This window comes from Tropicimonas sp. TH_r6 (assembly GCF_033101155.1).
Taxonomy (GTDB): Bacteria; Pseudomonadota; Alphaproteobacteria; order Rhodobacterales; family Rhodobacteraceae; genus Tropicimonas.
The window spans coordinates 1-57,671 of record NZ_JAWMPX010000013.1; the positions used below are offsets into that span (position 1 = coordinate 1).

At 62.6% G+C, this 57,671-nt stretch carries 40 protein-coding genes (1 of these 40 running past the window's edge); 24 read left to right on the forward strand and 16 right to left on the reverse strand.

The genetic code is table 11. The features are described from left to right. The first annotated feature begins 398 nt into the window (after nt 1-398). A complete protein-coding gene (locus R3X27_RS13595) occupies nt 399-1,406 on the forward strand; it encodes a helix-turn-helix domain-containing protein (RefSeq protein ID WP_317709409.1) in 1,008 nt (335 codons plus the stop codon). A gap of 53 nt (nt 1,407-1,459) precedes the next feature. Here R3X27_RS13595 and R3X27_RS13600 read toward each other — a convergent pair whose 3' ends face one another. Beyond that, entirely contained in the window at nt 1,460-3,973 is a 2,514-nt protein-coding gene (locus R3X27_RS13600) for a cation:proton antiporter (protein WP_317709410.1), read from the reverse strand. Between the two features lie 386 nt (nt 3,974-4,359). After that, nucleotides 4,360-6,015 carry an energy-dependent translational throttle protein EttA gene (gene ettA / locus R3X27_RS13605; protein ID WP_317709411.1) on the reverse strand — a complete coding sequence of 552 codons (1,656 nt, stop codon included), beginning with the start codon at nt 6,013-6,015 and terminating at the stop codon, nt 4,360-4,362. 424 nt (nt 6,016-6,439) lie between these two features. Here ettA and R3X27_RS13610 point away from each other — a divergent pair, with 424 nt between their 5' ends. The 9 genes from R3X27_RS13610 (at nt 6,440) to R3X27_RS13650 (ending at nt 19,615) form a co-directional block, all read left to right on the forward strand. Continuing rightward, a complete protein-coding gene (locus R3X27_RS13610; RefSeq protein ID WP_317709412.1) occupies nt 6,440-7,516 on the forward strand; it encodes a glycosyltransferase family 2 protein in 1,077 nt (358 codons plus the stop codon). Next, entirely contained in the window at nt 7,500-9,053 is a 1,554-nt protein-coding gene (locus tag R3X27_RS13615; protein ID WP_317709413.1) for a hypothetical protein, read from the forward strand. Before R3X27_RS13610 ends, R3X27_RS13615 begins: the two co-directional genes overlap by 17 nt. 1 nt (nt 9,054) lies before the next feature. Further along, a complete protein-coding gene (locus tag R3X27_RS13620) occupies nt 9,055-9,795 on the forward strand; it encodes a class I SAM-dependent methyltransferase (RefSeq protein WP_317709414.1) in 741 nt (246 codons plus the stop codon). Beyond that, entirely contained in the window at nt 9,792-10,760 is a 969-nt protein-coding gene (locus R3X27_RS13625; protein WP_317709415.1) for a hypothetical protein, read from the forward strand. Before R3X27_RS13620 ends, R3X27_RS13625 begins: the two co-directional genes overlap by 4 nt. Before the next feature lie 307 nt (nt 10,761-11,067). After that, nucleotides 11,068-11,592 carry a hypothetical protein gene (locus tag R3X27_RS13630; RefSeq protein ID WP_317709416.1) on the forward strand — a complete coding sequence of 175 codons (525 nt, stop codon included), beginning with the start codon at nt 11,068-11,070 and terminating at the stop codon, nt 11,590-11,592. 515 nt (nt 11,593-12,107) lie between these two features. Continuing rightward, the gene (locus R3X27_RS13635) at nt 12,108-13,751 is read left to right on the forward strand and encodes a tetrathionate reductase family octaheme c-type cytochrome (protein ID WP_317709417.1); all 1,644 of its coding nucleotides are present in this window, start codon (nt 12,108-12,110) and stop codon (nt 13,749-13,751) included. A gap of 1 nt (nt 13,752) precedes the next feature. Next, the gene (locus tag R3X27_RS13640) at nt 13,753-14,415 is read left to right on the forward strand and encodes a cytochrome b/b6 domain-containing protein (protein ID WP_317709418.1); all 663 of its coding nucleotides are present in this window, start codon (nt 13,753-13,755) and stop codon (nt 14,413-14,415) included. A 320-nt stretch (nt 14,416-14,735) separates the two neighbouring features. Further along, nucleotides 14,736-16,223, forward strand: a complete 1,488-nt coding sequence (locus tag R3X27_RS13645; protein ID WP_317709419.1) for an efflux RND transporter periplasmic adaptor subunit — start codon at nt 14,736-14,738, stop codon at nt 16,221-16,223. After that, a complete protein-coding gene (locus tag R3X27_RS13650; protein ID WP_317709420.1) occupies nt 16,223-19,615 on the forward strand; it encodes an efflux RND transporter permease subunit in 3,393 nt (1,130 codons plus the stop codon). Before R3X27_RS13645 ends, R3X27_RS13650 begins: the two co-directional genes overlap by 1 nt. 18 nt (nt 19,616-19,633) lie before the next feature. Here the strand turns inward: R3X27_RS13650 and R3X27_RS13655 are convergent, their stop codons facing one another. The 6 genes from R3X27_RS13655 to R3X27_RS13680 all read right to left on the reverse strand — a co-directional run bounded on the left by R3X27_RS13655 (nt 19,634) and on the right by R3X27_RS13680 (nt 25,809). Then, nucleotides 19,634-20,638, reverse strand: a complete 1,005-nt coding sequence (locus R3X27_RS13655; protein WP_317709421.1) for a sn-glycerol-3-phosphate ABC transporter ATP-binding protein UgpC — start codon at nt 20,636-20,638, stop codon at nt 19,634-19,636. After that, on the reverse strand, nt 20,639-21,475 hold the full coding sequence (gene ugpE, locus R3X27_RS13660) for a sn-glycerol-3-phosphate ABC transporter permease UgpE (RefSeq protein WP_317709525.1): 837 nt from the start codon (nt 21,473-21,475) through the stop codon (nt 20,639-20,641). Between the two features lie 23 nt (nt 21,476-21,498). Then, on the reverse strand, nt 21,499-22,380 hold the full coding sequence (gene ugpA, locus R3X27_RS13665; protein ID WP_317709422.1) for a sn-glycerol-3-phosphate ABC transporter permease UgpA: 882 nt from the start codon (nt 22,378-22,380) through the stop codon (nt 21,499-21,501). 42 nt (nt 22,381-22,422) lie between these two features. Then, nucleotides 22,423-23,733 carry a sn-glycerol-3-phosphate ABC transporter substrate-binding protein UgpB gene (ugpB, locus tag R3X27_RS13670; protein ID WP_317709423.1) on the reverse strand — a complete coding sequence of 437 codons (1,311 nt, stop codon included), beginning with the start codon at nt 23,731-23,733 and terminating at the stop codon, nt 22,423-22,425. A gap of 189 nt (nt 23,734-23,922) precedes the next feature. Beyond that, nucleotides 23,923-24,822: an HAD-IIA family hydrolase gene (locus tag R3X27_RS13675; protein WP_317709424.1), complete on the reverse strand. Its 900-nt coding sequence runs from the start codon at nt 24,820-24,822 to the stop codon at nt 23,923-23,925. A gap of 192 nt (nt 24,823-25,014) precedes the next feature. Then, nucleotides 25,015-25,809, reverse strand: a complete 795-nt coding sequence (locus R3X27_RS13680; RefSeq protein WP_317709425.1) for a DeoR/GlpR family DNA-binding transcription regulator — start codon at nt 25,807-25,809, stop codon at nt 25,015-25,017. A gap of 533 nt (nt 25,810-26,342) precedes the next feature. Between R3X27_RS13680 and R3X27_RS13685 the strand changes: the two genes are divergently transcribed. From R3X27_RS13685 to R3X27_RS13695, 3 genes are read left to right on the forward strand one after another with little or no spacing between them, the layout of a single operon-like run. Then, entirely contained in the window at nt 26,343-27,368 is a 1,026-nt protein-coding gene (locus R3X27_RS13685) for an ABC transporter substrate-binding protein (RefSeq protein WP_317709426.1), read from the forward strand. A 3-nt stretch (nt 27,369-27,371) separates the two neighbouring features. After that, a complete protein-coding gene (locus R3X27_RS13690; RefSeq protein ID WP_317709427.1) occupies nt 27,372-29,591 on the forward strand; it encodes an iron ABC transporter permease in 2,220 nt (739 codons plus the stop codon). Then, the gene (locus tag R3X27_RS13695) at nt 29,588-30,661 is read left to right on the forward strand and encodes an ABC transporter ATP-binding protein (protein WP_317709428.1); all 1,074 of its coding nucleotides are present in this window, start codon (nt 29,588-29,590) and stop codon (nt 30,659-30,661) included. The genes R3X27_RS13690 and R3X27_RS13695 overlap by 4 nt, the downstream gene beginning before the upstream one ends. Before the next feature lie 2 nt (nt 30,662-30,663). Here R3X27_RS13695 and R3X27_RS13700 read toward each other — a convergent pair whose 3' ends face one another. Then, nucleotides 30,664-31,449, reverse strand: a complete 786-nt coding sequence (locus R3X27_RS13700; RefSeq protein ID WP_317709429.1) for an inositol monophosphatase family protein — start codon at nt 31,447-31,449, stop codon at nt 30,664-30,666. 275 nt (nt 31,450-31,724) lie between these two features. On the opposite strand from R3X27_RS13700, the gene R3X27_RS13705 reads away from it, so the two are divergent. Genes R3X27_RS13705 through R3X27_RS13715 form a run of 3 tightly spaced genes read left to right on the forward strand, consistent with a single transcriptional unit; the run spans nt 31,725 to nt 37,949 of the window. Continuing rightward, nucleotides 31,725-33,365: an NAD(P)-binding protein gene (locus R3X27_RS13705; RefSeq protein WP_317709430.1), complete on the forward strand. Its 1,641-nt coding sequence runs from the start codon at nt 31,725-31,727 to the stop codon at nt 33,363-33,365. Then, a complete protein-coding gene (gene nifJ / locus R3X27_RS13710) occupies nt 33,358-36,951 on the forward strand; it encodes a pyruvate:ferredoxin (flavodoxin) oxidoreductase (protein ID WP_317709431.1) in 3,594 nt (1,197 codons plus the stop codon). Before R3X27_RS13705 ends, nifJ begins: the two co-directional genes overlap by 8 nt. Then, nucleotides 36,948-37,949: a dihydroorotate dehydrogenase-like protein gene (locus R3X27_RS13715; protein ID WP_317709432.1), complete on the forward strand. Its 1,002-nt coding sequence runs from the start codon at nt 36,948-36,950 to the stop codon at nt 37,947-37,949. Before nifJ ends, R3X27_RS13715 begins: the two co-directional genes overlap by 4 nt. 162 nt (nt 37,950-38,111) lie before the next feature. Here the strand turns inward: R3X27_RS13715 and fcl are convergent, their stop codons facing one another. From fcl to R3X27_RS13730, 3 genes are all read right to left on the reverse strand, one after another. Further along, a complete protein-coding gene (gene fcl, locus R3X27_RS13720; RefSeq protein WP_317709433.1) occupies nt 38,112-39,083 on the reverse strand; it encodes a GDP-L-fucose synthase in 972 nt (323 codons plus the stop codon). A 4-nt stretch (nt 39,084-39,087) separates the two neighbouring features. Beyond that, the gene (gene gmd, locus R3X27_RS13725) at nt 39,088-40,203 is read right to left on the reverse strand and encodes a GDP-mannose 4,6-dehydratase (RefSeq protein WP_317709434.1); all 1,116 of its coding nucleotides are present in this window, start codon (nt 40,201-40,203) and stop codon (nt 39,088-39,090) included. 321 nt (nt 40,204-40,524) lie between these two features. Further along, nucleotides 40,525-41,556: a zinc ABC transporter substrate-binding protein gene (locus R3X27_RS13730; protein ID WP_317709435.1), complete on the reverse strand. Its 1,032-nt coding sequence runs from the start codon at nt 41,554-41,556 to the stop codon at nt 40,525-40,527. Nucleotides 41,557-41,926: 370 nt separating this feature from the next. On the opposite strand from R3X27_RS13730, the gene R3X27_RS13735 reads away from it, so the two are divergent. The 3 genes from R3X27_RS13735 to R3X27_RS13745 all read left to right on the forward strand — a co-directional run bounded on the left by R3X27_RS13735 (nt 41,927) and on the right by R3X27_RS13745 (nt 47,095). Continuing rightward, nucleotides 41,927-43,015 carry a GTP-binding protein gene (locus tag R3X27_RS13735; RefSeq protein ID WP_317709436.1) on the forward strand — a complete coding sequence of 363 codons (1,089 nt, stop codon included), beginning with the start codon at nt 41,927-41,929 and terminating at the stop codon, nt 43,013-43,015. Then, nucleotides 43,012-44,220: a GTP-binding protein gene (locus R3X27_RS13740; protein WP_317709437.1), complete on the forward strand. Its 1,209-nt coding sequence runs from the start codon at nt 43,012-43,014 to the stop codon at nt 44,218-44,220. The genes R3X27_RS13735 and R3X27_RS13740 overlap by 4 nt, the downstream gene beginning before the upstream one ends. 631 nt (nt 44,221-44,851) lie before the next feature. Next, nucleotides 44,852-47,095 (forward strand): Hint domain-containing protein, encoded by a 2,244-nt coding sequence (locus R3X27_RS13745; protein ID WP_317709438.1) that lies wholly within the window; start codon nt 44,852-44,854, stop codon nt 47,093-47,095. Between the two features lie 837 nt (nt 47,096-47,932). Here R3X27_RS13745 and R3X27_RS13750 read toward each other — a convergent pair. The 4 genes from R3X27_RS13750 to R3X27_RS13765 form a co-directional block, all read right to left on the reverse strand. Beyond that, nucleotides 47,933-48,457 (reverse strand): hypothetical protein, encoded by a 525-nt coding sequence (locus R3X27_RS13750; protein WP_317709439.1) that lies wholly within the window; start codon nt 48,455-48,457, stop codon nt 47,933-47,935. Between the two features lie 187 nt (nt 48,458-48,644). After that, nucleotides 48,645-49,100, reverse strand: a complete 456-nt coding sequence (locus R3X27_RS13755) for a hypothetical protein (RefSeq protein ID WP_317709440.1) — start codon at nt 49,098-49,100, stop codon at nt 48,645-48,647. Between the two features lie 414 nt (nt 49,101-49,514). Further along, a complete protein-coding gene (locus R3X27_RS13760; RefSeq protein WP_317709441.1) occupies nt 49,515-51,134 on the reverse strand; it encodes a GMC family oxidoreductase in 1,620 nt (539 codons plus the stop codon). Continuing rightward, nucleotides 51,121-51,894: an FCD domain-containing protein gene (locus R3X27_RS13765; RefSeq protein ID WP_317709442.1), complete on the reverse strand. Its 774-nt coding sequence runs from the start codon at nt 51,892-51,894 to the stop codon at nt 51,121-51,123. Before R3X27_RS13765 ends, R3X27_RS13760 begins: the two co-directional genes overlap by 14 nt. 426 nt (nt 51,895-52,320) lie before the next feature. Here R3X27_RS13765 and R3X27_RS13770 point away from each other — a divergent pair, with 426 nt between their 5' ends. The 5 genes in view from R3X27_RS13770 to R3X27_RS13790 are tightly spaced (at most 59 nt apart) and all read left to right on the forward strand, a layout consistent with a single transcriptional unit that may run on beyond the window. Then, nucleotides 52,321-53,295 carry an ABC transporter substrate-binding protein gene (locus R3X27_RS13770; protein ID WP_317709443.1) on the forward strand — a complete coding sequence of 325 codons (975 nt, stop codon included), beginning with the start codon at nt 52,321-52,323 and terminating at the stop codon, nt 53,293-53,295. Nucleotides 53,296-53,354: 59 nt separating this feature from the next. Further along, nucleotides 53,355-54,881, forward strand: coding sequence for a sugar ABC transporter ATP-binding protein (locus R3X27_RS13775; RefSeq protein WP_317709444.1), 1,527 nt, complete (start codon nt 53,355-53,357; stop codon nt 54,879-54,881). Between the two features lie 41 nt (nt 54,882-54,922). Further along, on the forward strand, nt 54,923-55,879 hold the full coding sequence (locus R3X27_RS13780) for an ABC transporter permease (protein WP_317709445.1): 957 nt from the start codon (nt 54,923-54,925) through the stop codon (nt 55,877-55,879). A 6-nt stretch (nt 55,880-55,885) separates the two neighbouring features. Then, nucleotides 55,886-56,881 carry an ABC transporter permease gene (locus tag R3X27_RS13785; RefSeq protein ID WP_317709446.1) on the forward strand — a complete coding sequence of 332 codons (996 nt, stop codon included), beginning with the start codon at nt 55,886-55,888 and terminating at the stop codon, nt 56,879-56,881. A gap of 1 nt (nt 56,882) precedes the next feature. Next, on the forward strand, nt 56,883-57,671 hold the 5' portion of the coding sequence (locus R3X27_RS13790) for a mandelate racemase/muconate lactonizing enzyme family protein (protein ID WP_317709447.1). Its footprint extends 309 nt past the window's final position; only the first 789 of its 1,098 coding nucleotides appear in the window; it begins with the start codon at nt 56,883-56,885; its stop codon lies off the right edge, out of view.

The window sequence follows — 57,671 nt, forward strand, 5'->3', positions numbered from 1 at the left end:
GATAAGGGGGGGCCCATTTCCGGGCCTCGACTCGCTGATTGCCCCGGGACGGGGTCTCGTTCGGCGGGGTCTCGGCAATGTCCTGGAGTTTCAGCGTCACCGGGATTTCGATCCGGAGTACGAGAACCATGACCTGTTCTTCCGGGGTCATTTCGGCGCTCCCTTTTGCAAAGGGTGCGGCTTGCCGCTGGGATGCGGTTGGAGTGCGGCCCAAAGGCGGTAGTAGCGAGCGTAGTAGATCATCTGTGTCTTCCCTCTTGGATGACGCGGATGTAACGCCGGGCGCGGATACGTTCCTTTGGGGGCTGGACAGTTGTTTTTGCGTTCTGGACAATTGCCCGGACAGACGGGATCGGACGAATGCCCCGGTCGGGAGGAAGGCTGGAGAAGGAGAGGCCGTGCCACGCGTCAGCACATACAGGCTTCGGCGTGTCGCGCAGGTCTATGCCAGAGAGCCCGCCGCGCGGACGCCGTTTGCTGACCTGATCGAGATGGCCGGCGCCGCACCCGAAGCGCTCGACCAACCGGACGGGACGTTTGAGCTTCTGCATGAGGCGGGCCTCGTCGAACGTGCCTGCCGGGAGTTGGGAGACAAGACATTCGCGGCCCGCGTGGGATTGTCGGCGCAGGGGCCTGGCACGCTGGTCGCCTATCTCGTGAGTGCAAGCACAACGCTGCAAGAGGCCCTGATGCTGGCGCAGCGCTATTATGCGATGCAGGATGCAGATGTCCGGATCGGCTTGGTCGGTTCGGCAGACGGGCCGCGGCTCACGCTGTCAAGCAACGTGATCCCGACGCACCAATACCCCAGACATCGCGAGATGCTGCTCTTCGGGCTCTACCGGCGTTTGCGCCAGATTGCCGGAGACGGGCTCTGGCCGATCTCGCTGGAACTCGACACCGACGACCTGAAACATTGCCAGAGATTGTCAGAGCTTGCCGGCTGTGCCGTGGCGGGAAATTGCGACAGCTATGCGGTGCAGCTTCCGCCCGGTGCGATGCAGTTCCCGATCCCGACCGCGGACGCTGCCTTGCTGGGGCATCTGCGCCAGCACGGGGAGACACAGCTGCGTGCGCGGCCCGTGGCAGAAAAGAGCCTGTCGGAGCGAGTCACGGATTTCCTTGAGGACCGTCTGCCCGGGCGTATGCCGAACGGTGACACGGTTGCCGACGCGCTTGGCATGACGCGTCGCACGATGACCCGACGGCTGGCGACGGAAGGCACGAGTTTCAAGGCGCTCCTCGAAGGAACCCAATGCGATCTGGCCAAGCGCTTGCTGCGCAGCGGTGAGAGCATCGCCCAGATTGCCTTCGCGCTGGATTTCGCTGATCAGGCCGCTTTTTCCGTTGCCTTCAAACGCTGGACCGGCGAGACCCCTGCACGCTATCGGCGCTCGAAACTGTAGACAAATGCGGTTCTCCCCGCCCCGTCACGGCCGCATCCGTGACATGGCCGGCCTCAGGCCTCTTCCCCTTTTCCAATCAGCAATCCGGACGTGTCGAGACCGCTCCTTTCGGCGCTTGATTGCACGGCGTTCCGCAATGCTTCGCTTCTCTTGAGAAGCCGCCGGAACCGCGCCTCGTCCAGCACAAGCAGCGTCGTGGGGGAAATGGCACGCGCCTCGACGCGCCGCGCCCTTCTCGTCGGAACAATCAACTGACCGAACACCTCGCCGCGTCCAAGGCGCCAGGGATGGCCGGCACGTTCCAGTTCGACCGCCCCCGAGGCGATGAAAAACACGCTCTTTTCGACGCCATCGCGCCGAATGATGACATCGCCGGAATTGACGTAATGCGTCCGCAATGCGCGGCTCAGGCGCTTCAGCGAGATCACGTCGAGATCGGAGAAAAGTGAGAACTGGCGGATAAGCTCGGACCGCCGGAGCGAGATATCAATGGGTGGGCGTTTCTCGGTCGCGGCACGTCGCGCGGCCAGATCCCGCATCAGGGACGTGTGGACTTCGGCGCCGATCAATCCGTCCTCGCGCATCGTGGTGTATTCCCGTTCCTCGATCCGAAGCGCCGTGCGACGAATGAAACGCCGCTCGAGTTCCTCGGCATAGCCCGGAAATTGCAGGCGCAGCCCCTCCAACGCGGTCCTGACCGACTCGATCCTCCGTGAGAGCAATTCGTGCATCAGATCGGCAACGCGCCGGCCATGAATCCGGCGGATGCGTCCATGAATGAATGGGTCGAGATCATGCAGGATCAGACGCTGGAACAGCAACATCTCGAACCGGTCGGCGATCAACCTGCCAAGGGGGGCCGAGAGCCCGAACCTGTTGTGCAGCACGACGGCGGCGCGGAAGGTCCGGCCATAGGCGACGCTCCGTCCCGCGGCCCGCTGGTAGCCGCTGCGGCCATTGGTGCGCACGCCCTCGATCAGCCGGTCGGCGTCCAACAGCAGGCGCTCGGCCATTCGGGCCGTAATCATCCTCTGGCGTACACCGACAAGTATGCTGTCCCGCTCATGCCCGGCCAACGCGATCAATCCGAGCGTTACGCGGTCTTTCTCGTGAATATCGGCATTCTCTTCGGCGGCTTTCACCGAGAGTTCCAACCGTTCTCCGAAGCGCTTGGCCTCGGAGCGCACGAGCTCGTGGTTGAGCTCATAGGTTTCGATGCTGCGCGCCACATCCTCCCGCACCGTCTGCAAGGCAACGGCGACCACCTGTCGTGACAACGCCTCATCGATCGGCGAGAGCCGGTCGAGGCCGAGCCGGCGGATGACCGTGCGCAGGGTCGTTCCCTGCACGAGCAGCGTAAAGAGCGTGAAACCGGTGGCGAGAACGCCGACCACGCGTTTTGTCTCTTCGGGTACGCGAAAGCTCTCGGTCACGGCCAATGCCAGGGCGAGTGTCACGGCCCCGCGCAGCCCGCCCCACAGGATCGCCACCCGATAGGGGCGCTCCACGACGGGCGAGGCCCGCACCAGCGCCAACAGTGGCAACAGCACGAACAGGATAATGGCACGGGCCGCTATCGCGGCGACGACGACCACCCCGATCAGCATCAGATCCTCGATGCGGAATTCTTCCAAAGTCCTGGGAACCAGGATTGCGGCGATTATGAAGATCAACGCTCCCGCCCAATGGGCAAGTATGTCCCAGAGATCGCGCAAGTTGGTCCATGCCTGCGGCGAAAGCCGCCCCGGGCCGGCCAGGTTCAACGTCAACCCGGCGGCAACAACCGCGATCACCCCCGACGCACCAACGCTCTGCTCCGCCACGATATAGGCAAGATATGGCAGCGCGACAGAGATCGAGAGCTGCGCCATGTGATGCTGGTTGAGCAAGGCCATGACCCAGACCGCGATTCGGGCCGTCACCCACCCCACCGCCGCCCCACCAAGGATCAGAAGCGGGAATTGCACGGTTGCATCGGCCAGCGTCGGGTTCGGAACACCGAGCATGACAAAGCTCATGAACAGGCCGAACAGCGCAATCGCGGCGGCGTCGTTGAGCAGGCTTTCGCCTTCGATGATACGGGCGAGGCGCGGCGGCGCGGAAATCGACCGGAAGATCGAGACCACCGCGGATGGGTCGGTCGTTGAGACGATTGCGCCGACGAGCAAGCAGGCCGCAAGCGGCAAGGCGCTGACCGAGGCGAGCGCGTATCCGACACAGACCGTGGCGACGACCACAGCCACGACCGCCAACACGAGGATCGGAACCCAGTCGTCCAGCATCCGGCGAACATCCATTCCGAGGGTTGCCTGAAAGAGCAGGGTCGGCAGGAAGACGTAGAGGAAGACGTTGGATCTGATCGGGAAACCGAGGACCGCTTCGGCGACTGGGTTCAACGCATCGGTGAGGGGTGTCCGGAGAAAGAATATCGCCCCGGCGCCAATCAGGATGCCGAGGATAGCGAGGATGACGCTATAGGGAACGCGCAGCCGAGCGGCCAACGGCTCGGCCGCTCCGATAACGAGAAACAGGGACGCGATGAACGTGGTAAAGAGAACAATTTCCATAGTGCCGAAATATCACGATCTGGCGCAGATGCATGGGCGAAACTGCATTCCGGGACCACGAAAAGAGCGGCGTTCCGGCGCCCGACCCTGACACGGCTCATCGACCAGCGGCCTGTTCGGTCTGTCCGGCTATAGGAGGCAGGCAATGCCTTGCCGCCTGTAGGGTGCGCCATTGGAATGTGCGATCCGCGATGCCGTGATCGATCCGGGCGGCGCCACTTCAGTGTCCTCCCCCGCGATCTCTGGTCGGACCCCGTCGGGGACCTGACATGGGATCGAGGGAGGAACCATTCTCTTTGAGCATCTCACGACTGCTTGACGCCAACTCGCGAGGTCCAAGCTGCCATAGAGCCGTGCTGTTCCCCGGCCAGACCGGGGAACATGCCTCAGCGCGTGAACTTCTTGTATTTCACCCGCTTCGGTTCGACCGAATCCGGCCCCAGACGACGGATCTTGTCCTCTTCATAAGCCTCGAAGTTGCCCTCGAACCACTCCACATGGGCCTCGCCCTCGAAGGCGAGAATGTGGGTGCAGAGACGGTCGAGGAAGAAGCGGTCGTGGGAGATGATCACCGCGCAGCCCGCGAAATCTTCCAGCGCGTCTTCCAGCGCCCGGAGGGTTTCGACGTCGAGGTCGTTGGTCGGTTCGTCGAGCAGCAACACGTTGCCGCCTTCCTTCAGCAGCTTGGCCATGTGGACCCGGTTGCGTTCACCGCCCGAGAGCAGGCCGACCTTCTTCTGCTGGTCGCCGCCCTTGAAGTTGAAGGCGCCGCAATAGGCGCGGGAGTTGATCTGGGCGTCGCCAAGCTCGATGATCTCGCCGCCGCCGGAGATTTCCTCCCAGACGGTCGCCTTGTCATCCAGCGAGTCGCGGGACTGGTCGACAAAGGAGAGCTGGACCGTGTCGCCAAGCTCGACCGTGCCGGTATCGGGTTCTTCCTGGCCAGTGAGCATGCGGAACAGCGTCGATTTGCCGGCGCCGTTGGGACCGATCACACCGACAATGCCGCCGGGCGGAAGCGAAATCGAGAGGTCTTCGATGAGCTGCTTGTCGCCGTAATGCTTCGACATCCCCTCGATTTCGATGACCTTCTGGCCAAGGCGGGGGCCGTTGGGGATGACGATCTGGGCCTTGGAAATCTTCTCGCGCTCGGACTTCCCGGCCATTTCCTCATAGGCGTTGATCCGGGCTTTCTGCTTGGCTTGCCGGGCCTTGGCACCAGCCCGGATCCATTCAAGCTCTCGATCCAGCGTCTTCTTCTTGGACGCGTCTTCCTTCGCCTCGCGTTCCAGCCGCTTGGCCTTCTGTTCCAGCCAGGCGGAGTAATTGCCCTCGTAGGGAATGCCCCGGCCACGGTCGAGTTCGAGAATCCAGCCGGTGATGTCGTCGAGGAAGTAGCGGTCGTGGGTGACGATCAGGATCGTGCCCTTGTAGTCGATCAGGTGCTGCTGGAGCCAGGCGACGGTCTCGGCGTCGAGGTGGTTGGTCGGTTCGTCCAGCAGCAGCATGTCGGGGGCTTCGAGCAACAGCTTGCAGAGCGCGACCCGGCGGCGCTCACCACCCGAGAGGTTTTCAGGCATGGCGTCGTCCGGCGGGCAGCGCAGCGCCTCCATGGACACGTCGACCTGGCTGTCGAGATCCCAGAGATTCTGGCTGTCGATCTCGTCCTGAAGCTGCGCCATCTCCTCGGCGGTCTCGTCCGAGTAATTCATCGCCAGCTCGTTATACCGGTCGAGGATGTCCTTCTTGGGTTTGACGCCCAGCATGACATTCTCACGCACGGTCAGGCTCTCGTCGAGATGCGGCTCCTGCGGCAGGTAGCCGACCTTGGCGCCCTCGGCGGCCCAGGCCTCGCCGGAGAAATCCTTGTCGAGCCCGGCCATGATCTTCATCAGGGTCGACTTACCGGAGCCGTTGACACCCACCACGCCGATCTTCACGCCCGGCAGGAAGCTCAAGCGGATGTTCTCGAAGCATTTCTTGCCACCGGGGTAGGTCTTGGAGACGCCGTCCATGTGGTAGACATATTGGTAGGAAGCCATCGGGGGTGCTCGCATCTGGGAAATCTGGTTGCCGGCTTATCTATCCCCCGGACCGGCGTGTTTCAATCGCTCTCGGCGGAGATCGTGTCGGCGGCGTTTCGAAGGGCCGATGGATTGTTCCGCGCTGCGCGAAACTGCCGGGTGCAATCGCGCCTGGACCATCGAGTCTTCGCGAGCGGTTCCACGGCCAGTATCGCGAGATCGGTGCCTGAGAAACCCTGAGCAGGATGGCCCCATCTCAAGGCATCACCCAGCATCGTCAAGCGGGCAGAGCCTATCACACCTGCGGCCGGTTTGTGTCGGAATGACCACGCTGCCGCCGACGCGCCTGTCACTCGAAATTACCGACTATTCGCCCAGCTTCTGACACGGCAGTATTGGAGGAAGCAGTGAATTCGACCGAACACAGAAACACAGGCAGATTATGGCACAGATCGAGTATCAGGTTGATACCTTGCATCCCTCTGTTTCCACGTCCGGTTCAGCCGACGGCGACACCTGTGGATTGAAACTCATCGTCCAGGTGCCCTGCTACAACGAAGAGACGACCCTGCCTCAAACGATTGCCGACATTCCACGCAGCATTCCCGGCATTGGCGTGGTGGAGGTCCTCGTCATCGATGACGGCTCGACAGACAACACCACGGCTGTCGCACGGCGCTGCGGCGCCGATCATGTCCTCCGGCAAACCAGCAACAAGGGTCTGGCAACCAACTTCCAGACTGGTATCGAATATGCCCTGGCTGCGGGTGCCGACATCATCGTCAACACCGATGGAGACAATCAGTATTGGGGAGGATCGATTCCCGAACTGGTGCGTCCGATTGTTGATAAGCGCGCCGAGATCGTACTTGGGGATCGCAAGCCCGGCGAAAACACGGAGTTCACGCGGTCGAAACGGAATCTCCAGCGCCTTGGCAGTTTCGTCGTGCGTTCGATGGCAGGAATTGACGTCGATGACGCGGTCTCCGGCTTTCGCGCCTATTCGCGCGAAGCGGCCATGACAATCAACGTCATGACGCCCTTCAGCTATACGGTGGAGACACTGATCCACGCGGGTCAACAAGGCTTCACAGTCTGCTCTGTGCCGGTCCGGACCAACCCGTCCACACGGCCCTCGCGACTGTTTCGCTCGAACATCCAGTTCATTCGCAAACAGCTGGCAACGCTGCTGCGGAGCACGGTCATGTATCGCCCCTTGTCAGCCTTTCTGGTTCTTGGCGGTTTCATGTTGCTGATCGGGGCCATCCCGGTCATTCGCTTCCTGTATTTCTATTTCGGTGGCGATGGCGAAGGTCACATTCAATCGCTCGTGCTTGGCGGCGTGTTCCTTCTGGCGGGCTATTTCACGGTGGTCGTTGCCTTTCTGAGCGACACGATCGCGACGAACCGTCGACTGACCGAAGCAACTCTCCTCCGTCTGCGGCGCCTCGAGCACGCGCTTCGGACCCAGGAGTCGCCGCCGCGCGACGGAGGGTCGGCGGATGAGCCTCGCGACTGACGCCGCCGCGCGTCCGAGCCATTCCCGCGTGGTGCTGGTCTCCTGGATCGGCGCCCTGATCGGGATGGTCGCCTATGCCGTGATTGTTTTTCTGTTGGGGAGAAATCTTTCGCCGCCCTATTTCGGGATGGAGATATACGACCAATACTATCTCGCCCTGCGTGAGGGGCGATTGGACCTGCCCGCTCGCTTGCTGCGTCTGGAGGGGCATTTCACGCCGGATGGCACGGCATATAGCTATCACGGCATCGCTCCGCTTCTCACCCGCTTCCTGCTGGCGCCTTTCGTCGATCTGGCGGAGTATTCCCTGACTCCCCTGTCGCTCTGGATCTGGGCCACGGCCGGCACGCTGATGTGGCACGCCGCTTTCCTGCGCGTCGCGTCCCTTTTCTGGCCCGACGGTGGGAAGGGCGCCTCCGGCTGGGCCGCATTGCTTGCGCTGACCTGTTGGGCGGGCATGCCGGGGCTTTTGCTGGTATCGAACTTTGCCTTCTACAATGAACCGATTGCGGTGACCTATGCGCTCACGGCCGGCTACTGCCTGATCTGGACACGGTTCCTGCTTCTCCGGCGCCAGATGCTCTGGGCACTTCTCGGATTGGCGCTCCTGGCCGCGATCAGCGTCCATGCCCGCCCGAACGTGGCCGTCGGGCTCTATGCCGGCACGGTTTTCGCAATCGGTCTGTCAGCTTCTCAACTCGGTCGCCGTGTCTTTCTTCCCGCTGTACTCGCTCTGTCGATCCTCGGTCTGGGCGGGGGGGCCTTTCTCGCCCTGAACAAGGCCAAGTTCGGAGATGTCGCGGAAATGCATGGCGCCTTCGAGGGCGGTGGCGTGACCTATGGCGTGGTCTTCTGGGGATACGAGAGCCCGACGTCAAAGCGCTTGAAGGGCTTTGAGGACTATGGGCGTTTCAATCTCGAACGCGTGCCGGCCAATGCCGCGATGTATTTCGGAGCACCGCCACGAATCCTGATGCCGAAGCAATATGATCGTCTGTACCAGTGGCATCAGGATCTCACCGAGCGCCGCTTCAGCTTTGTGCGCGTCGAGATGCCGGGCGGTGGGATTCCGTTCCTGTGGACGGGGTTCGCGGCACTTGCCGTCATCGGGCTGGTCTTTGGCGGCAGGCTGCTGATTTCGTCTTCCGGGTTGCTGCTGGCGACAGGATGCTCGGCGTTGCTCATCTTGTCATACGCGACCGTTACGCTCCGGTATCACGTCGATGTCTGGCCATTGATCGCAGTGCTTGCGCTGGTCGGGTGTGCCCGCATCACCCCCGTTCTCGCGCGCTCGAACATACCGGCCAGCCTATTCCTGGCTGTCTCGGTTGTCTTGTGCTTCGGAGTGGCGTTCAACGCTGCGGTCGCATTGAATTACTCGGTCCTGCTCAAGGAACTGCCCGGCACTCCGTTCGAAGCGATGTCGAAGGAGACTTGCATGGACCTGATCGCAGAGAAGGGTTTCACACCGGATCGTGTCGACGAGATCTGCCGATCGCCGCGTGCGACCCATGCAAAGACTGGAGAACAGGGGTGAGATGTCCATTTCTCGGAACATAAAGTCAGGATACGTGCAGATCGCCCATGGATTGGGCCGAGGCGCAGACGCCGTGGGGCTGATCCCCTGGCTGGATCGCCGGGCGACAAGATCCCGGCGCGCCCATTGGCTGCGCAGCCTCTTCGCGATTCACGATGTCGACGCGCTTGTATCACTGGATGTGCCGTGGTGGACCTATGCTGCCATCGATGAAGTGGACGCCTTTCTGAAGGCGCGGCCGGGCGCGCGCGTTTTCGAATACGGGTCGGGCGCGAGCACTGTCTGGCTGGCCCGGAGGGCTGGGTCGGTGACGTCGGTCGAGCATATGGCCGGTTGGCATGAGCGGGTCGAGTTGCTGATCGCCGCCCATGCCCTTCAGGCCGATGTCGATCTGCGCCTTGTGGAACCCGATGCGACCCCGTCCGAGGACTCGCTCTACCTTTCGCAGAAACCCGGCGAAACGGGGGCGAGCTTTACGGCCTATGCCGCAGCGATCGATGCCGCGGATGGTCCGTTCGACGTGATCGTGGTCGATGGCCGGGCCCGGCAGGCCTGCCTCGAACATGCCAAGCGACGGCTGGCGCCGGACGGCATCATCGTATTCGACAATTCGAACCGCGCCCGATACCGCGATGCGATCGAGAACAGTGGTCTGCACGGCAGCCGGCTTCGCGGACTGACACCCAGCCTTCCCTATCCGGACGAAACCACCCTGCTCGCCGCTGGAGCCGCATCGACATGAAACCCGCGGTTGCGCGATTTCTTCCAAAGGCAGTCGGACTGATCTTTATCGCGCTGGCGATCTGGTTTCTCGCAAGGACCGTGGTTGAGAACCGACAAGCCCTGGCGGACTGGCGGCCGGATATCCGGGATATTGCCTTGATGGCCGGGCTTGGCGTGTTCTACGCCCTGTCCCTGCTCCTGTTGGCCGAGACATGGCATCGAATCGTCAATCTCTTCGGCACCGAACCACGCAAACGCACATTCCAATCCTACACGGCGACACTCGTGGCGCGCTATATTCCGGGCAATATCGCGCATCTGATCGGGCGGGCGGCCTATCTCCGCAACGGATCGCTGGGAACGGGCGATCTCGGGCGGGCAACCCTGCTCGAACTGGCGATAACACCGCTCGGTGCGGTTCTCGCTCTGGCTCTGCTCTGGGTGAAGCTCCCGAAGGAAGACCTCCCCGTCGACCTGTCCGCACTTCCCTGGCCAGTTCCGCTGTTGGTGTGCGCAGCAGGTTTGTTTTCACTCCGCCTGTTCGCGCGGCAGGCCCGCATTGCAAAGGTCCTGCTGCCTGTCTTCTTCTCTGCCCTGTTCATGATCGGCCTCGGGACAAGTTTCGCTCTTCTTGCCGCGAGCGAGACGACGGTCGCCCTGCCCGTGGCCGCGGCAATTGCGATTTGCGCCTGGATCGCGGGGTATGTGACACCGGGGGCGCCGGGCGGCGTCGGAACACGGGAAGCGGTTCTGGTCGCCCTGATGTCCGCCGCAGGCTGTCCGGCGGACATGGCGATCGTGTTGAGCGTTCAACTCCGGCTGGTGACTCTGACCGGAGAGGTGCTTTGCACGGCGTTGGGTTGGCTGGCCTGGCCGTTCCTCCCGGGGCAGGCTGGCAAATCTGGGTGTCCTGAGACCTCACCATGCCAGGTTTCGACTAACCCGTCCCCCCAACCTCCCCCCTCAGTCGAGCATGGGAAGTAGCACAGGACAGTCACGGCGGCTGCCAGCAGCGCGGTCGACGGGCGCCGGGCGACAATCACCGCGATCGACATCGGGTAGCCGTACTCGCTCCGCAAAAGACAGGTCACCACGGGCTTTCGTCCCAGACGCTGGTGAGCAGCCCCAATTGAGGGGTCAAGTTCGGATGCGAGCGCATGGTCAGATGTTTTCTGACGCCGGTGGATCGAGACCGCGGCAAATCGGCCGGCTCTTGCGTTCGGTAGGTGTTCCGAGGGATACGGCGGCGCATAGACCTGCCTTGGGCGGACCATCGAAAGCCGATAGCGCAATGCCTCAGACCGACTTACTCAAAACAGATTGTTCGAAATGCGCAGCTCTTTGCTGTGTCGTGCTGGCTTTCGACAAGGGCAAGGATTTCGCATTTGACAAGAATCCCGGGGAGCCGTGCCGGAACCTGTCGGGGCACAGTTGCACGATCCATGACAGGCTGAGGCAAGACGGGTTTCCGGGTTGCGTCGCCTATGAGTGCCTCGGTGCCGGCAACCGTGTCGTTCAGGAGGTTTTCGATGGGCAAACCTGGCAGACGGACCCCCGCCTCGTCCGCGTGATGATGGAAGCTTTCTCGGCCATGTGCGAAGTCCACAAGCGCATCGACTTGCTGCGGGCCGCCGGGACAGTGTCGCTTGAGCCGCGCGACGAGCAGACACGTCGGGACTTCCTTGCGCATCTCGAGCAGCATCCGTGGAATGGGCCTGACCTCAATGAGTTCGAGGTGGGTCTGGCGTTGGAGATCGACATCTTCATCCACGGGATCAGCGAACATCTGCCCGCCGCATTCTCCGCCCGAAGGTAAGCCTGCCAGGTTTGCCGGCCGAGTTGCGCCTTTGAGCGCATTCCGGCACGTATTCACCGGCAAGGCGCCGCAGAGCGCAGCCATAGGCCGACCAAGCGGCGCACGGTCATGAAATGCGTCCAACGGCTACGAGAGTTCCATTTTCCGGGCCAGACGTGCCACCCTTCTTTTGCCGCGCTTGCACCTGACGCCATCAGGGCGGCGCGCAAACTGTGGTGCCCTCGGGAGAAATGCTGGCGCGGCGGGTTGACCTTGTTCCGGGTGCGTTAAATCCGCGCGACTTTGGGTCATATGCTGTATTTCACACATATAAATTTTCCCAACTTAAACCGGAGGCTAATTTTTTTAAGAAACATGTCCGAAACAAAAGGCATACCACACAGATATATTTCTGTTTTTGTAAACATATTAAAACATTCAAATACTGTGTTGTGTCATGGATTCAACACTCCCACGGGTGTTTGATGGGCTCATTCAGGACCGCTGAAACACCCGGATGATGGAGGGACATCAACATGATTTCCGCAAGATCACTGGCTGCTGTGGGCCTGACCCTTGCACTCGCAGGGGCCGGGGTCGCCGTAGCTCAGAGCACAGGAGCGCCACCTGCGGAAGGCTCCACAAGCACTGTCGACCATACCAAGCTGGAAGCGCTGCAGAAGGCGTTTGCAACCGGCCCCGAGGTCACGGCAGCTTGTCTCTCCTGCCACACGGAAGCGTCCGATCAGGTCAAACAGTCCGTTCACTGGACCTGGGATTACGAGCATCCCGACACGGCGCAGGATCTCGGCAAGAACAACGTCATCAATTCCTATTGCGTCGGCGTGGCCGCAAACGAGCCGCGTTGCACCTCCTGCCATGTTGGCTACGGTTGGACCGACATGGCCTCCCCGCCGCCAATGGAGGCGAATGCGGTGGATTGCCTTGTCTGCCACGACAAGTCCGACACCTATTTCAAGATCCCTGCCGGGGCTGGCAAGCCCTTTGGCAAGGAGGTCAAGGAAGGGGCGGTCACCAACACCGGCAAACCCGCCAAACCGGTCGATTTGACACTGGCCGCGCAGAGCGTCGGCCTGCCGGATCGGGACAATTGCGGAAACTGCCACTTCTACGGCGGCGGCGGCGATAACGTGAAGCACGGGGACCTGTCCTCGGTGTTGCACAATCCCGACGAGAGCATCGACGTGCACATGGCCGAGGACGGGCTGAACTTCACCTGTTCGACCTGCCATGTCTCCAACGAGCACCAGTGGCACGGTTCGCGCTACAACGTGACCGCCAAGGACACCGAGGGCGCTCCGCCTCCGGGCCAGCGGCATGACGTCTCCACCTGCGAGAGCTGCCACGATACCGAGCCGCATGACAGCCTGACGGTGATCGGCTTCAAGCTGAACTCGCATCGCGACAAGATCGCCTGCCAGACCTGCCATATCCCGACCTATGCCAAGGGCGGCGTGCCGACCAAGACGGTCTGGGACTGGTCGACGGCCGGTCGCATGAGCGACGAAGGCAAACCCTACAAGGAGGCAAAATACGAAAGCGCCAGCGGCAAGAAGAAGCCGACCTACGTGACCCAGAAGGGCGATTTCGAATGGGGTGAGGACCTGCAGCCGGAGTATTACTGGTTCGACGGACAGATCCAGTATGCCAATACCGACAAGGAGGTCGTTCCCGGCGAGATCATGCTGGTCAACACGATCTCCGGCAGCCAGGAGGATGACACGGCGCGTGTCTGGCCCTTCAAGGTCATGCGCGGCAAGCAGCCCTACGACACCGAGCGCAACCGGCTGCTCTATCCGCATCTCTTCGGACCGGGCTCGGAGACGGCTTATTGGGGCAAATGGGATTGGGACACCTCCTTCAAAGCGGGCGCGGCCGCGGCGGGCACCGAGTATTCGGGCAGCTACGACTTCGTCTCGACCGAGATGTTCTGGCCGATCACCCACATGGTCGCCCCGGCAAAGGACGCCGTGAACTGCGAAGAATGCCACAAGAAGGACGGGCGCCTGGCCAATATCGCCGGCATCCACATCCCCGGCGCCAACCCGATGGGACCGGGCGGCAAGCTCGGCGCGCTGATCCTCGCGTTGACGCTGGCAGGCATCCTCTTCCACGGGCTCGCGCGTCTCTTTGGCCGCAACAGCAGAAAGGAGCAGTAAGATGATCCAGAGAACCGTCCAGATCTTCCCGCCCTTCGAGCGCTTCTATCACTGGGCGCAGGTCGTGCTCGTCATCCTGATGACCTATACCGGCTTCCGGCTCTACGGCATCCATGAATGGATGGCCTATGACCAGGCGGTGCTGTGGCACACCTATTCGGCGCTGCTGCTGATGCTGCTCTGGGTCTTTGCCATCTTCTGGCACCTGACCACAGGGACCTGGCGGCATTACGTGCCGACCACGGACGGGCTCATCCACGTGATGCGCTTCTACAGCTTCGGCATCTTCAAGGGCGAGGACCATCCCTATCGCAAGGTCTACTGGCGCAAGCACAACCCGCTTCAGTCCATGGCCTACCTGGCGCTGAAGGTGCTGGTCTTCCCGCTGATCTGGATCACCGGGATTGCCTATCTGACCTATCGGCTCTGGGAGCCGGCGGCCGGGTCGGGCTTCTGGATCGAGATCGTCGGCAACCTGCATGTGCTGGCAGCCTTCGGCATCCTCTCCTTCATCGTCATGCATCTCTACCTGATGACGACCGGGCATTCGATCTGGCATCACGTCAAGCCGATGTTCACCGGCTATGACGAGGTGGAACTGACGCCGGCGGAAGAAGCCTATCTCGAACAGGACGAACCGGGCCGGATCAAACCGGCAGGATAAGCCGCTTCATCATCGCGTTGGATGCCCCGGATCACCGGGGCATTCTGCTGTCTGACGGTGCCGCCGGCCAGCCAGGTCCCGTGTCGCCCACCGAGCGACGTCCATCTGGAAATGTTCAAGATGCGGAAAGGGACCGGATCGCGCAAAGGAGCGCAGCTTTCAGATCCGGGCGCGTCCGGCCGGCAGACCGCGGCTGCGCCAATTTGCGGCTCACCCACCACCATAATGTCGCATCACTTCATTGAGTCCGTTGACGACGGAACAGCGCCCATGGAACGTACCACCATCAACGCATAAACATATTCGCAGGAATTGATCTGATGGGAACCATCGCTCGCACGAGCTTCGGCCTGGCAATCGGAGGCGTCTCGCTGGCGCTGCTTCTGACAGCGGCCGGGATTGTCCATGATGCCTGGCAGGATCGGGTTGGAAGCGCGACGAAGAAGAAACAGCCCCGCGAGCGGGCCTATTCGGTCAATGTCGAAACCCTTCTGGCAGAGACGGTTTCGCCGATCATCACCGCCTATGGGCACCTGGAGAGCGGCCGGACGCTTGAGTTGCGCGCAGCCGTCGCCGGGAAACTGGTTTCGCTGTCGGAGGGGTTCCGCGATGGCGGGGTCGTGGCGGCTGGCGACGTGCTCTTTGCCATCGACCCGGCGAAACTCGAAACCGCGGTTGCCCTCGCGGAGACGGATGTTGCGGAAGCGGAGGCGACATTGGCCGAGGCGGCGGCGGCGCTCGAACTGGCGCGGCTCGAGGCGGACGCCTCACAGGAACAGCTCGACCTGCGCGTGCAGGCTGCGGAGCGTCAGCAGGGCTTGCGCGACCGGGGCGTGACCACGGAAGCCGAGCTGGAGACGGCGGTGCTTGCCCGGGCTGCAGCGGCACAGACATTGCTGAACCGCCAGCAGGTCGTTGCCGGGGATGAAGCCCGGATGGCGCAGGCAGAGATTACCCTCCGCCGGGAAACCATCGCACTGGAGGAAGCCCGGCGGGACCTTGCGGAGGCCGAGCACCGTGCGCCCTTCGCCGGGATCGTCAGCGATGTCACCGCGATCGAAGGCCGGCTTGTCTCGACCAATGAGCAGCTCGGGGAGTTGATCGACAGCTCCGCGCTGGAGGTCGCCTTCCGGGTGACCAACAACCAGTATGCGCGCCTGCTGAACGACAAGGGCGAGATGCGGAAAGCCGATGTCGAACTGCTGGTGCAGCGTGGCCGGAATACGACGACCTTACCCGCCAAGCTGGATCGCGCCGGCGCCGAGCGGGAGGAAGGGCAGATCGGACGCCTCGTCTATGCGCGGCTGGTGGAGCCGGATCCGAATTTCGTCCAACAGGGTGATTTCGTGACCGTCCGCATCCCCGAGCGCCCGCTGGAAGGCGTGGCCCGAATCCCGACCACCGCCATCACGACAGATGGTCGCCTCCTGCTGATCGGAGAGGATAACCGGCTCGTCGAGCACCAGGCGACACTGCTGCGACACCAGGGCGACGAGATCATCGTCGGCGATGTGCCCTTCGGGGAGCGCTTCGTCGAGGTGCGCGCCCTGCAGCTCGGACCGGGTATCCAGGTGACGCCCGTGGAACCTGAGCCAGTAGGTATGCAACCCGCCGCGCCGGCAGCGCCACCTGCGCCCGCCGTGATCGCGCTGGACGAGGACCGCCGCACCGCCATCATCGCCTTCATCGAGGCCAGCGAACAGATGAAGCCGGAGAAGCGGGCGCAATGGCTGGCCGAACTGGCGCAGCCCGAGGTGCCTCGCAGCACGGTGGAGAAATTCGAAGCCAAGATCGCGGAGAGCCAGTGATGTCCGCGCAATCGACCGGGCTGCTGGGCTATTTCACCCGCCACAACACCGCCGCCAGCTTCGTCATGGTGGTGATGCTGGTCCTCGGGATCGCGGCGACCGGCAAGATCCGCTCCCAGTTCTTCCCCGATGTGGTGATCGACACAGTCACCGTCACGGTGGATTGGGACGGCGCCGGGCCAGAAGGGCTCGACCGCTCGGTCGTGGCATTGCTGGAACCGGCCTTGCAGGGCGTTGAAGGGGTGACGGAGTCCACGGCTGTGTCCAAGGACGGCTCGACGACGGTGACACTGGTCCTGGAACCGGGCTGGGACATGGCGCGCGCCACCGAGGACGTGAAAGCAGCCGTCGATAGCGTCAAGACGCTGCCCGATAGCACCGAAGAGCCGGTTGTTCGGCGCGGCGCCTGGCGGGACAAGGTGACGGAGGTGGTCATTTCCGGCCCCATCGCGCCAGACCAGCTTGGCCGGATCGGGGACGAGTTCGTCTCCCGCCTCTACCGCCAGGGCATCACGCGTACCGCGATCACCGGCGTTGCCGCGCCACAGATTGAGGTGGCGGTGCCGGAAGTGTCGCGCATCCGCCACGACATCTCGATGGAGGAAGTCGCCGAGGCCATCTCGCGCGAGGTCGATACCCGCCCCGCCGGTGAGGTCTCCGGTGGATCGGTGCGTCTGCGCGCGGGCGAGGAGACCCGCGATGCGGATGCAATCCGCAACCTCGTGATCCGGGTGAACCCGGACGGCTCCAAGCTCTACCTGCGCAATGTCGGACGTGTGAACGTGACCGGCGCGGATGAGGGCCGCGCCTATTTCGTCGGCGACACTCCCGCCGTGCTGATCCGCGTGGATCGCTCGGCGGAGGGCGATGCGATCAAGATGGAAGCAACGGTTCGCGCCCTGGCGGCGGAGATGGCACCCGAACTGCCCGAAGGCGTGCAGGTCCAGTTGATCAACACCCGTGCCAAGGACATCACAGACCGGCTCGACATCCTGATCGAGAACGGGCTTTCGGGCCTCGCCCTGGTGCTGATAACGCTTTTCCTGTTCCTTTCGGCGCGCACGGCTTTCTGGGTGGCGATGGGCATTCCTGTCTCCATGCTGGCGGCCATCGCGGTCATGTATGCGGCCGGCCTGACCATCAACATGATGTCGCTTTTCGCGCTCATCATAACGCTCGGCATCGTGGTGGACGACGCCATCGTCGTCGCCGAACATGCCGATTTCCGGCATCGCTCGCTGGGCGAGGCCCCCGGCCTGGCACCGGTCAACGCGATCCGGCGGATGCTCGGGCCGGTCTTCGCCTCCACCATCACCACCGTGCTGGCCTTTGTCGGGCTGCTCTTCGTCGGCGGCGGGTTCGGGCGCCTGATTGCCGATATCCCCTTCGTGGTGGCCGCCGTTCTGGTCGCCTCGCTGATCGAGAGCTTCATCATCCTGCCCAACCACATGCGTCACGCGCTGGAGGCCAGCCCAAAACGCCATTGGTATGACTGGCCTTCCACGCAGTTCAACCGCGGCTTCTCCTGGCTGAGCGAAACCCTCTTCGCGCCCTTCATGCATTGGGTGATCCGGCTGCGCTATGCGGTCATCTCGGCGATGATCCTGCTGCTGGCGGCCTCCTTCTCGACGGTGCTGCGCGGCGACGTGCCCTGGGCCTTCTTCACGCCCCCCGAACGCGGCTCGGTGACCGGCAATTTCGCCTTCCTGCCCGGGGTCACCCGCGAGGACGCACGCGCCATGGCGCAAGAGCTTGACCGCGCGGTGGCCGCCGTGTCCGAGGAGCTGACCGCCGTCGATGGCGGCTCGCCCGTGATCCATTCCGTGACCCAGGTCGGCGGCACCGCCGGCAAGGGCATCCCCGGCGAGGCGACACTGGATCCGGACGCGCTCGGCTCCATCGATATTGGCCTTGTCGGCTCGGACGAGCGCGATTTCTCGGCGCAGGATTTCGTGCGCGCGCTGCAACAGGAGGTCACCCGCCCCGCAGGGCTCGCGCTCCTCTCCTTCCGCAGCCAGGGCGCGGGGCCGGGCGGCGACTCGCTTGCAGTGAATTTCTACGGCCCGGATTCCTTTGTTCTGAAAGCTGCCGCGAGAGACCTGACCGCCGCGCTTGGCGATTACCCGGAGGTGACCGGGCTGCAAGACAGCCTGCCGATGGGCAAGGAAGACATGGTGCTCCGGCTCACGCCGCTGGGCGAGGCGCTCGGCTTCACCACCGAAGCCATCGGCGCCGAGCTGTTCGCGCGGCTGAACGGCATCACGGCGGCCGAATTCCCCGCCGGCACCCGCACCACCGAGATCACCGTGCGCCTGCCGGAGGCCGAACAGCAGGGCGATTTCCTGCAATCGACCCGGATGCGCACGCCGACCGGCGAATGGGTGCCACTGGGGGAAATCGTCACCACCTCCAGCAGCCCGGCCTTCTCCACCGTGAACCGGGAAAATGGCCGCCGCCTTGTCACCGTCACTGGCAGCCTCGCCGAAGACAGCCCGGAACGCGCCGCCGAGATCGGGGCGGCGTTGCGCAGCGAGATCCTTCCGGAGATTGCCGAGCGCTACAATCTCGACTGGGAACTCGGCGGGCTCTCGATGCAGGAAGACGCCTTTCTCGACGAGGCCATGATGGGCTTCCTGCTCTGCATCCTCGGGATCTATCTCGTGCTGGGCTGGGTCTTCGGAAGCTGGTTCCGGCCATTGATCGTGCTCGCCGTCATCCCCTTCGGGCTGATCGGCACGATCTGGGGACACGCGCAATTCGGGCTGGCCATGTCACTCTTCACCGTGATCGGGCTGATCGGCATGTCGGGGATCATCATCAATGACGCCATCGTGCTGGTGACAACGGTGCAGGACTATGCGCGCCACAAGGCGATCGTGCCGGCCGCCGTGGCCGGCGCAAAGGACCGCCTGCGGCCGATCCTGCTCACCACGCTGACAACCGTCCTCGGCCTCGCCCCCCTGATGTTCGAGGAGAGCCGCCAATCGCTTTTCCTCAAGCCGACAGTCGTGACCCTCGTCTACGGCCTCTCGGTCGGTTTCTTCATCGTGCTGTTGATGGTCCCGGCGCTCATGGTGATCCAGGCCGACATCGCCCGCTCCATGCGGTCATTGCGACGAATGCTGTCCGCACGCCGCGGGCATGGCTTTGTCCGCGGCCTGACACTGCTGGCATTTGGCGCGATCCTGGCCGTCAACGCCGTCTTGTTCTGGCCGGGGACCGGGGCCGAGTTATCCGAAAGGGTGGTTTCCGGTTTCAGCGGCGGTCTGTCGCCGGGACAGGCATCCCTGCTCCTCTCGTTGGTGATCTCTCTGACGATAACGCTGCTGTACATGATGGCGACCTGGTTGCCGACGAGGAGACGGAAAGCCGAGCAAACCTCGTCACGATAGGTCCCGCTTCACCGCCTGTCAGATGCGCCGACCGTCGGGGCCGAACCGCATCTCGTCATCCTCGCTCCAGGTGAGGCCGACCTGTTGCCCTTCGGCGGGGATAGCAACCGCGCCGTCCTGGCGGACGGTGAAGAACTGATCGCCCGGGATGACAAGGTGGACAAGCGTCTCCGCCCCGAGCGGCTCCGCGTAGAGGACAGCGCCTGTCGTTCTGCCGTCTCCAGCGGGCACGATCGCCACATGTTCGGGTCGGATTCCGACCTTCGTTCCGGCCGGGGCGCCGACCGCCTCCGAGACGACGAAATTCGTCGGGGGCGAGCCGATGAACCCGGCGACGAACTCGGTCTGCGGGTTGGCATAGACCTCCAGCGGCGCGCCGATCTGGTCCGCCACGCCGTCATTCATCACGATCATCCGGTCCGCGAGAGTCATCGCCTCGACCTGGTCATGGGTCACGTAGAGCGCGGTGACGCCGAGGTCGCGCTGCAGCTTCTTGATCTCCAGCCGCATCTGCACCCTGAGTTTCGCATCGAGGTTGGAGAGCGGCTCGTCAAAGAGAAACACCGAGGGGCGCCGGACGATCGCACGGCCCATCGCCACGCGTTGCCGCTGGCCACCAGAGAGTTCGCGCGGGCGGCGCTTGAGATACGGCTCCAATTGCAGGAGGCGCGCGGCCTCGTCCACACGCGCTTCGATCTCGGGCTTCGGCACCTTTGCGATCTTGAGCCCGTAGGCCATGTTCTGCTCGACCGACATGTGCGGATAGAGCGCGTAATTCTGGAACACCATCGCGATGTCGCGATCCATCGGTTCCTTTTCGTTCACGCGCTGATCGTTGATACGGACCTCGCCAGCGGAGACGCCCTCCAAGCCTGCCACCATGCGCAGCAGCGTGGACTTGCCGCAGCCCGACGGGCCGACAATGACGATGAACTCACCATCCTCGATTTCGATATCGACGCCGTGGATGACCTCGAGCTTGCCGTAGGACTTTTTCAGGGATTCAAGGGAGACGGTTGCCATTTATTTCTCACTGTCCACAAGGCCACGGATGAAGAGCTTCTGCATACCGATCACAACCACCACCGGCGGGATCATCGCCAGGATCGAGGTCGCCATGATGACCGGCCAGTCGGCCGTGTCGTCACCGCTGGGGAACATCTGCTTGATGCCCATGACAATGGTGTTCATCGACGGGTCCGTGGTGATCAGAAGCGGCCAGAGATACTGGTTCCAGCCATAGATGAAGAGGATGACGAAGAGCGCCGCGATATTCGTCCGGCTCATCGGCAGCAGGATATCGACGAAGAAGCGCATCGGGCGCGCGCCATCGACCCGCGCGGCCTCGGCCAACTCGTCGGGCACCGTCATGAAGAATTGACGGAAGAGGAAGGTGGCTGTCGCCGAGGCGATCAGCGGGAAGATCAGGCCCGGATAGCTGTTGAGCATGCCGAAATTCGCCGCAACCTCGTAGGTTGGCACGATGCGCACTTCGACGGGCAGCATCAGCGTAAGGAAGATCAGCCAGAAGAACATATGCTTTCCGGGGAAGCGGAAATAGACGATGGCAAAGGCCGAGAGCAGCGAGATCGCGATTTTTCCCAGCGAAATGCCGAGCGCCATGATGGCCGAGTTGAGCAGCATCCGCGCAACGGGTGCGTTGACGCCCGAGGTCAGCGCCTTGCCGTAGTTCTCGAAGAACTGGTCTCCGGGCCAGAGCGGCATCGGCGGGTGCACGATCTCGGGCTGGGTCACGGTCGATGCGACAAAAGCCAGCCAGATCGGGAAGAAGATGAACGCCACACCGATGATGAGGCCGAGATGGGTGAGCCAGAGGCCGGCGCCGCGGCGCTCGACCATGCCCGTATTTGCATCGCGCGCCATCAGTAATGCACCCTTCGCTCGATAAACTTGAACTGGATGATGGTGAGGATGCCGACGATCACCAGCAGGATCACCGATTGCGCTGCCGAGGAGCCGAGATCCTGCCCGACGAATCCGTCGGCATAGACCTTGTAGACGAGGATCGTCGTCGCCTGTTGCGGACCGCCGCTGGTGATCGTGTGGATCACGCCGAAGGTCTCGAAGAAGGCGTAAACGATGTTCACGACCAGCAGAAAGAAGGTGGTGGGCGACAGGAGCGGGAAAACGATGGTCCGGAACCGCGTCCAGAAGCGTGCGCCGTCGATGGCCGCGGCCTCGATCACCGATTTCGGGATCGCCTGAAGCCCGGCGAGGAAGAACAGGAAGTTGTAGCTGATGCGTCCCCAGGCAGAGGCCACGACCACGAGGCCCATCGCCTCTCCCTCATTCAGAACGTGATTCCAGTCGTAGCCCAGCTGTCCGAGGTACCACGTCACCACGCCCACACGGGTGTTGAACATGAAGAGCCAGAGCACACCGGCAACAGCGGGCGCGACAGCGTATGGCCAGATCAGCAGCGTTCGATAGGTGCCGGAGCCCTTGATAAGCCGGTCGGCCAGCACGGCAAGATAGAGCGCCACGCCCATCGAGACCACGGTCACGAGGATCGAGAAGACCGCGGTGGTCGCGAAAGAGGCGCGGTAATACGGGTCCGAGAGCAGGAATTCGAAATTGCCCAGGCCCACCCATTGCATCGACAGGCCAAAAGGATCGGGGATGAAGAGCGACTGCCAGACCGCTTGACCGGCCGGGTAGAAGAAGAAGACGGCAGTGATCAGCAACTGCGGCAGAACCAGCAGAAGCGGCAACCAGATGCCCTTGAAGGTGACCCGTTTTTCCATTCTGTGCGGAGGCGCCCCGGGACCCCGGGGCGCCTACGTCCTTTACTTGGCGGACTGTTCGAAGCGGCGCAGCAGGGCGTTGCCGCGTTCGGCGGCGCTGTCCATGGCTTCCTGAGCCGTCTTGTCGCCGGCCCAGACACCCTCGAGCTCCTCGTCGATGATGCCACGGATCTGGTCGAAGGACCCAAGCCGCAGGCCCTTGGAATTGGCGGTCGGCTCGTTCGTGGTCATCTGCATGACGGCGATATCCGTGCCCGGGTTCTCGTCATAGAAACCCATCTCCTTGGTCTTCTCGCCGGCGGCTGTGGTGATCGGCAGATAGCCGGTGTCCTGGTGCCACTTGGCCTGGATATCCACCGAGGAGAGGAAATTCAGGAACGCGGCAACGCCCTTGTATTCCTCGTCGCTCTGGCCTTCCATCACCCAGAGCGAGGCCCCGCCGATGATGGTGTTCTGCGGAGCGCCATCGACGCCGTCCCAATAGGGCAGCGGACGCACTTCGAAGTCGAATTCGGCCTCTGCCTTGATCCCGGCATAGCCAGCCGAGCTTTCGGTGAAGAGCGCGCATTCGCCGGCGCGGAAATTCGCCCCGCCTTCGTTGCGGCGTCCGGCATAGATGAACTTTCCGTCCTTGGCCCATTCGCCCATCTGCGCGATGTGCTGAACCTGCACCGGACCGTTGAGCGCAAGCTCGGTATCTGTTCCGGAGAAGCCATTGTCCTGCGTGGCGAAGGGGACGTTGTGATAGGCGCTGAGATTCTCGAGATGAATCCAGCTCTGCCAGGCCGTGGTCATCGGGCATTCATGTCCGGCGGCCTTGAGGGCATCCAGCGTCTCGCCAACCTTTTGCCAGGTCGAGAGATCGGCGTCGGGATCGAGGCCGGCGGCTTCAAGCGCGTCGCGGTTGACCCAGAGAACCGGCGTCGAGGAGTTGAACGGCAGCGAGAGCATCTCGCCGTCATTGGTGGTGTAGTAGCCCTTGACCGAGCCGATGAAGGCATCCTGATCGAATTCGGCGCCGGAATCCGCCATCACCTCGTAGACGGGTTTGATCGCGCCCTCGGCGGCCATCATTGTCGCAGTGCCGACCTCGAACACCATGAGGATGTCCGGTTGCTCGCCAGCGCGGAAGGCAGCGATGCCCGCATTCAGCGTTTCCGAGTAGTTTCCCTTGTGGCTGGCGGTCACGACATAGTCGCTCTGGCTGCCATTGAAGGTCTCGACCTGCTCGGCGACCAGTTCGCCCAGCCGGCCGGTAAAGGCATGCCAGAATTCGATTTCAGTCTGTGCGGCGGCCGATCCCGCCGTGGCCGCAACGGCGCCGAATGCCAGTATCGAAGTTTGCAGTCTCATGGTCTTTCTCCCTTGAATACTATCTTACCATGCGTCGAAAAATGCGCCCGGTCCCGACCGAGAGCGCGTCTCTCCGCCGTCCTCCGGGCACAGGTGGTATCCGGCCGTACCTCTTGGCGGGCGTGCCGAATGTCAGGATATCGCAGGATATCCCGGTAAGGACCGGACCGCAGGTGTCTCCACACATGCTCATGGCCGCTCCAGAACAAAATCGGGCCGGATCCCGGTACGCGCAATCGCGCCCGGGGCGTCCTGCCCGGCAAAAAAACCGTAATCGGCGATCAGGGCCGAGGCGATGCCCGCGGTCTGCGCTCCGAGGATGTCGGTGTGCAGGCTGTCCCCGACCATGACGATCCGCTCGTGCGGGATCCCGCCGCCAAGCCGGCGCAGCGCAAGCTCGAAGATATTTGCGAAGGGTTTGCCAAAGAAGACGGGCGCGACGCCGGTCTCATCGGCTAGGCGATGGGCAAAATGGCCCGGCTCGATCGAAAAGCCGGTCTCGCGCGGGGCGACGATATCCGGATTTCCAACCCATACCGGACGGGGACGATCCTTCACGGCGGCGACCAGCAGGGCCTGCCGCTCCTCGGTCCAGGCAGCGCTCCCGATCAACAAGAACCCGTCCGCGGCGGCATAGGGGGCGGCGGCCTCCTCCAGATAGGCGGTTTCCAGATCCGCCAACTCCCCCAGACCCGCGCTGCGCGTGGCCATCAAGCCCCACCGCCGCACCGGTTCGTTCCGGATCGCCGCCATCAGCGTCGCCCGGCTGGTGATCACGTCTTCCGGAGCGAAGCGGTACCCCAGGCGCGCATATTTCTCAATCAGCGTGGCATGGGGGAATCCGGCGGCGTTCGACACCACGATCACGCGTTTGCCGGCCCGGGTCAGGTCATCGATCCGGTCCGTCACCCCGGGTATCGCGGTATCGCCGATATTGAGCACACCGAAGGCATCCAGAAGGAAAACATCGAACCGGTCGGCGATCTCGGCAAGCGAGTCCGCGTGTTGCGGCGCCGCGTTTGGCGGCACAGTCGGCGGGAGCCGGTGTCGCACCGCCTCATAAGCCGCAAGGGCTGTTGCCGTATCCATGCGTGTCACCGGGCCATGCTCCCCCAGGTCGCGGTCGCCATGATGACATCGGCGACCGTCGCCGCCGGACCAGAACGGAGTCCATCCGAGGCGGGCCAACCCGTCACTGCCGATGTGTTTCCGTCGCGCCGCATCATCTTTGCATTCCCTCGAATTTCCGGTTCTCGTTCCTTATGGCGGAGCCTTGTAAAACTATTGTGCCACCAGCACTTCGACATTTGCTTGCCCCAAGGCTTCCGTGAGATCGTCTGCCGGCGGCGCGTCACAGACCACCGAAGTGAGATCCGAAAGCTGCCCGACAAGGACAAGGTTCTTTCGCCCGAATTTTTCGCAATCGACCAGGAGTTGGGAGATCGCGCTTTGCCGAAGCATGGCGCGTTTGACCGCCGCGAAACCGCGCACCGCCTCGGATGGTCCGGCCGCTGAAAGCGCTGACGCTCCGATCAGGCACCGGTCCACCTGATGGCGTTCGAGAAAGGTGATCGTGTCGGTTCCGATCACGGCCGATTCCGACGACAGGTAGTCGCCCGGGCAGAAGATCAGCTTGACCGTCTCGCTTTGGCCGAGCGCCATCGCGACCGGGAAGCTGTTGGTGACAACGGTGCAGGGCGTGCATTCGAAGGCGAGAAAGCGGGCCATCATCAGCGTGGTCGATCCCGAATCGATCATCAGTGTTTCGCCAGGCGCCACGAGGCTCGCCGCGAGCCGCCCGATCCTTTCGCGTTCCTGAACGCGCGCATTCGCCCGTTCGTCGAATGTCGGGTAGTGGCCGGTCGTGGGAGCCGAGGCGCCGCCATGGGCACGATCGAGCAACCCGTCGCCGCTCAACTGCTCGAGGTCGCGACGCACGGTCTCCGATGACACCTGGAATCGCTCGGCCAGATCAGACACCCGGACATGCGGCCGCAGGCGCAGCTCGAGCAGGATCTGCCGTCGCCTTTCATCCTTGCGAGGCCGTGGACGTGTTTCCAGATCATTGGTCGGCAAGGCTCGGGCGCTCCTGGAATCCTGACGGCGATATTGCGGTGCACATCCGGATTTTGTGGAATTTCCCACATCAATCAAGGAAAAAGATTGCATATCAACCGCTGTAGCGCTTCATTCGAGGATAATCGCAGGTTTCGGGGGAGTCAGTGTCCCGCGCGACCAACGCCTGCAACGCCCGCTCGAGACGGGCGGCCGAGAGTGGAACGGTGTGGAAGTGATACGTGTTGAACGACTTGGCCATGCATCCTGCACGCCGATCCGGGCGGAACCGCGCCTGTGCAGGGTCCTCACTGGCGGCTCGCGGCTGTCGCCGAAAGTGCTGCCGACCCCAGAAGAAAAACGCGCGGCAGACTGTGGCACAGTCGATCGTTCGAGACATCGGGAAAAGCCCCGCGAGTGGAGGCGTTCGAGCTGCGCGAGGCCCTGCCCTCACGTGCAAACACGCCACGCAAGAAGAACGGCATCCGCAAGATTGCTGAAGGAGCGCTGATTTCGAACCGGGGATCGGCGAATGAAAACCAAGGGAGGAAGACATGAACAAGGTGAAACTGTTGGCGATGACATCCGTTATCGCATTGGCATCCGGCGTCACGGCCGCCCAGGCCGACAAGCTGACCTTCTACTGCTCGGCGCAGGAAGACTGGTGCCAGCTGATGGCCCGCAGCTTCGAGGAAGCGACCGGCATCAATGTCAACATGACCCGCAAGTCCTCTGGTGAGACCTTTGCCCAGATTCGCGCGGAAGCGACCAACCCCAAAGGCGATGTCTGGTGGGGCGGCACGGGCGATCCGCATCTTCAAGCCGCCGAGGAGGACCTGACCGAACCCTACGAGTCGCCGATGCGTGGCGAGTTGCATGACTGGGCCATCAGCCAGGCCGAAAGCGCCGGCAACAAGACCATCGGGATCTATTCCGGCGCGCTTGGCTACGGCTACAACACCGATCTTCTGGCCTCCAACAACCTGCCCGAGCCGTCCTGCTGGAAGGACCTGCTGAAGCCCGAGTACAAGGGGCATGTTCAGATGGCGAACCCGAACTCGTCGGGCACCGCCTATACCACGCTCGCCTCGATGGTTCAGATCTTCGGCGAAGACGAGGGCTTCGAGTTCATGAAGGGCCTGCACGCCAATATCAACCAGTACACAAAGTCCGGCTCCGCCCCGATCAAGGCCGCTGGACGTGGCGAGACCACCATCGGCATCGTCTTCATGCATGACGCCGTGAAACAGGCGGTCTCCGGCTTCCCGGTCAAGGTCGTGGCACCCTGCGAAGGCACTGGCTACGAGATCGGCTCGATGTCGATCATCAAGGGCGCGCGCAACATGGAAGAGGCCCAAAAATTCTATGACTGGGCACTTTCGGTAGACGCCCAGAACCTCGCGCTTCAGGTGAAGGCCTATCAGGTGCAATCCAACACCGGCGCCGAGGCATCGGAGTCCGCACCCGACATGTCGACGATCAAGCTGATCGACTACGACTTCAAGAAGTACGGCTCTTCCGCCGAGCGCAAGCGTTTGCTGCAGAAATGGGATGAAGAGGTTTCGACTCTGCCTCAGTAAATCATGCGCACGATCGCCAGCAAAAAATCCTCCCAACCGGTGCTGATCTTCTGGATCGTCGCCGGTTGGGTCGGGTACTGTCTTCTGCCGTGGTACGCGGTGGAAGACGGATTCTTCTCGTTCGAGTGGCTGATTGACGGCTACCCTTTCGAGGAGGACTACGCTCCCGCCGCCTTCCTCATCGCACAGGCCAAGAAGCTGTGGCTTGCCCCCCTGATCCTGCCGCTCGCCGCGCCATTGCTGATCATCAACCGCAAGAAGAGCGATCCGCTCTATGCCAAGGTGCTGATCCTCGCCGGCGGCTTCGGTTTCGCCTGGTTGATGGCGCAGGGCTTCGGCATCGGCATCCGCGGCTTCTCCTTCGACTGGCTCAACGCGCTCTTCGGAGAGCTGGATGACCGGCAATATGGCATGGGCTATGGCGCGTTGATCGTCGCCACCGCCTTCCTGTTCCTGTTCACCCAAGGCATCGCTGCCCGTGGCGCGATCAACGGCGATGTCTTTGTGGTCAGCGCCATCGGCGGCGTGATCACCATCGTCACGACCTTTGTCTTCTTCCCCATCGCGAAAATGCTGCTGGCGGCATTCGTGACCGAAGAGGGAAGCTATTCGGTCGGTGTCTTTGCCTCGAAATTCTTCGATGACCGGCTCTGGGGGCTGGGCTGCCTGTCGGGCGCGCGCTGCGGCGTCGCCTGGAACTCGCTGTTCCTCGCCATCCTCGTGGGCCTTCTGACGACCGTGCTCGGCCTCGTCTTCGCCCTCGTGGTGACGCGCTCAGGCTTCCGCCACAAGCGCGCGCTCCGGGCGATCACCGTACTGCCGATCATCACCCCACCCTTTGTGATCGGGCTGGCACTGATCCTGATGTTCGGCCTGTCCGGCTCGGTCACGGTCTTCATGTCGGATCTCTTCGGAATCCAGCCGACGCGCTGGCTCTACGGTCTTCCCGGCGTGCTGATCGCCCAGTTGCTGGCCTTCACGCCCATCGCCTTCCTCGTTCTGATCGGCGTGGTCGAAGGCGTCTCGCCCTCAATGGAGGAAGCGGCACAAACCCTGCGGGCCAGCCGCTGGCAGACCTTCCGCACCGTCTCGCTGCCGCTGATGCGGCCGGGGCTCGCGAACGCTTTCCTGCTCGGCTTCATCGAAAGCATGGCCGATTTCGGCAACCCTTTGGTCTTGGGAGGCAATTTCGACGTGCTCTCGACCGAGATCTTCTTTGCCATTGTCGGCGCGCAATATGACCAGGGCCGTGCGGCGGTGCTCGCCATGGTGCTCCTGTTCTTCACGCTGTCCGCCTTCTACGCACAGCGCATGTGGCTGGGGAAAAAGAGCTATACAACCGTCTCCGGCAAGGGCGATGCGGGGGTGCACCCGCTGATGCCGTCCGGCCTCTCGATCCCGGTCTTCGTCATCGCCGGCATCTGGGGCCTGTTCACCATCGTCGTCTACGCGATGATCCTCTATGGCAGCGTCGTGGAGCTTTGGGGCGTCAACAACTCGCTGACCTTCAAACACTATGTCACCGCCTTCCAGGTTGGCTTCGGAGAGGATGGCATCCGCTGGACGGGCGCGGCCTGGGACAGCTTCTGGACCACGCTCTATATCGCAGCGGCAGCTGCGCCTCTGACGGCGATCGTCGGGCTGGTGACGGCCTACCTGCTGACCCGTCAGACATTCGCGGGCAAGAACGCCTTCGAGTTCGGCACGATGCTCAGCTTTGCCATCCCCGGCACGGTGATCGGTGTCAGCTACATCCTCGCCTTCAACGTGCCGCCCATCGAGATCACCGGGACCGGGATCATCCTGATCATCAGTTTCATTTTCCGGAACATGCCCGTGGGCGTGCGCGCGGGCATCGCCTCGATGTCACAGCTCGACAAGTCGCTCGACGAGTCCTCGCTGACGCTTGGCGCGAACTCGTGGCAAACCTTCCGAAAGGTGATCCTGCCGCTTCTGCGTCCGGCCATTCTCGCAGCACTGGTCTACAGCTTCGTGCGAGCCATGACGGCGATCTCGGCTGTCATTTTCCTCGTCTCTGCGGAATATGACATGGCGACGAGCTACATCATCGGGCGTGTCGAGAACAACGATTACGGTCTCGCGATTGCCTATTCCACAACCTTGATCTTCGTCATGCTCACCGTCGTCGGGCTGTTGCAGATCCTTGTCGGACGGACCCAGATCGGCCGACGCACACAATTCGGCACCGGGGGTGCAACATGAGCGAGAGCATCATCAGCAGCAAGGCCGCCCCGGTCACGTTCCAGAACGTGACCAAGGCCTTCGGAACGGATGTCGTGGCCGTCGACAATATCGACCTGAGGGTCGAGGCCGGAAAACTCGTGACCCTCCTTGGCCCTTCGGGCTGCGGCAAGACCACGACATTGCGCATGATCGCGGGGCTGGAGATGGCGACCTCCGGCACCATCCTGATCGGCGAGCGGGACGTTACCAAACTGCCCGCAACCGACCGCGACGTGTCGATGGTGTTCCAGTCCTACGCGCTGTTTCCGCATATGACGGTGCTGGAGAACGTGTCCTATGGCCTGACCTTCTCCGGCTTTTCAAAAGCCGAGACGCGGGTGAAGGCGCTGGCAGGGCTCGATCTGGTCGGGCTCAAGGGCTATGACACCCGCCTTCCAAGCGAGCTTTCGGGCGGTCAGCAACAGCGCGTCGCGGTGGCCCGCGCGCTTGTGCTGGAACCGCAGGTGCTGCTCTTCGACGAGCCGCTCTCAAATCTCGACGCCAAGCTGCGCCGGCAGGTGCGCGAGGATATCCGCGCCATCCAGCGCGACCTTGGGCTGACGGTTGTCTATGTGACTCATGATCAGGAGGAGGCGCTTGCCGTCTCCGACGAGATCGTCGTCATGCGCAACGCGGCCATCGCCCAGATCGGCTCCCCGCGCGAGCTTTACGACGCGCCTGTGGACCGCTTCGTGGCAGACTTCATTGGCGAGGCCAATATCATGCCCTGCGTCATCGAGAGCGTCGCGGGCGAGACCGCGACAATTGCCATCAACGGCTATCGCTATGACCTGCCCTCGCGCGGCTTGCCCGAAGGAGAGGCGATGCTCGCCGTGCGCCCCTCACGCCTCGTCATCGGCGCGCCGGGTGGCTTCGCAGCACGGATCGCCAAGGCGACCTATGTTGGCGAGCGGATGGAATACACGCTGGAAGCAGAATTTGGCGCGATGTTCGCCGTTCAGGATGATGTCGACGCCCCGCTCGAGAACGGGCAGGACGTCACTGTCGGCTTTGCGGCCAAGGGGCCGGTGCTGCTGCCGAACGCCTGAGATCAGCGGGTAAAGGCGGCCTCCGAAATCGCCAGGAGGTCGTCGAAGACGGCGGGTGTCGCCACCACAACACGCCCGCCTTTTACGATCATGTCATCGGCGTCCTGCTCTTCGACCACGCCACCGGCCTCGGCCACGATCAACTGCGCGGCGAGGCAGTCCCAGGCGTTCATATGCTCCTCGCTATAGCCCAACAGGCGACCCGCGGCGACATAGGCAATGGAGAGCGCGCCGGAGGCATTGCGATGGAACATCGCACCTTTCTCCACCAACGCCGTGACTAAACGAAGAATGCCGTCATCCTCGACCCGGTTGGAATAGCCGACCCCGACGGTTCCCTCGAATATCTTGCGGGTGTCGTTGATCCGAAGCGGAACGCCGTTGAGCTCTGCGCCCTTTCCAGCCTCGGCCACGAAGGTTTCCGAGAGGTTGGGGTCGTGAAGGACACCGATCTGGGTGCGCCCGTTCTCGACGCCAGCGATGACCACCGTCCAGGCTGCAATCCCGTTGACGAAATTCGTCGTCCCGTCGATGGGGTCGATCACCCAGGTAAACCCGGACGTGCCGACATCGGGCGCGTGTTCCTCACCAACGATTGTATCGTCGGGGAAGGCGTCCCGGAGAAGCTGCCGAACGAGCAACTCGACCTCGCGGTCGGCCTGGCTGACGAAGTCCTGTCGCCCCTTGATCTCGGTCCTGAGGCTTTCGGGATGTTCAAAGAACGCCTTCGCCCGGGCCCCGGCCGAATGGCATATGTCGACTACTGTGTCGCGACGATTTTTTTCCATGATGTCAAAGACCATAGCAATTTGAATCCGAACTGAAAGAGCGAGAATCCAAAAGGTGGGTTTTTGCCGACAAAACCAGCGGGCCGTCCGGCAAACCTCAATCGGCGCAGCTTGAGGGCATCGCCCATGCGTCGGCGCGCCCCGTCGATCCGAGATTGCGGGTACGGTAGCGTCCATGCAGCATCACCCGATGGATGGACGCCCGCAGACCTGTGATCAGATCCGGCAGCGCCAGAATTCCGCCCCGTGACTTCGAAGATTAGGAGCAATATCCCATGAGTATCCGGCTTCGCGACTTTACCCCCACAATCGATCGTCGATCGGATGGCGGCACCGGGCCGGTGCGTCACCAGATGGCAGCCTATGTTACCCTCACCCCGCCCTGTTCCGATGTCTGCCCGGCGGGCGAGGATATCCGGGCCTGGCTGGCCGAGGCGCAGGCGGGCAATTTCCGGCGCGCCTGGGAGATCCTGACAGAACAGAACCCGATGCCCGCGGTGCATGGCCGGGTCTGCTATCACCCCTGTGAATCGGGGTGCAACCGCGGCGAGGTCGATTCACCTGTCTCCATCCATGCGGTCGAAAGGTTCCTGGGAGATCTGGCGACGTCCGAAGGCTGGACATTCGAGCCGATCCGTCCCCCCTCCGGGCGGAAGGTGCTGATCGTGGGAGCCGGTCCCTCGGGGCTTTCATCGGCCTATCACCTGGCCCGACTTGGCCACTCGGTAGAGATCCGCGAGGCGGGTCCGGTCGCGGGGGGGATGATGCATTTCGGTATTCCCGCCTACCGTATGCCGCGGGAGGAACTGGCCAGGGAGGTCGCGCGGATCGAGGCGATGGGGGTGCGGATAACGCTCAACCACAAGGTCGTCGATCTTGCCCGCGAAATCGACACGGGCGGTTTCGACGCCTGCTTCCTGGCAATCGGCGCCGGCATCGCGCGGCATGTCGACATCCCCGCCCGCGACAGCGCCAAGGTGCTCGACGCGGTCCAGTTGCTGCATGAGACCAGTTCGGGAACGCCGCCGCTGCTCGGCCGTCGGGTTGTCGTCTATGGCGGGGGCAACACCGCGATGGATGCCGCCCGCACCGCGAAACGGTTGGGCGCGAGCGAGACGGTCATTGTCTACCGTCGTGACCGCGAAAACATGCCGGCGCATTCCTTCGAAGCGGATGAGGCGATCGAGGAAGGCGTCAAGATCAAGTGGCTGACAACGATCACCGACATCACCGGCTCGGACCTGACGGTGGAGCGGATGGAGATCGACGCGGATGGCCGCCCGCAGCCGACCGGCGAATACGAGACGCTCGCGGCCGATGCCGTTGTTCTCGCGCTCGGCCAGCAGACCGATTCCAGCTTCCTGCGCAATGTTCCCGGCCTGACCTTTGACCGCAATGGCGCGGTGGAGGTCGACGCCGACATGATGACCGGCGCCACCGGCATCTTCGCAGGCGGCGACATGGTTCCGGGGGATCAATCGGTGACGATCGCCACCGGGCATGGCAAACGCGCCGCGCGCCAGATCGACGCTTGGCTAGGGAACACGAAGCTCGAGATCGTGACCCCACCGCCCGTGGTCAGCTTCGACATGCTTCACCTGCCGGTCTATTCCGACGCCCAGCGGAGCGAGCAGGCGGCCATGGAGGGCGCGAAGCGGCTCGAAGGCTTCGACGAGATCATGGAAGGCCTCTCCGCACGCGAAGCCCGCTACGAGGCGCAGCGCTGCTACTCCTGCGGCGAATGCTACGAGTGCGACAACTGCATGGCCGCCTGCCCGGAGGACGCCATAACCAAGCTCGGGCGCGGCATGGGCTACGATGTGGACCCCAGCAAATGTACCGGCTGCTCGACCTGTTTCTATCAATGTCCCTGTCACGCCATCGACATGATCCCGGAGGGCTCGGCCAATGAATGATCCCAAACGCTTGCGCGCGACGATGGACGGCAATCAGGCTGCGGCCCATGTTGCCTACCGTGTCAACGAGGTTTGCGCGATCTACCCGATCACCCCGTCCTCGACGATGGCGGAACACGCGGATGAATGGACCGCGCAGAACCTGCCGAATATCTGGGGCAATGTCCCTGTCGTGCAGGAGATGCAGTCCGAAGCCGGCGCGGCCGGCACCTTGCACGGATCGCTTCAGGCCGGTGCGCTGACCACGACTTTCACCGCGTCGCAGGGCCTGCTGCTGATGATCCCCAACATGTTCAAGGTCGCAGGGGAACTGACGCCGGTGGTCTTCCATGTCGCCGCCCGGGCGCTGGCGACCCACGGTCTGTCCATCTTCGGCGATCATTCCGACGTGATGGCCGCGCGCTCCACGGGCTTTGCCATGCTCGCCTCGAACTCGGTGCAGGAAGCGCATGACATGGCGCTGATTGCCCAGGCGGCGACGCTCGAGGCCCGCGTCCCGTTCATGCATTTCTTCGACGGCTTCCGGACAAGCCACGAGGTCAACACGTTGACGCTTCTGGGCGACGACCAGATCCGCGCCATGATCGACGACGACATGGTGCTTGCCCACCGCGCCCGGGCGCTCAACCCCGAGCACCCCTTCGTGCGCGGCACGGCGCAGAACCCGGACGTCTTCTTCCAGGGCCGCGAGGCGGCGAACAGCTACTATGACGCCGTGCCGGGGATCGTCGAAGCGCAGATGGAGAAATTCGCCGATCTGTCCGGGCGTCGCTACGGGCTCTGCGAGTATTACGGCGCAGAGGATGCGGAGAAGGTGGTGGTCGTCATGGGCTCGGGCGCGGATGTCGTCCACCAGACGGTCGATCACTTGGCGGCCAAGGGCGAGAAGGTTGGCATGATCACGGTGCGGCTCTACCGCCCCTTCCCGGTTCAGGCCTTCCTCGATGCACTGCCGGAAAGCTGCCGGTCCATCGCCGTGCTCGACCGCTGCAAGGAGCCGGGCGCGACAGGCGAGCCGATGTTCCTCGATGTGGTGTCGACGATCGCCGGGTCCGGGCGCTCGATGCCGCGTATCATCGGCGGGCGCTATGGCCTGTCATCGAAGGATTTCGACCCGGCACAGGCCAGCGCGGTCTTTGACGAGTTGGACAAGTCCGAGCCGAAGCCGCAATTCACCGTGGGCATCACGGATGACGTGACCCATCTGAGCCTTGAGGTCGATGCCGGTTTCGACATCGAGCCCGACGAGACAGTCCGCGCCGTTTTCTTCGGCCTCGGCGCTGACGGGACGGTCGGCGCGAACAAGAACAGCGTGAAGATCCTGGCAGAGGAAGACGGCCGCTACGCTCAGGGCTATTTCGTCTATGACAGCCACAAGTCGGGCGCCGTGACGATCTCGCACCTGCGCTTCGGCCCTGCCCCGATCGGTGCGCCCTACCTCATTCGGTCGGCGAATTTCGTGGCCTGTCACCAGTTCGTCTTCCTGCTCAAGATGGATGTGCTCAAGATCGCGGCCAAAGGCGCGACAGTCTTGCTGAACAGCCCCTATGGCCCCGATGAGGTCTGGGACCAGCTGCCGAAATCGGTCCAGGAACAGATCATCGCCAAGGGGTTGAAGGTCTTCGTGATCGACGCCAACGCTGCCGCGCAGGAAGTGGGGCTGCGACGGCGCACCAACACGATCCTGCAAACCTGTTTCTTCGCGCTCTCGGGCGTGCTGCCACGGGACGAAGCGATCGCCAGCATCAAGCAGGCGATCACCAAGTCCTATGCGCGCAAGGGCAAACGCATCGTCGAGATGAACCATGCCGCGGTTGACGGCGCGCTGGAACGGCTGCACGAGATGACGGTTCCAGCCACGGCGACCAGCGACTTCGAACGCCCGCCCACCGTGCCGGCCTCCGCACCCGACTTCGTGCGCAACGTGACGGCGCCGATGATGGCCGGTCTGGGGGACGACATCCCGGTCAGCCGGCTGCCCGCCGACGGAACCTTCCCCTCCGGCACCGCCGCATGGGGAAAGCGCAACGTTTCCGAAGAGGTGGCCACCTGGCGAGAGGACCTGTGCATCCAGTGCGGACAGTGCTCCTTCGTCTGCCCGCACAGCGTGATCCGCGCCAAGTATTATGACGAAGAGCGGCTTGAGGGTGCGCCGGAAGGGTTCAAATCCGCGCCGGTCAATGCGCGCGGCTACCCGGATGCGCGCTTCACGCTGGAATTCCATGTCGAGGATTGCACCGGTTGCGGCCTGTGCTACGAGGCATGCCCGGCCACGAGCCCGATCGAACCCGGCGTGCGCGCGGTGAACCTTGCCGACAAGGCGGAACTGATCGACACGGCGCGGGAGAACATGACGTTCTTCGAACAGCTGCCGGTCAACAACCGCGCCATGGTCGATTTCGCCAATGTGCGCGGCGTTCAGTTCCTGGAACCGACCTTCGAGTTCTCCGGCGCCTGTACGGGTTGCGGCGAGACACCCTATGTCAAACTGCTGAGCCAGCTCTTTGGCGACCGGCTGATGGTGGCCAATGCCACCGGCTGTTCCTCGATCTATAGCGGCAACCTGCCGACCACCCCCTATACGACCAACAACGAGGGGCGCGGACCGGCCTGGTCGAACTCGCTTTTCGAGGATAACGCCGAGTTCGGCCTCGGTATGCGGCTTGCGGCGGACAAGCATCTCGCACTGGCCTCGGAGCTGCTGACACGGCTGGCACCGAAGGTCGGCGATGATCTGGTGTCCGCGATACTGGCCGCCCCGCAGACTCGCGAATCCGAGATCCGCGCGCAACGCGAGCGAGTCGGGGCGCTGAAGGCAAGGCTTCTGAGCATACAGGACGATCCCGATGCCAAGCATCTGCTCTCGGTGGTCGATCAGCTCGTGCGCCGTTCGGTCTGGATCGTGGGCGGCGACGGTTGGGCCTTTGATATCGGCTTCGGTGGCCTCGATCACGTTCTGGCCACGGGCCGCAACGTGAACATCCTGGTCATGGACACCGGCGTCTATTCCAACACCGGCGGACAGGCCTCCAAGTCCACGCCTATGGGCGCCATTGCCAAGTTCGCGGCCGGCGGCAAGCGCACCCAACGCAAGGATCTGGCGTTGCAGGCAGTCGCCTACGGCAATGTCTACGTGGCGCAGGTGGCCTTCGGCTCCAATCCGCAACAGACCCTGCGGGCCTTCCGCGAGGCAGAGGCCTACGAGGGCACCTCGCTGATCCTGGCCTATTCGCATTGCATCGCGCATGGCTTCGACCTGCGCCAGGGGCTTTCGCAACAGGACAGGGCGGTCAGCTCGGGCTATTGGCCGCTCCTGCGCTACGACCCGACACAGCGCGATGTCTACAAACCGCCGTTCCAGCTCGACAGTCCGCGGCCAACACTGCCGCTGCGCGAATATGCCTACAAGGAACTGCGCTACAGCGCCCTGGCGGCAACCAATCCGTCTGAGGCGGCGGAACTGATGGAGGAAGCCGAACGGCAGGTCCTCGACAAGTATCGCACCTACGAAGACTACGCTCGGATGCAGGCCGGCCCGGATGCGGCTCGCACCATCGGGGCCATCGGCGGCAAGACGGAGGAATGAAAATGGACCTGTCGACTCAATATCTCGGGCTGACATTGCCCAGCCCGGTGGTGGCCAGCGCAAGCCCGCTGACGGGTGACCTTGCGAACCTGCGCGCTCTTGAGGCCCGGGGGGCGGGGGCGGTGGTGCTCCCGTCGGTCTTCGAGGAACAGGTCCTGCGCGATCAGGAGATCCTCGAGGCGCTGCTCGACCACGGGGCCGAAAGCACCGGCGAAGCGCTGAGCTTCTTTCCTCCACAGATCTCGGAGAGCTTTGACACAGCCCGCCAGCTGGCCCTGGTCGAGGAGGCGTCCGAGGCCCTGGACATACCCGTCATCGCTAGTCTCAACGGCGTCACCCTGAGCGGTTGGATCGACTACGCGCAGGAGTTCGAGGCGGCGGGCGCGGCGGCAATCGAGCTCAACATCTTCCTGATCCCGTCAGACCCGACCGTGTCCAGCGCCGAGATCGAGGCCCGCTATACGGAGATCGTGCGCGCCGTGGCATCGGCGGTGTCGATCCCGGTTGCGGTCAAGATCGGCCCCTATTTCTCCTCGCCCGGCGCCATGGCCGCGCAGCTGGTCGAGGCTGGGGCCAAGGGGCTCGTGCTCTTCAACCGCTTCTATCAGCCCGACATCGCCCCCGCGACGCTGAGCATCGAGGCCAGCCTGAAACTGTCCGATCCCTATGAAGGGCGGCTTCCGCTGTTGTGGACGGGCGTGCTGGCCGGCCGCACACAGGCCTCGCTCGCCGCGACAACAGGCGTCGAGACAGCCGAAGACGTGGTGAAATTCCTGCTCGCGGGAGCGGATGTTGTCATGACAACCTCCGCGCTCCTGCGTCATGGCGTCGATCACATGGGCACCTTGGTGGAGGGGTTGAGCGCTTGGTTGGGGGCGCGCGGGGTGAACAGCCCCGATATGATACGCGGTCGCCTCAGCCATGGGCAGATCGACAACCCGGAAGCCTATGAGCGGGCAAACTACATTCGCGTGCTTCAGGGCTACCGGCCCGGCTGAGTGTCAGGAAGCCCGGGTTTCTTTCGCTTGCGATGTTGGTGGGGTTGGCCAAGGGACGAACAGTCAAACGCGATCTTTTCGGGAAGCAGATATGGAAAACGCGCCGCAATCGCGGCGCGAACCAACCGTCACTTTCGCTGGGAGCTCGCTGTCGCGGGCGAGCTAATTCTCCCGGAAATCGTCCTGATGCTCCAGGAACCAGCTATAGGATTGCGTGATCCCTTCCTCGAGGCCGATCGATGCGCTCCACCCCATGTCGCGCAGGCGTGATACATCCATGAGCTTGCGCAGCGTTCCGTCCGGCTTGCTCGGATCGGTCCTGATTTCGCCCTCAAAGCCCGTCGCCTTCGCCACCATCTGCGCAAGTTCCAGGATCGAGACATCAACGCCGCAGCCGACATTGATATGGCTCAGCATTGGCTCGGTGTTGGCGTCATAGCTCACCTTGTCGAGTGCCAGCACGAAGAGCGAGGCCGCGGCCATATCATCGACATGCAGGAACTCCCGCCGAGGCGTGCCTGTTCCCCAGATCACCACGTTGTCCAGCCCATCCTGAACCGCCTCGTGGAAACGGCGGATGAGAGCAGGCAAGACATGCGAGTTGTCCGGGTGGAAGTTATCTCCGGGACCGTAGAGATTGGTCGGCATGACCGAGCGGAAATCGGTGCCGTATTGCCGATTGTAGCTTTCGCAGAGCTTGATCCCGGCGATCTTGGCGATCGCATAGGGTTCGTTCGTGGGCTCCAGAGTTCCGGTCAGAAGGGCGTCTTCGCGCATCGGTTGCGGGACCGCCCCTGGATAGATGCAGGAGGAGCCGAGCTGCAGCAGCCGCGTGACGCCGGCCGCGTGGGCCTGGTGGATCACATTGCTCTCAATCATCAGGTTTTCATAGATGAACTGCGCCGGATAGGTGTTGTTGGCGAAGATCCCGCCCACCTTTGCCGCGGCCAGGATAACCTGGTCCGGGCGGGTATCCTGCATGAAGCCCCGAACGGCCGCCTGATCGGTAAGGTCAAGATCGGACGACGTCCGGGTGACCAACTCGATATCTTCTCCGGCCACCTTGCGGTCTTCGAGGCGGCGCAGGATCGCCCCCCCCACCATGCCGCGATGCCCCGCCACGAAGATCTTCATACCGTCAGTTTTCCTTCACGAGGGGAAGGTCGAACCCGTGTTCCTTCAAGAGCGCGTGGCGGCGGGCCGTCTTCAAGTCCGCCTCGACCATCTCGGCACACATTTCCTGCGCCGTGATCTCGGGCACCCAGCCAAGCTTCTCCTTCGCCTTCGTCGGGTCGCCCAGCAAGGTCTCCACCTCAGCAGGCCGGAAATAGCGCGGGTCGATGCGCATCACGACGTCACCGGGCTTCACGCAGGGCGCCTTGTCGGATGTCACATTGGCCACGGTGGCGACCTCCTCGACGCCATCGCCGGAAAACTCAAGCTCGATCCCAAGTTCGGCCGCAGTCCAGGAAATAAACTCCCGGACGGAATACTGAACGCCGGACGCGATGACGAAATCTTCGGCCACGTCCTGCTGCAGCATCATCCACTGCATCCGGACATAGTCCTTCGCATGGCCCCAGTCCCGCAGGGAGTCGATATTGCCCATGTAGAGGCAGTCCTCCAACCCTTGGGCGATATTGGCCAATCCGCGGGTGATCTTGCGGGTCACGAAGGTCTCGCCGCGCCGCGGGCTCTCGTGATTGAACAGGATGCCATTGCACGCATACATCCCGTAGGCCTCGCGGTAGTTCACACAGATCCAGTAGGCGTACATCTTGGCCACCCCGTAAGGGCTGCGGGGATGGAATGGCGTGGTTTCGCGTTGCGGAACTTCCTGCACGAGGCCGAAGAGTTCGGAGGTGGATGCCTGGTAAAAGCGCGTTTTCTTCTCGAGGCCCAGAAACCGGATCGCTTCCAGCAGACGCAGAGATCCGATCGCGTCCACATCGGCAGTGTATTCCGGGCTCTCGAAACTGACGGCGACATGCGACTGCGCACCGAGATTATAAACTTCGTCCGGTTGAACCTCGGACAGGATCCGGGTCAGGTTCGAGCTGTCCGTGAGATCCCCGTAATGCAGCTTCAGCTTGGGACGGGGCTGGTGAGGATCTTCGTAAATGTGGTCGATCCGGCCGGTATTGAACAGCGAGGCACGCCGTTTGATGCCGTGCACCTCGTAGCCCTTCTGAAGCAGGAACTCTGCAAGATATGAACCATCCTGCCCGGTTACTCCGGTGATCAATGCTCGCATGCTCGCAGTCCTCTCGTCGTCGCCGCCCGGAACGGGGAAGCCGCACAAATAACTCCCATTGCACGACTTCTTTCCGGTGTCCATGTCGCGCACATGGGGGGGACCGTATCGACGCCCAAACCCTGATCTGCTTCAAGGCGTTTTTTTCTACTCCGTCATCAGGCTGAAGGCAAAGAACCAGTTCGCAAGCCCCTCTCGGCGCGCACCGCTTGCCGAACTCCGCAGGTTGCCCGGCATACCGCGGCGCTCAGGACCGCACCGGCGACCGCGTGTGTGCCCTAACCGGGGTTCCCCACCTGCCATTGTGGACCTGCCAAGCGCCTATTTCAGGCAATCGGCGAGCCCGCTGCCGACAGCCCTGATCAACAGAGGATAAAGATCCGGGCCGATGGCGAGATCGGTACCCAGTGGATCAAGAAGACCAGTATGGGCTTCCGTTCCCTGAAAGACCGTCTGGACCAGACCGGGATTGAACTGCGGCTCGGAGAAGACGCAGGAGATCTCGAGTTCCGCCACCTTGTCGCGGATTTCCTTGATCCGGGCTGCGCCGGGGTCGGCGGCATCGCCAATGGAAATCGAGCCCGCGGCCGGGACATCGAACCGGGTCTCGAAATACTGGTAGGCGTCGTGAAAGACGATGAAGGGCTTGCCCCGAACAGGTGCCAGATCCGCCATGACCTGATCGATCACCGCCTCAAGCGTCGCCTGTCCGGCGTCGGCATTGGCGCGATAGGTGTCGGCATTCTCTGGATCGATACGCGAGAGCTCTGCGGCGATCGCATCCAGCCAGGCCCGCCCATTTTCCGGGTCGAGCCAGGCATGGGGATCATGGCCGAGCTGGTCATGATGTTCTTCGCCATGCATCCCGGCCTCTTGATGCCCGTGCGCCGTTGCTTGTTCGCCCTCGTGGCCAGCCTCATCATGTTGGGTGTGGCCCTCGCCCTCTTCATGCTGCGCGTCCCCCTCCTCATGGTCGCCATGACCATGCTTCTCGAAAGTTGCGCCGATGCGGAACGGAAGCTCCGTGGTGCCGGGGGCATCGATGAGCTTGATCACCGATGCATCGCTGGCAAGCGACTCGATCGAACTGACCAGCCAGGGCTCGAGACCTTCACCGATCCAGAACACGGCCTGCGCATTTTCCAGCGCCCGTGCCTCGGAAGGGCGAAGCGAATAGCCATGGGGCGAGGCGCCGGGCTGCACCAGGAGGTCGGGCGTGCCGACGCCCTCCATGATCATCGCGACCAACGAATGCACCGGAGGAATATCGGCCGCAACAGACGGCGCCTCCGCGATTGCAGCATTGACCAACCCAAGAACAGAGATGCTCGCAGGCAGCAGTAATCCACGCATGGGGAACTCCACGTTATAGTCTAACATTCGCTGGACAATTATATGTTACGTTATAACATTGCAAGTCTCGATTGACGGAAGATTGAATGACCCATGCCGAGACTCCTGCCCCATCAAGGAAAGGCGATCAGGAGGAGCCTGATCGCACCTGCGGAAACCTGTTGCGAGACGCAAGATCTGCGGTTCGCCCCGATCCGCCGGCGGCTACTCAAGATCCACCTCGACGCGCCGCAAGCCATGTGCGCCCACGAGTTGCCGGGCCAACCGAAAACGTCCGGGCGATTTGGATGACCCGGCCCCAACGGCGCGTGTTCGCTCGCCCATCCGGCGGCATAGCCGTGCTGCACCCATTCCTCATGGAGACCCGAATATGAACGCCCCCCGCCTCCCGGTCACGCTGCTGACCGGCTTTCTCGGCGCTGGCAAGACAACGCTGCTCAACGCATTGCTCGGGAATGCCTCGGGCGGCCGCATCGCAGTCATCGTCAACGAGTTCGGCGAAGCCGGGCTGGATCATGACCTGATCAGCGCGGTCACCGAGGAGATCGTGCTGATGCAGTCGGGTTGCCTGTGCTGCTCGATCCGTGGCGATCTGGCCCAGACCATAGCCGAACTGCTGGAGAGGCGGGAGGCCGGCGCGCTGTCTTTCGAACGCGTAGTGATCGAGACCACCGGCCTCGCCGATCCCGCGCCGATCCTGCAGACATTGCTGGTCGATCCCTACCTCGCAAGGGCAACCCGCATGGACGGCGTGGTGACGCTCGCTGATGCGGCCAACGGAGCGGCCACGCTTGACGCCCAGTTCGAGGCCGTCTCCCAGATTGCGATGGCGGACATGATCGTTCTGAGCAAGACGGATCTCGTCGTGCCCGGCCGGCTCAGGGATCTGAAAGCGCGTCTGCGGGGGATCAACCCGACCGCGCAGATCGTGGATGCGGTGCGTGGCGCGGGGGGTGCGGAGCGGATCTGGGGGCTGAGCGGGCTGCGCAAGGGCGCGGCCTCATCGGATGTGCTGACCTGGACGACCGGTCCGGAAGCCAGCATTGATCCGCTGTCGAACCTGTCCGGGATATCCGAGCCGCCCCCCGCGCAGTCCGGTTTCTCGCCGCATGACAGCCGGATCGGCAACGCCTCCGTCATTCTGGACGAGCCCATCCCCGATATCGCCTTCGACAAATGGCTCGACACTTTGATCGGGCTGCGCGGCGCAGACATCCTGCGGGTGAAGGGGATCGTCTTTCTCGAGGGCTTGGAGACGCCCTTTGCCTTCCACGGCGTCCAGCATGTTTTCGACCCGCCGGTGCCGCTGCACGACTGGCCCGACGGCGACCGCCGTTCGCGCATCGTCGTCATCGCCCGCGACATCTCCCGCCCCTCTCTCCAGCGCAGCCTCGACATGCTGCGCGCCTGTCTTCCCATCAAGCTCGCCGAGCGCTCCCACCGAGGATCCACTCCATGAAAGACCACAGCAACGATACCCGCCTTCCTGTCACCGTCCTCTCCGGCTTCCTTGGAGCCGGCAAGACGACGCTGCTCAACCGGGTGCTGAACAATCGCGACAGCCGCCGCGTTGCGGTCATCGTCAATGACATGTCCGAGGTGAATATCGACGCCGACCTCGTCCGTCAGGGCACCGAACTGTCGCGCTCCGAGGAGACGATGGTGGAGATGTCAAATGGCTGCATCTGCTGCACACTGCGCGATGATCTGTTGAAGGAGGTGCGGCGGCTCTCCGAGGACGGACGGTTCGATTACCTGCTGATCGAGTCGACCGGCATCTCCGAGCCGCTGCCCGTCGCCGCCACATTCGATTTTCGCGACGCGGCGGGGGAGAGCCTGTCGGACGTCGCCCGGCTCGACACGATGGTGACCGTGGTCGATGCGGTGAACCTGCTGAAGGATTTCTCCAGTCATGACGCCATCGGCGACCGGGGCGAGTCTCTCGATCCGCAAGACGACCGCAGCCTCGTGGCTCTCCTCACCGACCAGATCGAATTTGCCGACCTGATCATCCTCAACAAGATCGCCGATGCCGGCCCCACCAAGACCGAGGCCGCCCGCGCCATCATCCGGAGCCTGAACGGCGATGCGCGGATCATCGAGACCGATTTCGCCGATGTACCGGCCGAGGCAATCCTCGACACCGGGCTCTTCGATTTCGACCGCGCGCAGGAGTACCCGATGTGGGCCAAGGAGCTCTATGGCTTCGCCAATCACGTGCCCGAGGACGAGGAATATGGCATCACCTCCTTCGTGTACCACGCCCGCGCCCCCTTCGATCCAACGCAGCTCCTCGCGGCACTGAACGGTCCGCTGCCCGGCGCGATCCGCGCCAAAGGGCATTTCTGGATCGCCACGCAACCCGATTGGGCGGCAGAGTTCAGCCTCGCCGGCGCGATCTCCTCGGTGACGCCGCTGGGGCGATGGTGGGCTTCGCTTCCCGAGGAACGCCTGCCCGCGCATCCGGAGGCGCAGGCCGAGATCGCCCGCAACTGGGCCGAGCCCTGGGGCGACCGGCGCCAGGAGATCGTATTCATCGGCGTCGGTCTGAACCGGGAGGCCATCAGCACGGCGCTGAATGACGCGCTGATCGACACAAGCGATCTCAGCGCGGACGCCTGGCGCAACCTCCCTGACCCATTTCCGAAATGGGGCGCGCAGTAGCGACACGCTGCAAGCTCGGAATTGACCGTCCAGAACGACTGTCGCGCCGCCCTCTCATCCGGATGCCGCGGCAGTCCAAACCCCTGACCTTCGGTCGCGCAGGTCACCTTGCGCGACGGGTTCGCGCGACCCGACTGTAGCTGTTGGCCAGGCACCTTCAGCCGGGATCCCGTCGCACTCATGTTCGTGCTTGCCCGCGTCCCCCGACGCCATCAACTGTCCAATTACCCAGGTATTTGTCCAAGGCAGTCTCACCAGATCGCCACCCTCTTCAGTGATCCCATGCCGCACGGCCTCCCGGTTTCGCAATCAGGCTCCCAAAGCGCGCGATCCAGGACAATTTGAGACGTGTTCTAAGCAAATCGTCTCCGCAGGTGCCCTTGAGATCAATCGTTCTTAATCATTCGCTTGATAGACGGAGGCGACAACCTGCGCCCGGGGCGTGCGTTTGAACTTGAAGCGACGGCCACCCATCGCTTCCTGCAACAGGCAAGTCGAGTTGGGTGGGTGGGTCTGGCGGATGACAGGACAACTTTTGCACAGGAGCGCGCCTCCCCGTCCGAGCGGAGTTTGATCTCCCCAATTGCGTTGGAACGGCGCATCCGAACAACAGAATTGACAGGTGGAACGCATGGTTGATGTTGTACTCGATTTTAACGATCTGGTTCAGGGAACGGTCGTCAACGAGCAGTACTCGCAATATGGCGTGACAATCTCCTCTTCGAGCGCGGCCAATCCGGCGATGATTTTCAACACTACCAACCCAACTGGAGGAGACGCTGACCTGGCTTCAGACACCGCCGGCATGGCACTGATCATTTCGGAAGATGGGGACAGTACCGATCCGGACGACAATGCCTCTGGCGGCACCCTGACCTTCGATTTCGAGTACTCGACCGCGGTCAGCGGACTGAACGTCCTTGATACTGAAGGTGGCGGAACCATCAACTGCTATGACGCTGGTGGAAACTTGGTAAAAACGGTCGAGATTACCGGTACCGTGGACGGCGGCGAGACTTGGGTCGATGTCGGCGCAGAGGATGTCCGTTCAATGGACATCTCCTTTAACCAGTCAGGCGCGATCGACGACATTACCCTGTCGGTCGAAACCCTGGTCGCGCCGGATGATCTGGTCTCCTCCAACCTCATCGCGAAGTGGGTCTTCGACGAGACATCTGCAGACGTCGCGGCGAGCGACGACGCCACGGAGTTCGACGGGGTGGCTCAGGACGGCACCTTTGTGAACGGTGCCACGCCCGTGGATGGCGGCCTCTACCTCGATGGGGTCGACGATTATGTTCTGGTCGAGCCGGACGATGCCTTCCAGCTTGGCGAAGGCTCGGTCCTGCTCGAATTCACACAGGAAGCCAGCGCCGACGGCGCGCTGCTCTCCCGCGACAGCGCGAATTTCGACGATGGTGGACATCTCTATCTCTACGTCACGGCCGAAGGATCCGTGGAGGTTCGCCACCAGATCGCAGGCAGCGACGCGACTTCTGACACCGATGGCGCCTCTTACTACTATTCCACGGCAGATGGTTTCTTCTCCGCCGGGGACGACGTCCGCGTCATCTATTCCTGGGATGAAGATGGCGTAACCGGCAATTTCACTGTCCAGAACCGGACAACAGGCGAGGAATACTCCGAGGATATCTCCGATTGTCTGTCCCTCGACATGGGCGCGGACTACAATGAACCGATTACAATCGGTGCCAGCCAGATGTACTCGGGCGACAACGCCGCCAGCAACCTCTCGGATTACTTCAACGGCACCATCGATACCGTCCAGATCTACAGCGCAGCGGAAGAGACCAGTGACGGAATTATCGAGGGAACGTCCGGCGATGATTGGATCGACGCGTCCTATACCGGTGACCCGGATGGCGACATGGTCGATAACGGCGATGCTGTGCTCTCCGGCACTTCAGGCGATGACGATACGATCATTGCCGGTGCGGGGGACGATACGATTTTTGGCGGCGCGGGCGATGACACTCTGACGGGTGGCGACGGTGCCGATACTTTTGTCGTTCTCGACGGAGACGAACATGCGACGATCACCGATTTCACGGTAACCGGAGAGGAGGCCGACCGACTTGATCTCTCCGAGTTGACCAACGCTGAAGGCAACCCGGTGACAATCGACGACGTCACCACAGGCACCGATGGCGATGGGAACGCAGTTCTCAGTTTCCCGAACGGGGAATCTCTGACCCTTGAGGGAGTCCCGACGAAGTCGCTGACCACCCAAGTCCTGCAATCGATGGGAATCCCCTGTTTCACTCTGGGGACGTTGATCGCAACGCCGCACGGCGAGGTGCCGATCGAGACCCTGCGCCCCGGCGATCTGGTCCAGACCCTGGACAACGGCCTGCAACCCATCCTCTGGATAGGACGACGTACACTCGGCCAGACAGAGTTGGCACAATGGCCGAACCTTCTACCGATCCGGATCCGCGCCGGCGCGCTCGGCAACCGGCGCGACATGCTTGTTTCGCCACAGCACGGTATGATCACGACAGCGGAAACAGACGCACCCCAGCTGGCGCGCGCGATACACCTCGCCCGCAATGGCGGTCGCGGATTTCGCATTGCCCGAGGTGTCCGAAGCGTCACGTACCTCCACCTGATGTTCGAGCGTCACCAGATCCTGATTGCAGAGGGTGCAGCAACGGAGAGCTTTTACCCCGGCCCGTCAGGGCTCGCGGCGCTCGGGAAGGAACACCGCGTCGAGGTCGCGACGCTGTTCCCTGATATGAACGGTGCTCTCCCACTCGAACGCTCTTATGGCACCACCGCGCGGCCATTCCTCCACCGCGGTGACATTTCCAGCAGGACGGCGGAATTGTTCCGACCTGCCCGCGCCTTTGGCTGACGATCGTTGCCGGAGCCTGGATCGGGAGAACGGCGTTCACGACAAGACACCGCCTGTGCTGAGTGATGTCCCCTTGGCGGAGGATATTGTGGCGGTGACCAACCCTCGTCATTTCTCCGTTGCGAAAGGGACCCCCAACAGGAGCCGCGACAGGTCCGTCACCACTGCGATATGACTTTCGCCCCGACCGGTTCCAATTCGCCTTGGAGAAAGCTGAATGAATGCACCAAATACCGCGGCATCTGCAGCGAACGGCGGCAAGATCGGCATTCCCGGGGCTCGTATCGTCAGCAGCCCCTTGCAACAAGGACTCGTCACCGCCCTTCACCGTTTTCGCCTACGACGACGGGTCGGGTATGGATGGTCCGGATTGTCAAAGCTGCAGAGACGAGCGACATCACTTCAAGCCGGAACGCCTCCACGCGGTCTCATCCGACGGTGCCCGCCATATCGAGCCGGTGCGAAGGAGCCCCTAAACAGCTTCCACGAACAGTCGAGCATCACGTCCTGTCTGATCGGGACCTGTAGGTTTTCCAAGGCACGAAGGATCAACGATTGACCGCCGAACCTTGCTCGGGACGCGACAAGCCGAGGCTGCTCTCCGCGGTTTTCTGCACGAACCCGCCCTTACCGAACGACGAGTCGGTCAGGCGGTAGCGCAGCTTCATACACGCGGGGGGCGATGCCTATCTGGTCCGATCCGACCATAGTTTGGCACCCGGAAAAGGAAGCGCTCACGCTCTGGGCAGCTCCGTGCAAGCGCGCCAACTCAACGGCGGCGCCCTAAGTCCTGACGCTCCAGCTCCGGAAGCGTCAGGGTCGTTCAGTGACGTGCTATCAGCCGTTCAGTTCCATGTTGCACTTCCGTGCCGCTTCAATCGCCTTGAGCGTGCCTTCCAGGCTGACGGTGAAGGCATAGGAATCCTCGGGGAAGACGATCATGTCGTATTTCTTCATGACATCTTCCACGAAATTCGGATTGTTCGTCAGGAAATACCCGCCAACATACCCATCCGCGAGGTTCTTGGTCTTGCCCTGGGCTTCAGCACTATAGAGATTGCCATCCAGTGACAGGACGATCGGCTTCTTCCTGTTCTTGACCTCGGCATTCTGCGTGAACACGCCCAGATAGCCAAACTCGTGGTCCTTGGTCAGACCCATCTGCACGACATTGTTGTTTTCGTCCTGACGCTCGATGAGGCAAGCATTGCGGCCTTCATCCACCATGATGTTCCACCCGGATTCCTCGCCCCAGGCGCGAAAGGTGGAGTCTGAGGAAGGCAGCACGTCGGATGCGCTGGCCGCCTGGCTTGTCGCCAATGCTGTGATCACCGCCGCCGCAAGATATCTGGTCTTCATCATCTTCATTCTCCCTGTTTTGCTTATTCGGCCGGCTATGGCCGTTTGGGTCGTGTCGGTGCGGCGATTCTCCCGCTCCAGCACCGAGCCTAACTCAACCATTGAGTGTATTCCAGATTGTTGAAATGTCGTCGCGATCCTGTCGATGCATCGCCGCGACGTCCGACATACGGTGCCAAGAACCCTCGCGTCACAGGCGTTCCAGCGCGACGTCGGGATCGCGATCAAGCGTATGTCGTGGCACGCATTTCTGCCCCGAAACGAATTCCAGGCCCGTCCAGTGCGTCGCCAGAACGGCATCTCCACTATTGTTGGTGTAGACGCCATTCGCTTCGAAATTCCATTCGCCGAAGACACGCACCATGATGCTGGTGGCCGAACCGTTGGGGGAAGTGCGCATGTTGCCGTGGTCGCATCTCCTCGGTGATCCGGTTTCGACCACCGAGATCGTACCTGTCCCGGGCGCCGAAATCCGATCCGCGGTCATCTGGAGACAGTGAGGATCGGCCTCGCCATCGCCCTTCGTCTGGAGCGTCTCACAGATCGGTTCGCAGCGGATGCGCTTCTCCGGCATCAATGTCGGCGTCGTCGCCATTGTCTCGAATTCACCCCCGGGTAAAACCTGCCGCGTGGCCTCGATCGGCAAGGTCTGGACCACCCCGCTCAACGTGAAGGTGAAGGTGAAGAAACGGAGCGGAACACGAAGCCCGGATCGACACACTCAAAGCGCAGGACGAGCAGGTCTTGGAAACGATCCGCTAGCACAGGGAGAACAGCGACGGTTTTGTGCGAGACGGGAGTTGTCCGAAAATCGTCGATGCCATGGGTCTGTCGGACTCTGCTATCGAGGTCCTCGACTTCACGCGCTCCCGGGACGACCCGCCCTTTCTGAAGGCCAGCGGCCGCCGTGTCCCGGCGATCCGGCCAGTGGGTTTCCCGATCCCGATGCGGCGCCATAACGGGGCGCATGTCGCGGTGCCCCTAAACTGGTTCATCGACCCGCGTGAAGACGGCGTTTCGCGTGTTTGCAGGAACGGAGCGCCGTCTCCGAGCGACGGGGTCAGAGATTTCCGAGCATCATGTCCGCGCAGCGATCCGCGATCATCATCACCGGCGCCTGCGTGTTGCCGGCCGTGATATAGGGCGTCGCCGACATATCGCAAACCCGGAGCCCGTCGATCCCGCGCACCCGCAGGCGCGGGTCGAGCACCGCCATCGGGTCGTCATCATGCCCCATCTTCGCGGAACAACAGGGGTGGTAGCCGGTCTTGGCGAAACGGCGGCAATGCTCGACAATCGCCGCGTCCGATTTCAGCGTCTCTGCGCTCGGCAGCACCACTTCCTTGATCTTCGACCTCATCGGCTCCTGGCGCAGGACATCAACGAAGAATTTCTGCCCCTCGACCATCATCGCCATGTCCTCTTCATGGCTCAGCATGTTCGGGTTCACCAGCGGCATGTCCTTGGGGTTCTTCGAGGCAAGCCGCAGCCAACCCTTCGATTTCGGCTGGATCACCGAGGTCGCCACGGTCACGCCGGGCTGGTCCTTCACCAGATCCTGCGCGTCCTTGTCGATATAGACCATGTTGACACAGAAGGTCTGGATCGTCGGAGGGGCATCGCGGTCGATCGGGTTGACGAAGGCGCCGCATTCGACACCGGTGGAGCAGACGCGCCCAGTGCCGAAGAGCATGAACTGGAGGCCGTTCCGGATCATCCGCCAGCCTTCGCCCTGCTTGTAATACCCGTGGCGTCCGTTGAAATACGCGGTGATCGGAACTTCCGCGTGGTCGATCAGGTTCTCGCCCACGCCGGGCAGATCATGCAGGACATCCACTCCCACTTCGCGCAGGTGATCGGCCGGGCCGATTCCGGACAGCATGAGGATCTTCGGTGTCACCAGCGCGCCGGCTGCGACAACGACCTCGCCTTCAGCGCGAACCTCGTGCATGTCTCCGCGCTTGTCCGCATAGATCACACCGACGGCGCGGGTGCCGTCGAGCACCACCTTCTGCACCTCTGATTGCAGCCGGACCACGAGGTTCGGATTGTTCTTGAGCGGCTCGACATGGGAATAGGCGGCCGAGGAGCGCTTCCCGTTCCGGTTCATGAACTGGTAGAACCCCGCGCCGCGCTGGCTCTCGCCACAGAAATCGGTGTTGAAAGGCTCGCCCATGGCCTGCACGGCTTGCACGAACCAGCGCGATGCCGGCTCGACATACCCCGGATCCGAGACTTTCAGCGGGCCGCCGACGCCGTGATACCGGTTGAGCAGGCGATTATTGTCCTCCATGCCGGTGAAAGCCGGCAGGCAAGCCTCGAAATCCCAGGGAACATAGTCCTGCGATCCCTTCAGCAGGGAATCCCAATAGTCGTAATCCGTGGGGCGGCCGCGCATATAGACCTGCCCGTTCACCGTCGATCCACCGCCGAGAACGTTGCCCTGCGGGATGAATGGCTGCCGGCCGCCGAACTGGTCCTGCGGGACGGTCTGGTGGTGGATCATGTATTTGGAGCCGTTGATCAGCTTGAAGATGCCCGGGGGCATGTCGAGCAGCGGGTGGTGATGGGAGTAGCCCGCCTCCAGGATCAGGACGCGGTGTCCGGCCTCGACAAGACGGGCTGCGACCACGCAACCAGACGCGCCACCACCGATGACGATGTGATCAAAGCTTTCCATCCGTTTTCTCCTCCTGCGCGGCCCGCCATTTCGGACCGAACGTTTCCCGCACATGCTCCCATGCAGTGGTCAGGTGGGTGACCAATGCCTCCTCCGCGGCGTCGGGGTCGCGTTCGAGAATCGCGGTGTAAATCGCCAGGTGACTGGCATAGTTGATTTCGTTGCGCTCCGGCGAGCGCTCCATCTGGCTCCAATGTGGCGCGAGCCAGTCCGTGTAGGCGATGTGCAGTGTCGCGAAGATCGGATTGCGCGGGATGCGGTAGAGCACCCCGTGAAAGGCCACGTCGGTCCGAAAGAAATCCTCCGAATCCTTCCGGGCGGCGGCGTTGACCGCGAGTGCTTCCTTGAGGGCGGCGATGTCCCCGCGATCGGCCGCAAGCGCCGCGTCGCGCACCAGGCCGCGCTCGACGAAGACGCGGCTCTGGAAAAGTGATTCAACGCCCCCCTGTTGCTTCAACATGAGCTGCACGATGGATCCCACCGAATTGAGCGCGGTGTCGTAACCGGGTTTGCGCACGATCGGCCGGTAGCGCGGGCGTGCCTCGACAAGACCGCGACTGGCCAATGTTGCCACCGCTTCCCGGATCACTGTGCGACTTGCGGAGAATTGCGCCATGAGGTCGCGTTCGGATGGCAGGGGGGTGTTGTTGGGCAGCCGCCCCGAGAGGATTTGCTGCTGGATCTGCTCGATGATCGGGTCAGAGCTGCGCCCGCCCGAGGGATGGGCTTCGGCGAGTTGAGAGTGATGCGATTGGCCCACCAATTCTATCCTTTGGTCCGACAATACGACTGAAGACTAGAAGCCAAAAGATATAAAATCAATAAAAACAGGCTATGCATGTTGAATATTTCATACTTGGTCGGAAAAAACTTGACGTATACGCTTTCATCCGACTAGCTTTGGAACAGTTTGGTAGTACCACGTTGTCACCCTGCAGATCTTGCTTCCATGTCTAAAAGAGGCTGGAACCCAGCGCGGCCAAGGCCGCAATCGGACAGGACGACGATCGGTGACAGTGCTGTCCCGACGTGAACCCGAGGAGGCGCGCGTCCGGACAACGGGTGCGGAGAATCATGGGGGCTCTTCGGAACGCCTTGTGAAACTGGACGGTTTCGGATGCCGGAGCCGTTCGCAGATGCGGCAGGGGGAGGATCCAGTGTCGCAAAAATCAGTGGAGGAACTTCGATGAAACGCAGAATTCTTATGGGGACGGCAATCGCCTTCGGTTTGGGACTGACCACCATGTCGGCCATGGCGGAACCGCCCCCCCTTGAGCAGAAAGAGCGCTACAAGGTTGGCTTCAGCCAGATGGAATCAAACAACCCCTGGCGGATCGCCGAGACCAAGTCGTTCCATGACACCGCCGAGTCCTGCAACTGGGATCTGATCGCCACGGACGCCGCTGGCTCCGCCGCCAAGCAGGTCGCCGATGTCGATTCCATGATCGCGCAGGGCATCGACATTCTCTTCCTGCCGCCGCGCGAAGAGAAGCCGCTCATCCCCGCCGTCATGAAGGCCAAGGCCGCCGGCATCCCGACCTTCCTCGTCGACCGCTCGGTTGACCCGGCCGTCGCCAAGGCAGGCGAACATTATGTTTCCTTCCTCGGCTCGGACTTCATCGAGCAGGGCAAGCGTGTCGCCGAATGGACCATCGAGAACTTCAAGGGTGAAAAGGGCATCATCGTCGAGCTTGAAGGCACCACCGGGTCCTCGCCCGCCAATGACCGCAAGTCCGGCTTCGACGACAATATCGTCAAGGATCCGCGCTTCGAGATCGTCGCCTCGCAGACCGGCGATTTCGCCCGCGACATGGGCCGTCAGGTCATGGAAACGCTGCTGCAGGCGCATCCGGACGTGAACATCGTCTATGCGCATAATGACGAGATGGCGATTGGTGCGATCCAGGCGCTGGAACTGGCCGGGCGCAAGCCGGGTGAAGACGTTCTCATCGTGTCCATCGACGGCACGCGCGACGCGCTGCAGGCAATCATCGACGGCAAGATGGGCGTGACCGTAGAGTCCTCGCCGTTCTTCGGTCCGCTGGCATGCGAGATCATGGGCAAATATGCCGCTGGCGAAAGCATCCCGCCCTGGGTCAAGGTTGAAGACCGCATCTTCACCATCGACAACGCGGCCGAGCTGATCGACGGCGCCTACTGAGTTCCTCCCTGCCGAGGGCTGCCTCCGGGCGGCCCTCGTGCGTTTTTCGCGAAAGGCCCATGATGCAACCGCTCCTGAAAATGCAGGGCATCAACAAGTCCTTCGCGGGTGTCGCTGCCCTTACATCCGCAGAACTTGAGATCGCCCCCGGCGAAGTTCACGCCGTCATCGGCCAGAACGGCGCCGGAAAATCCACTCTCATCAAGATCCTGACCGGCGTCTATCGCAAGGATTCCGGCGATATCACCTTCGAGGAGAAGCCCTGGAACGCGCTCTCCCCCCGCGAGGCACAGGATAACGGGATCGCCACGATCTACCAGGAGCTGAGCCTCGTGCCGCTCCGTTCCGTTACCGAAAATGTCATCATGGGCTACGAGCCGCGAACGAAGCTCGGCCTGATCGACTGGAAAGCCGCGCATAAGCGGACCCGCGAGATCCTCGCGGATTTCGGCATTCATATCGACGTGACGCTGCCGCTCGGCAGCTTTTCCACCGCTATCCAGCAGCTCACGGCCATTGCGCGGGCGGTTTCGCTGAACTCGCGGCTGGTGATCATGGACGAGCCGACCTCATCGCTCGATGACCGCGAGGTCGAGACCCTGTTCGGCGTTGTGCGCGGCCTGAAGGCCCGCGGCGTCTCCGTCATCTATATCTCTCACTTCCTGGACGAGCTGTTCCATATCTGCGACCGCGCCACGATCATGCGCGACGGCCAGACCGTGGCGGTGCGGGAGATCGCCAGCACCACCAAGCTGGGTCTGATCGCCGACATGCTCGGCCGCGATCCCGAAGAGATCACCGCCGCCGGCATGACCGAACTCGGCGGTGGCGCGCGCGAACGCGGCGAGGTGTTGCTGGAAGCCACGAACCTTCACACCGACCGCATGCTGCGCGATGTCTCTGTCTCTGTGCACAAGGGCGAGATTGTCGGGCTGGGCGGGCTTCTCGGCTCGGGCCGGACGGAAGCCGCCCGCGCCATCTTCGCCATGGACCGGTTGCGTGGCGGCTCGGTGAAGAGTGCCGCGAAAGGCAGCGGCTTCTCCGATCCTGCCGAAGCCATCCGCGCCGGGATCGGGTTCCTGACCGAAGACCGCAAGGCGGAAGGTATCGTGCCGGAGATGTCCGTGCGCGAGAACATGACTCTGGCGCTGCTGCCGCGGCTGGTGAAGGGCGGGACCATCGACCGGGCGAAGGAGGAGGAGATCGTCAACCACTTCGTCAAGGCGCTCGGCATCAAACTGGCCCATATCGAACAACCGATCCGGGAGCTCTCGGGCGGCAATCAACAAAAGGTTCTGCTGGCGCGCTGGCTGGCGCTGGAGCCGGACCTGCTGATCCTCGACGAGCCGACACGCGGCGTCGATGTCGGCGCCAAGTTCGAAATCCAGTCGATCATCCAGGAATATGTCGAGAAGGGGGTCGGCGTGCTGCTGATCTCCTCGGAATTCGAGGAACTCGTGGAAGGCGCAGACCGGATCGTTGTGCTCCAGGACGGCAAATCCGTCTCCGAGCTGCAAAATCCGGGCATCACCGAAGAGAGCCTGATCGGCGCCATCGCGCAGTCCCATGAGGGGGCCGCAGCATGACCGACATCACCCAACCCCCTCCGGGCAAAAGGAGCCCCGCCATGCCTGGCTTCGACGCCAAGATGCTGACCAAGCATGGGGGCCTCATCGCATTGGCGGTGCTGCTCCTGATCAATATCGCCATCACGCCGAATTTCCTGCAATTGCAGACGCTCTTCGTGAACATTTCCCAGGTCGCGACCATCGCCATCGTCGCCGTCGGCATGACACTGGTCATCGCCACGGCCGGGATCGACCTCTCGGTCGGCGCGGTCATGGCCGTGGCTGGCGCGCTGGCGCCGCTCATCTTCCTGAGCGAGTTCGCGCAAGCCTATCCAACGCTGGGGCTTGCCGCCTCGATCATCATCCCGATCCTCGTCGCGCTGCTCTGCGGGCTCTTCAACGGGATGCTCGTGGCCTATCTCGGCGTGCAGCCGATCATCGCCACGCTGATCTTCTTCATTTCCGGGCGCGGCATCGCGCAGGTACTCACAAACGGCAACCTGCAGACCTTTTCTCATCCCGGTTTCTCTTATCTCGGCACCGGCAAGATCCTCGGCCTGCCCTTTCAGGGTTGGCTCGTGCTCGTCATCGCCATCGTCTTCTTCTACATCGTCAACCGCACGATGTTCGGCCGCCGCATCCTCGCGGTGGGCGGCAACGAGAAAGCCGCGAAGCTGACCGGAACCCCGGTACGCCGGGTGAAGACTGGCGTCTACGTGATCTCGGCGGGGCTTTCCGGCATTGCCGGACTCATCGTCGTTGCGATCAACTCCGCCTCCGACGCCGCCCGCATCGGCAACCTGATGGAGCTGGACGCCATCGCCAGCGCCGTCGTCGGCGGCACGCTGCTGATGGGCGGCAAGGCACCGATCTTCGGCGCGGTGCTCGGCGCGGTTATCATCCAGCTCGTCAAATACACGCTTCTCGCCAATGGCGTCGCCGACGAGGTCGCGCTGATCGCCAAGGCCGGGATCATCGTGCTGGCTGTATATGTGCAGCAAGGCCGGAAGGAGTAACCCCAGATGCTCGACCAGAACACATTCGACCTGCGCCGCTATATCCAGGGCAATGGTCAATCCATGGGCGTTTGGCTTGCGCTGATCGTCATGATCGCCTTCGGCGCGCTGCGCTACGACAATTTCGCCGGCGCTTACAACATCTCCTCCTTCCTCAACTACAACTCGATGTTCATCGCCATCGCGCTCGGCATGTGCTTCGTCATCATGACCGGCGGGATCGACCTCTCGGTTGGCTCCGTGGTGGCCTTCACCAGCGTTTGCACCGCCTATCTGTCGCCCTATGGCATCCAGGTGGCACTCCCGGGCGGCATTCTCGCTGGCATGGCCATCGGCAGCATCAACGCCTTCTTCGTCATCGCCATGCGCATCCCCCCCTTCATCGCCACGCTGGCGACGATGCTCGGGGCCAAGGGCGGCGCATTGGTGATCTCGGGACGGCAGACCATCTCGGTCGACTGGGGCTCGAACTTCACCAAGTTCGGCATGAACAATGTCGGTGGCCTCCTGCCCTGGTCTATCATCGTCGTGGCGATCCTCGCCGTGGCGCTCTGGATCGTGCTGGAGAAGACCTCCATCGGCCGCACGGTTGAAGCCATCGGCGGCGGCGAGGACGCAACCCGGATGATGGGCCTGCCCGTCAACCGCGCCAAGGCCTTCGTCTACATCCTGTCGGGTGGCTGCGCGGGGCTTGCCGGCGTCATCCTTGCCTCCGGCTTCGGTGCGGGACAGCCGCTTGAAGGCGTCGGTTGGGAGCTTTCCGCCATTGCCTCTGTCGTCGTTGGCGGCACGCTGCTGACGGGGGGCCTCGGCTCCGTGCCGGCGACAGTCGCGGGTGCGCTGCTTCTGGGCCTTGTCTTCAACATGCTCAACTTCGAAAACGGACGGGGTGTCATCTCCATCTCCGCCTATTGGCAGATGGTTATTCGCGGCCTGTTCCTCTTCGTCGTGATCCTCCTGCAATCTCGCGTCTCGCGCGTCAGCGCCAAGCAGGAGGCTTGAAATGGCTAAGATAACCTCCCTCCGGGCACAGCGTTTCGCTGTGCCACTGGACGAAGTGTTGACCGATGCCAAGCACGGCGACCATTCCCATTTCGAACTGATCACCGTCACCATCGGCATGGAAGACGGCTCCGAAGGCACCGGCTACACCTATACTGGCGGCAAAGGCGGTTGGTCGATCCTCGCCATGATCGAGCATGACCTGAAGCCCTTCCTGCTCGGCAAGGATGGCGCCGAGATCGAGGCGCTCTACGAGGCGATGCAATGGCATGTCCATTACGTCGCGCGCGGCGGCATCGCCTCCTTCGCCATCTCGGCGGTCGATATCGCGCTCTGGGACGCGCGGTGCAAACGGGCGGACAAGCCGCTCTGGCAGATGGCCGGCGGCGCCTCGAACCGCTGCAACTGCTATTTCGGCGGCATTGACCTGAACTTCCCGCTGCCGAAGCTGCTGGACTCGATCCGGGGTTATCTCGCGAAGGGTGCGAACGGGGTGAAGATCAAGATTGGTCAGCCCCGGCTCGCCGATGACGTGGAACGGATTGCGGCCGTCCGGGAGCTGATCGGGCCAGAGAGGCGTTTCATGGTCGACGCAAACTACTCGATGAGCGTCGAGCAGGCCATCGAGGCAGCGCATGCGTTCAAACCCTATGATCTTCTCTGGTTCGAGGAGCCGACCATTCCCGACGATTACAAGGGCTTTGCCCGGATCGCCGAGCAAACCGGCATGCCGCTGGCCATGGGCGAGAACCTGCACACGATCCACGAGTTCGAATATGCCTTCGACCAG

Excerpts from the sequence above, each read along its gene's own strand:
- R3X27_RS13730 (WP_317709435.1), bottom strand. The coding sequence starts at position 41,556 with ATGCGTGGATTACTGCTGCCTGCGAGCATCTCTGTTCTTGGGTTGGTC.
- R3X27_RS13705 (WP_317709430.1), top strand. The coding sequence starts at position 31,725 with ATGAGTATCCGGCTTCGCGACTTTACCCCCACAATCGATCGTCGATCG.
- R3X27_RS13610 (WP_317709412.1), top strand. The coding sequence starts at position 6,440 with ATGGCACAGATCGAGTATCAGGTTGATACCTTGCATCCCTCTGTTTCC.
- R3X27_RS13625 (WP_317709415.1), top strand. The coding sequence starts at position 9,792 with ATGAAACCCGCGGTTGCGCGATTTCTTCCAAAGGCAGTCGGACTGATC.
- R3X27_RS13740 (WP_317709437.1), top strand. The coding sequence starts at position 43,012 with ATGAAAGACCACAGCAACGATACCCGCCTTCCTGTCACCGTCCTCTCC.
- R3X27_RS13655 (WP_317709421.1), bottom strand. The coding sequence starts at position 20,638 with ATGGCAACCGTCTCCCTTGAATCCCTGAAAAAGTCCTACGGCAAGCTC.
- R3X27_RS13645 (WP_317709419.1), top strand. The coding sequence starts at position 14,736 with ATGGGAACCATCGCTCGCACGAGCTTCGGCCTGGCAATCGGAGGCGTC.
- fcl (WP_317709433.1), bottom strand. The coding sequence starts at position 39,083 with ATGAAGATCTTCGTGGCGGGGCATCGCGGCATGGTGGGGGGGGCGATC.
- R3X27_RS13640 (WP_317709418.1), top strand. The coding sequence starts at position 13,753 with ATGATCCAGAGAACCGTCCAGATCTTCCCGCCCTTCGAGCGCTTCTAT.
- R3X27_RS13760 (WP_317709441.1), bottom strand. The coding sequence starts at position 51,134 with ATGGAAAGCTTTGATCACATCGTCATCGGTGGTGGCGCGTCTGGTTGC.
- ugpE (WP_317709525.1), bottom strand. The coding sequence starts at position 21,475 with ATGGTCGAGCGCCGCGGCGCCGGCCTCTGGCTCACCCATCTCGGCCTC.
- ettA (WP_317709411.1), bottom strand. The coding sequence starts at position 6,015 with ATGGCTTCCTACCAATATGTCTACCACATGGACGGCGTCTCCAAGACC.
- R3X27_RS13745 (WP_317709438.1), top strand. The coding sequence starts at position 44,852 with ATGGTTGATGTTGTACTCGATTTTAACGATCTGGTTCAGGGAACGGTC.
- R3X27_RS13620 (WP_317709414.1), top strand. The coding sequence starts at position 9,055 with ATGTCCATTTCTCGGAACATAAAGTCAGGATACGTGCAGATCGCCCAT.
- R3X27_RS13700 (WP_317709429.1), bottom strand. The coding sequence starts at position 31,449 with ATGGAAAAAAATCGTCGCGACACAGTAGTCGACATATGCCATTCGGCC.
- R3X27_RS13685 (WP_317709426.1), top strand. The coding sequence starts at position 26,343 with ATGAACAAGGTGAAACTGTTGGCGATGACATCCGTTATCGCATTGGCA.
- R3X27_RS13635 (WP_317709417.1), top strand. The coding sequence starts at position 12,108 with ATGATTTCCGCAAGATCACTGGCTGCTGTGGGCCTGACCCTTGCACTC.
- R3X27_RS13630 (WP_317709416.1), top strand. The coding sequence starts at position 11,068 with ATGCCTCAGACCGACTTACTCAAAACAGATTGTTCGAAATGCGCAGCT.
- R3X27_RS13780 (WP_317709445.1), top strand. The coding sequence starts at position 54,923 with ATGCCTGGCTTCGACGCCAAGATGCTGACCAAGCATGGGGGCCTCATC.
- nifJ (WP_317709431.1), top strand. The coding sequence starts at position 33,358 with ATGAATGATCCCAAACGCTTGCGCGCGACGATGGACGGCAATCAGGCT.
- gmd (WP_317709434.1), bottom strand. The coding sequence starts at position 40,203 with ATGCGAGCATTGATCACCGGAGTAACCGGGCAGGATGGTTCATATCTT.
- R3X27_RS13770 (WP_317709443.1), top strand. The coding sequence starts at position 52,321 with ATGAAACGCAGAATTCTTATGGGGACGGCAATCGCCTTCGGTTTGGGA.
- ugpB (WP_317709423.1), bottom strand. The coding sequence starts at position 23,733 with ATGAGACTGCAAACTTCGATACTGGCATTCGGCGCCGTTGCGGCCACG.
- R3X27_RS13750 (WP_317709439.1), bottom strand. The coding sequence starts at position 48,457 with ATGATGAAGACCAGATATCTTGCGGCGGCGGTGATCACAGCATTGGCG.
- R3X27_RS13690 (WP_317709427.1), top strand. The coding sequence starts at position 27,372 with ATGCGCACGATCGCCAGCAAAAAATCCTCCCAACCGGTGCTGATCTTC.
- R3X27_RS13650 (WP_317709420.1), top strand. The coding sequence starts at position 16,223 with ATGTCCGCGCAATCGACCGGGCTGCTGGGCTATTTCACCCGCCACAAC.
- R3X27_RS13785 (WP_317709446.1), top strand. The coding sequence starts at position 55,886 with ATGCTCGACCAGAACACATTCGACCTGCGCCGCTATATCCAGGGCAAT.
- R3X27_RS13675 (WP_317709424.1), bottom strand. The coding sequence starts at position 24,822 with ATGGATACGGCAACAGCCCTTGCGGCTTATGAGGCGGTGCGACACCGG.
- R3X27_RS13615 (WP_317709413.1), top strand. The coding sequence starts at position 7,500 with ATGAGCCTCGCGACTGACGCCGCCGCGCGTCCGAGCCATTCCCGCGTG.
- R3X27_RS13600 (WP_317709410.1), bottom strand. The coding sequence starts at position 3,973 with ATGGAAATTGTTCTCTTTACCACGTTCATCGCGTCCCTGTTTCTCGTT.
- R3X27_RS13775 (WP_317709444.1), top strand. The coding sequence starts at position 53,355 with ATGATGCAACCGCTCCTGAAAATGCAGGGCATCAACAAGTCCTTCGCG.
- R3X27_RS13715 (WP_317709432.1), top strand. The coding sequence starts at position 36,948 with ATGAAAATGGACCTGTCGACTCAATATCTCGGGCTGACATTGCCCAGC.
- ugpA (WP_317709422.1), bottom strand. The coding sequence starts at position 22,380 with ATGGAAAAACGGGTCACCTTCAAGGGCATCTGGTTGCCGCTTCTGCTG.
- R3X27_RS13735 (WP_317709436.1), top strand. The coding sequence starts at position 41,927 with ATGAACGCCCCCCGCCTCCCGGTCACGCTGCTGACCGGCTTTCTCGGC.
- R3X27_RS13695 (WP_317709428.1), top strand. The coding sequence starts at position 29,588 with ATGAGCGAGAGCATCATCAGCAGCAAGGCCGCCCCGGTCACGTTCCAG.